The organism is Novosphingobium sp. BL-A-28-Hi1-0D (assembly GCF_055521755.1).
In genome coordinates this window covers 615,026-670,689 of record NZ_CM145502.1, presented here as the reverse complement: position 1 = coordinate 670,689, position 55,664 = coordinate 615,026, and the positions used below count along the sequence as shown (strand labels likewise).

The following is a 55,664-nucleotide window of genomic DNA, read 5'->3' as shown; positions in this document are numbered from 1 at the left end:
TCGGCATGATCGGCACGCTCGTCTCGCTCAGCCGCCTGCCCACGACCGGACTCGATCAGGGGGCGCTCAATGCGACCGTTGCCATGGCGGTGATGACCACGCTCTACGGCCTGCTGCTCGCCAATCTCGTGCTCGCCCCGCTCGCCCGCGCGGTTGAGAGGCGCTCGCAGGACGAGGAGCGCCAGCGGCAGGACGTGATCGAATGGCTCTCAGGCCAGCTCGAACCGGCGCTGTCGCATCACGCAACCGTCCAGCGCCTGCATCCTCGCGGGAGGGCTGGCGGGTGATCGTGCGCGCCGGGACGGGCTGGCAATATGCGATTGCCGACCTTTCGCTGATCCTCTTCCTCGTCACCGCCTCCGCCCTTGCCCATGCAGGCGGCGGCAAGGCTGCAGCTTCTCCGCCCCCGCCACCGGTCGCAGCCGCGATCGACAGTGAGCCTGTTGCCGTCTGGAGCCCCGGCCCCGAAGCGCCGTCGCTCGCAGAGTGGCTGGCGCAAGTGGGCGAAGACCCCCGCCTCGAAGTTCGCATCGTGGTCCGCTACGCCAGCGGCGCGCGCGCGGCTGCCATGGCCCAGGCCGTGGATATGGCCGCAGAGGGCGGAACTCGCGCTGCGAAAGCGCGCATTCTCGTCGAGCCCGGCGAGCATGCTGGGGCCAGCGTGGCGCTGGTCTATTCGCGCGAGGCGGTGGTGACCCCTGGCGCTCTGGCACGATGATTGCTGGATCGGGGCATTGCACTCTCCTTCGCGGATGCCCTCGATGACCAGAACCTTGCCTTTCGTCCTGCCTGCCCTGATTGCGGCCTCTGCCGCGCAGGCGCAGACCTCGCCGTTCCATGACCTCGTCGCCATCGACCGCGAAGTGGCCGCCTTTCTCGGCGCGGGGATCGGGGAGGCGGGCGGCGCGACCTTGCCGGTCGACCGTCGCCTGCGGCTTGCCGCCTGCCGGTCGCAGCTTTCGCTTGGCTGGCAGGGCACGCGTCAGGATACCGTGCTTGTACAGTGTCCTGATGCCGGTGGATGGCGGCTGTTCGTTGCCGTTGGCGGCACGAACCGGCAAGGCGCTGCCGCCGCTCCTGCCGCTGCGCCAGCTGTCGCCCGCGGCGATGCCCTGACGATCGCCGTTGCAGGCGAGGGCTTTTCTGTCAGCCAAGCGGGGGAGGCCATGGAATCCGGTCCCGTCGGTGGCTGGATCCGGGTGCGCACCAGCGCCCGCGCTACCCCGATCCGCGCCCGGATCGAGCGGCCCGGCCTCGTCGTCGTCCCGGTCGACTGACAGCAGCACAGGTCGGTTTTTCACGAACCGGCAAAATTTTTCCGCATCCGCCCTTAACGCGTCGGCAAGACCACCGTTCTTGTCCGTATCAAACGCTAGGAGCGGTACCATGTCACCAATTGAAATCGGTGCATCGCGCCCGGTTGGGCCGGTGCAGGTCAGTACGCCCAAGTCTGCCAAGGCAGCCTCGACTGCCTCTGTCGCCGATACTGCAACGATTGCGGATACCGGTGCGGCGGCGCAGGTCGAGAAGTCCAGCGCGCTCGATGCAGGGCAGTCTGCCCCCGTCGATTCGGAACGCGTGAAGGACATCCGTCATGCCATCGAGACCGGCACCTACCCGATCATTCCCGCCAAGATTGCCGATGCGATCATCGCCGCCGGCATGCTGCTGAGGACTGCCCAGTAATGGCCACTTCCACCGTCGCTCGCCCTTCGGACCTTCGCGACACGCTTCGGCAGATGCTTGCCGTCCTGCAAGAGGAACGGCACGCACTTGCAGGCCTCGATCTTGACATGATCATGGGCTGCGCATCGCACAAGGCGGACCTGTGCGGCACGCTGGCCGATGTCGATCATGCGCTGGTGGATGAGGAATGCCGGGGCCTGCTCGATGCCGCACGCCGCCAGAACGAGGCCAACCGCAAGGTGCGCAACCTGATTGCGGCCAATGTCTCGGCGCGGCTCGATGCGCTGTCCGGCACGGCCCCCTTGTATCGTGCAAACGCCCAGGTCCACCGTCTGCGCACTGCCTGATCTACCGGCGGTGCCCAAGTTGGCACGGGCCTTGCTGAATACCTTCCGTCACGCCGCAAGCCTGCGGCCGGAAGGAAAGTCCAGTGAGTTCAGCCGACGCCTTTGCCTTGCCCGGTTCCCCGGCCGCCCCGAGCGCAGCCGGGGCGAACGTGCGTGGCGCGATTGCCGGGGCCGCGCAGGCCACCGGCACCGACTTTGCCTACCTCATGGCGCAGGCCAGGCTCGAATCCAGCCTCGATCCCTCGGCCCGCTCGCGCACGTCGAGCGCTTCGGGGCTCTACCAGTTCACCGCTGGAACCTGGCTGCGCACGCTCGAAAAGCACGGGGCCGAACACGGCCTTGGCTGGGCCAGTGACATGATCCGCAGCGGTGCGGCGAGCGATCCTTCGGCCCGCGCCCAGCTGCTCGCGCTGCGCTTCGATCCGCAAGTCGCCGCGACGATGGCGGGCGAACTGGCAGGCGACAACGGCGATTACCTGACCGGCGTGCTCGGCCGCCAGCCCGACCATGCCGAGCTGTATCTGGCGCACTTCTTCGGGGCCGAAGGGGCAGGGCGCTTCCTCACGGCGCTCTCCAGCGACCCCTCGCAAAGCGCCGCCGCGCTTCTGCCTTCAGCCGCTGCGTCCAACCGCTCCACCTTCTACGATCGCAGCGGCAATCCCCGCTCGGTCAGCGAAGTGATGAACCTGATCCGCACCCGGATGACAGGTGCCAGCGAGGGCGCGACTGGCGATGAAGCCTTGCAATGGGCCGCCAGCATGGGCGTCACGCCTGCTCAGGCCCCGCAGTTTACCGGCGGCCCGGTCGCCCGGGAGTTCCAGGCAACGGCGGCAAGCACCGGCAATCCGGTGCCGCCACCGGCAAGCTCGATGGCCGATACCTTGCGGCAGGCCTTCGCCCTGAACGACGGCAGCAATGCGCCCGCCCACGTCCGGCAGGCCTATGGCCGCCTTTCCGCGCTGGGGCTCTAGGCCATGCTGAAGCGCTTCGGCTCGCCCGCCGCGATGGCCTTGCCGGGCGGCATTCTCATGCTGATCGTGCTGATGGTCGTGCCGATCCCGGCCGTCCTGCTCGACGTGTTCTTCGTCCTCAACATCGCGCTCTCGGTCGCGATCCTGATGGCGGCGATGAACGCGGAAAAGCCGCTTGACTTCTCGTCGTTCCCCTCCGTCCTGCTCTTTGCCACGCTGCTGCGCCTTGCACTCAACGTGGCGTCCACGCGCATCGTGCTGGTCAACGGCCACGAAGGCGGCGCGGCGGCAGGCCACGTCATCGAGGCCTTCGGCGCGTTCCTGATCGGCGGCAATTTCGCGGTCGGCCTGTTCGTGTTCATGATCCTGATGATCATCAACATGGTCGTCGTCACCAAGGGCGCAGGCCGCGTCTCGGAAGTGTCCGCGCGGTTCACCCTCGATGCCTTGCCGGGCAAGCAGATGGCGATCGACTCCGATCTCGCCGCAGGCCTGCTCACCGCCGATGAAGCCAAGGCTCGCCGTCGCGAGGTCGCCACCGAGGCGGATTTCTACGGCTCGATGGACGGCTCGTCCAAGTTCGTGAAGGGCGATGCCATCGCCGCGCTGCTGATCCTTGGCGTCAACATCATCGCCGGCTTCTGCCTCGGCATGATCAGCCATGGCCTGACCGCGTCTCAGGCCGCCGAGTTCTACATCACGCTCGCCATCGGTGACGCGCTGGTGGCGCAAGTGCCTTCGCTGCTGCTGTCCATCGCCGCTGCCGTGATCGTAACCCGCGTCTCCGACAGCCGTGACCTGACCGGCCAGATCGGTGGCCAGTTCTCGAACCCCGCAATCTGGCTGCCTGTGGCCGTGATCCTCGGCGCGATCGGGGCGATCCCGGCCATGCCGCAGATCGTGTTCCTGCCCGCTGCCGGTCTTGCCGGATGGCTGTGGTGGACTCTCAAGAAACGCGCGGACCGTCCCGCCCCCGTCGCGGTCGTGGCACCCGAACCGATCGATCCCAACCGCATCACGCTCGAGGACGTCAGCGACCACACGCTTGTCACCATCGAGATGGGCTATGGCCTAATCCATCTGGTCGACGAACGCCGCGGCTCGCCGCTGGTCGCTCGCCTCACCGGTGTGCGCAAGCAGCTAAGCCAGGCCTTCGGCTTCATCGTCCCGCAGTTCCGCGTGCGCGATTCGCTGGAACTCGGGGCCAATTCCTATCGCATCCTCCTGGGCGGCGTACCGGTCGGCATCGCGGACATGCGCCCCGACAAGATCCTCGCCATCGATGCGGGCGAGGCCAGCCCCGACCACGGTTTGCGCGGCGAGGCCACTCGCGATCCCAGCTTCGGTTGCCCCGCCATCTGGATCGAACCGGCGCAGCGCGATCTCGCCATCGCGGAAGGATTCCTCACCGTCGATGCCAGCACCGTCGTTGCCACCCACCTCAACCAGGTTCTGGGCGACCGGCCCTCTGCGCTGCTCGGCCCTGACGAAGTCAAGGCTATCCTCGAAGGCGTAAAGGAGCGCGCGGCGGGCCTTGTCGAGACGATCCACCCGCAGCCGATGTCGCTGGGCGCGCTCACCCGCCTGTTCCACGCCCTGCTCGACGACGGTATCTCCATCGCCCACCCGCTGCCGATCCTCTCGGCGCTGAGCGAGGCGCTGCAACAGACCAACGATCACGACCGTCTGGTCGATCTCCTGCGCGCAGACCTTGGCGCGATGATCGTCGGGCGCATCTGCGCACCTGACGAATGCCTGCCCGTCGTCACGCTCGAAGCCGGGCTCGAACAGATGATCGTTGGCGGGATGCATGATCCCGCCACCGGCCAACCGGTGATCGAACCCGATCTCGCACGCGGCATCGGCGAGCGCATCTCGGCCCTGATCGCGGAGCGCGGTCCTGCCGCTCCGCCTGTCGCCCTGATCGTCCAGCCGCGCGCCCGCCGTCCGCTTGCTGCCCTGCTGCGCCTGCGCGCGCCGAACTGCCTCGTCATGTCGATTTCCGAACTGCCGCCCGCCCAGCCGATCGAGGTGATCTCGGTCATCGGCGGCGAAGCACCACCCCCCGTCCAGCACGAAATGCCTGAGGGACTTGCTGCATGAAACACGACCACCGCGGTTTTGCCGCCGCCCGCGCCTATGCGCAGAACGAGGCCGCCGATCGTATCCGCCGCTTCCTGCCAATGGTGAAGCGCCTCGCCTGGCACGTCCACGGCTCAGGCCGCGCCGGGATAGAGGTCGAGGATCTGGTTCAGGCCGGACTCGTCGCCCTCACCGAATGCGCCCAGCGACACGACGGCCCCACCGAGGACGGCTTTGCCGCCTATGCCAAGCTGCGCGTGCGCGGGGCAATGGTCGATCTGGTGCGCCGCTCCACCCCGCTCTCGCGCTCGGCAACCGAACGCCGCCGCCTGCTGCGCGAGAAGACCACGGCGCTGACCAACGAACTCGGCCGTCCCCCCAGCGACGACGAGCTTGCCGCCGCGATGGGCCTTACGCCCCGCGAACTGGCCGACCAGAACGCCGCCGACCAGCCCTTGCGCTTCGAGGCCATCGACGAGGCCTATTCGGACAGCAACGCCGCCTTTGCCGACGATCGCCCCGATGCTTTCGCCATGCTCGCCGATTCCGAAATGCGCAGTGCGGTCGCCTCGGCCATTTCCGACCTGCCCGAACGCTTGCAGATGATCATCCAGCTCTACTTCGTCGAGGAACTGAACCTTGCGGAGATCGCCGAAGTTCTCGGCGTCAGCATCCCCCGCGTCCACCAGTTGAAGGCGCAAGCGCTCGACAAGCTGCGCGCCGCGCTGGGCGAGGACTACGATATTCTCTGACCCCGCTTGCCAAGGTCCTCGAGTCAGTTTAACCGATCAGTTAAACAACATGGGGAGTGGCAGGAATGGCTATCCGTACGCGCATCACCGAGATGCTCGGTATCGAGCATCCGATCGTGCAGGGCGGCATGATGAACGTGGGCTACGCGGAACTCGCCAGCGCCGTGTCCAACGCAGGCGGCCTCGGCATCATCACCGCGCTGACCCAGCCGACTCCGCAAGCTCTGCGCGACGAGATCGAGCGCACGAAGACAATGACGTCCAAGCCCTTCGGCGTGAACATGACGATCTTCCCGACCGTCAATTCTCCCGACTACAAGGCCTATGCCCAGGCGATCATCGACGGCGGGGTGAAGATCGTCGAGACAGCGGGCACGCAGGCCGTCCGCGAGATCTGGGAAATGCTCAAGCCGCACGGCGTGACCATCCTGCACAAGTGCACCGCCGTCCGCCACGCGCTCTCGGCTGAACGCGCAGGCTGCGACGTGATATCGATCGACGGCTTCGAATGTGCTGGTCACCCCGGCGAGGACGACATTCCCGGCCTGATCCTGATCCCGGCTGCGGCGGACAAGGTGAAGATCCCGATGCTCGCCAGCGGTGGCTTCGGCGATGGTCGCGGCCTCGTCGCGGCGCTTTCGCTCGGGGCCGAGGGCATCAACATGGGCACGCGCTTCTGCGCCACGGTCGAGGCGCCGATCCACGACAACGTCAAGCAGGCCTATATCGATAACGACGAGCGCGGCAGCTTCCTGATCTTCCGCAACTTCAAGAACACCGCGCGCGTCGGCCGCAGCGAGGTCTCAGAAGAAGTCGTCCGCCGCCTCTCACAGCCGGACGCGAAGTTCGAGGACGTGCAGGAACTAGTCAATGGCCGCGCCGGCAAGCAATTGCTCGAAACCGGTGACCTGTCCAAGGGCGTGTTCTGGGCCGGCATGGTGCAGGGCCTGATCCACGACATCCCCACCTGCCAGCAACTGATCGACCGCATCGTCAGCGATGCCGAAGCCATCATCCGCGGCCGTCTCGGAGGCCTCCTCGCATGAAGATCGACAATACCCTGAGCGCCATCGTCACCGGCGGCGCTTCGGGCCTCGGCCGTGCCACGGCGGAGGCGCTGGCGGCGGCACGCGTCAAGGTTGCCATCTTCGATATCAACGAAGAGCAGGGTGGGGCGGTGGCACAGGCCATCGGTGGCCTGTTCTGCAAGGTCGACATCACCTCGGAGGACTCGGTCGTCGAAGGATTCGCCAAGGCGCGCGCCGCGCATGGGCAGGAGCGTGTCTGCGTCCACTGCGCGATGACCCACCGCAAGGGCAAGACCGTCAGTCGCAACCGCGAAACCGGCGAGTTCAAAAGGCTTTCGACCGAGGACTACGAATACGCCGCGCAAGGCATCCTGATTGCCAGCTACCGCGTCGCCTCGCTCTCCGCGCTGGGCATGGCGAGCCTTGATCCGCTGGAGGATGGCGAGCGCGGTACGATCATTCTCACGGCCTCGGTCGCCGCGCAGGACGCGCAGATCGGGCAGGTCGCCTACGGTTCGCTCAAGGCGGGCGTGAACGGCCTCGTTCTGCCAATGGCGCGCGATCTGATGGACCTCGGTATCCGCGTCAACGCGATCATGCCCGGCATCTTCGGCACACCGCTGCTGGGCCGCCTGCCCGACAAGGTGCTCGACAGCCTCAACGCTTCGGTGCCGTTCCCCAAGCGCCTCGGCAAGCCCGAGGAGTTCGCCAGCCTCGCCATGGAACTGGTGCGCAACAGCTATTTCAACGGTCAGGCGATCCGTCTCGACGGCGCGATCCGCATGGCCCCCCGCTGAGGAAGCCCGCATGACCCGATCCCCCTTCCGCGACGACGTCCTTGCCGGAAAGACCGCCTTCATCGCGGGCGGCACCAGCGGCATCAACCTCGGCATTGCCAAGCGCTTTGCCGAACTCGGCGCACGCGTCGCGGTGCTCGGGCGCAACCCGGAAAAAGCCGCCGCCGCCGCTGACGAGATCGGCCACGATGCGATCTGGCGGGCCGCCGACGTGCGGGATTACGGCGCGATCTGCGAGGCCATGAAGTCCGTTCGCGACGAAATCGGCGCGCTCGACATCGTCATTTCGGGCGCGGCCGGGAACTTCCTTGCGCCCGTGCTCGGCATGTCGGCCAATGCCTTCAAGACCGTTGTCGATATCGATCTCCTCGGCAGCTTCAACGTCTTCCGGGGCTGTCACGAACTGCTGAACCCCGGCGCCTCGCTGATTGCGATCACGGCGGGGCAGGCAGAGCAGGCCATGGCGATGCAGGCCCATGCCTGCGCGGCAAAGGCGGGCATCAATCAGCTTGTCCGCACCCTCGCGATCGAATGGGGCCCGGACGTGCGCGTCAACGGCATCTCGCCGGGCCCCATCGCCGACACCGAAGGCATGGCCCGCCTCGCGCCCGACGAGACCACCCGCCAGCAGCACTACGCCCGCATCCCGATGAAGCGCTGGGGCACGGCATACGAGATCGCTGAAGCGGCAGTCTATCTCTCGACGCCAGCGGCCAGCTACGTCACCGGCGCGATTCTAGATGTCGATGGCGGCAGTTCGGTCGGCGATGCCTCGCGTACGAGCCCGGACAAGGGGCTGGCCTGATCTTACTCCCCTCCCGCAGGCGGGAGGGGTCGGGGGTGGGCATTCTTCAGCCCGCGTGCTCACCCGTCAGGATCGGATCGCCCACCTGCATCGTCTTGCCATCGGTGACGATCACCTTGTCGCCCAGCGATGCAATCCGGAACAGCTTTTCGGCAAAGCCATCGGGCACGCCAATGCAGCCGTTGGTGGCATAGCCCGCCTCGACCTTGCTGCCGTGGATCGAGACGCCATCATTGGTCAGCCGCAGCATCCACGGCATCGGGGCGTCGTAGATGTTCGAGACGTGGTCGGCGTCCTTCTGGGTGATCGGAAAAATGCCGGTCGGCGTCGGCTTCTCGCCGTAGCCCTTGAGGATTGCGGCTGCACCGATCTCGTGCCCGTCGCGGAATACCGAAATCACGCGCGCGGTCAGATCCACAGTGACGACCAGCTTGCCCGAGGCAGGCGCACGGGTCTCGTCCCAGTAGAACTTGCCGAACTTGATCGGCTCGTTGATCGGCAGGATCGACTTGACCACGAACGGCCCGTCGACCGGCTTTTGCGCCACGGCAGGAACGGGCTTGGCCACCGGAGCCATGACCGCAGCCGCTTCGGCCTTGCCCCCCCCGAAGGCCACCTCGGCAACGTTCTGCCCGACGTGGAACGCCAGCAGCGATGCGGCACCAGTCACCAGAAAGCCCAGCGGCATGCGCACCCAGCGCTTATCCCACCAACCCTTCAACAATGACATCGCGACCGCTCCTTTCCCGTTAAGGAATAAGCGTTAAGTCAGCGCCTTGCGAGTCCCCGTTGGCGAGCGTCCCCTTGCGGGACGCGGGCACTCTTGCAGGTTACCACTCGTGGTTAATGCTGGCTGGCCAAACTCTTTCGCGGAAGGGCCAGCCGTCGCCATAGCCGCTCCAGCGGTCCCTGCCCGAAGCGGGCCAGCCACCACTGCGGCCAGGCGAGCATGGCGATCCACCCGAGCAGCACGAAGGCGGGCAGCCAGTTTCTCGGCAGTTCCGGCCCAAGACCCAGCCCCCAGCCTGAAAAGATCGCGCCCATCAATACGGTCGTGCCGATATAGTTGCTGAACGCACACTTGCCTGCTGCCACCAGTGCCCGCGCCAATGCCCGCTCGCGCACAGCGGGGAACACCAGCAGCAATGCCGCCGCATAGCCCAGCGCCATCATCAGGTGGGGCAGGGCCATACCATGCTCTATCGCCGCAAACATCGCGCGTGGGGGCCAGCCATGATGCCACAGCCAGAGCGTTGCCAGCACGGTCGGCACGCCACCGCCCAGAATCCCGATCCCGGCGATGGACGCGAGCCGTCTTCGCGGCCAGTCAGTAAAGAATCCGCTGCGCACCATCGCCATGCCGATCAGCATCAGCGGCAGCGTCTCGGTGAAGGTCGATAGCGTGGTGATGAGCGGTTGCAGCGGCGCGCCCGACAGCTTGAGCCGGATGGCATCAAGGAACCCGGCGTTGAGCACTGCCAAGTCCTTGGCAACCGACGCGGCGATCCGGCCCATCATCGCCGCCTGCTCGGCCACGTCCGATGCCGGCGCAGTCCCGGCCAGCACCGCCTGTTCGGTGAACACGCCCGGCAGGGCAAACAGCGCTTGGATGCCTTGGGCCAGCAGGTAGAAGGGCAGGGCTATGCCCAGTAGCTGGATCGGCTCCAGCCTGCGTAGTGCCAGCGCGCCAAGTCCGCACAGCGCATAAAGGAACAGGATATCGCCCCACCACAGCAGCGCAAAATGGATGTAGCCGAACAGCAGTAGCCATGCCAGCCGACGCAACTGCGCAAGGTCAGGGTCCGCGCCCTGCCGCTCGGCACTCTGCGCAAACAGCACCATGCTCGCGCCGAACAGCAGGCTGAACAGCGCGCGCATCTTGCCTTCGAACAGGACGAAGGCGACCGCAAACCACGGGTCTGAACCTGCTGCGAAATCCGGAATGCGCGGCGAGAACGTCGCGAGCGACGGCCCCCAGAACCCGGTCACATTGATCGCCAGAATCCCCAGCACGGCCACGCCGCGCAAGAAATCGATCGCCTCTATGCGTGTTCGGGGAGTGTCTTCGTCCAAGCCATCAGGGCTTTACCACCAGGCAAGTGAAGCCGCCAGCCTTGAGCGCGGCGCAGGCCTTGTCCGCCTCGGCCTGTCCGCCAAAGCCGCCCGCCAGCAACCGCGTGACCGCGCCCGAGGGGAGGTCGATCCGGCCATGGCCCGCCAGTTCCGGGCGGCCCTTGACCTTGCTCCACAATCCGTCCGCATTGGCCTTGACCCCGAAAGCGCCAAGCTGGACGCGCCAGTTGCCCTTTGCCGGAGGTGCTGCTGTCGGTTTGGGCGTTGCAGGTTGGGGCGCAGCAGGCTTGGCAACCGCAGTCTTGGCCACAGCCGTCTTCATCTCCGGCTTCTCGCCGACATGGACCGTCACCGGCACAGGCTTCTGACCCGGCGCATTGGCCCCGACCACGCGCTTGGGCGCGGGCATCGTCACCGGGTTGGCATAATCTGCCCCGGCGGTGATCACCGAGGGCGGCAGCTCTGTCTTCTCGAGCGAACCGCCGGGTACGACCGGACGCAGCGGCGCGGTGGGTGACGCCTTGACGCCAAGATCTGCCGCCGCGAACTGCTGCGAGCGCTTGGCCTGCGCCTTCTGTTCAAGCTCGGCTGCCAGCGAAACGCCCATCTGCCGCTGCTCGAGCGGGATCATCCCGTCCATCGTGGCAAGGCTGCGCGTTGCCTGATCGAGACCGCTTCCCGCAGCCCGGGTCATCAGCGCATAGGCGCGAACCCAGTCCTTGCCGACCGTGTCGCCATTGAAGTGGGCAACGCCCAGAATATACATCGCGCGCGGCTCGCCCCGTTCGGCCGAAGCCTGCAGGAACGGCATGGCATCGGCCTTGCGGTTGTCCTGAAACAGCAGCAGGCCCAGCGTGTCGGCGGCCTTGATGTGGCCCTGCTCTGCCGCCTTGCGATACCATGCCTCGGCACGCTTCAGGTCCTGCGGCACGCCTTTGCCGAGCTTGAAGGCCTGCCCCATGTTGAACTGCGCATCGGCATCGCCTTTCGCCGCCGGACCGAGCCATTCCCTGACCGCCGCCTCGTGATCGCCGCGCGACCAGGCATCGACCCCGGCCTTGGTGTCGGCCGAGGCCTTGCCGGAAAGCGTTGCGGCCACCAGAGCGGCAGCCAGTGCAGTCGTGCGCGTGAAGTCCCTCATGTTCGACAATGCCCGTCTTCTTCGCTGGAACCCGGGAGCGGCCGGTCACGTGCGCGGCGCGGCCCTCGGCGTCATTTCGTTGGCGCTTATAGTCAACGAGGCGTTAGCGAAGTCTTATCGGCGATTACGAGGCCGAAAAGCCCGCCAGTCTGCGACTTCCGCTTGGCCACGCATTCGCGCCCTGACTGCCGAATTGAACGCGCGTTAACCGAAATTTCAGCCCGATCTGCGAATCCGGACGCCGAAGGTTTGTGTTTTTCGGGGGAAATGGGCTTTGCGCGTACTGGCATTGGCATCGCAGAAGGGCGGATCGGGCAAGACGACCCTGTCCGGCCACCTCGCCGTCCAGGCACAGCGCGCGGGCGCTGGCCCCGTCGTCCTGATCGACATCGACCCGCAAGGTTCCCTGTCCGATTGGTGGAACGAGCGCGAGGCAGAATTCCCCGCCTTTGCCCAGACCACTGTCGCCCGCCTTGCATCGGACCTCGCAATCCTGCGCCAGCAGGGCTTCAAGCTTGCCGTGATCGATACCCCGCCCGCGATCACCATGGCCATCCAGTCGGTGATCTCGGTTGCCGAACTGATCGTCGTGCCGACCCGGCCCAGCCCGCATGACCTGCGCGCCGTGGGAGCCACGGTCGATCTGTGCGACCGCGCGGGCAAGCCGCTGATCTTCGTCGTCAACGCCGCCACCCCCAAGGCGCGAATCACTTCCGAGGCCGCCGTCGCGCTATCGCAGCACGGCACGGTCGCGCCTGTCACGCTGCATCACCGCACCGATTTCGCCGCTTCGATGATCGATGGCCGCACGGTCATGGAGTGCGATCCGGGTGGCAAGTCCGCTGCCGAAGTGACCGCGCTGTGGACCTATATCTCCGAGCGGCTCGAAAAGAACTTCCGCCGCACCGTCTTTGCCGTGCCGCAGCAGGCCGCCGCCGTGCCGATGGCCGGAGCACAGCGCCCGATGGGCGGCTTCGGCCGCCGCGTCGTCGGGTCTTGAAGGGAGCGCGGGGGATGAGCGCGTCAAAGCCTCTCGCATCGCTTTCGCCAAGCCTGCTCGCCCGCAAGGGTGCAGCACGCCCGGCCATGCGCCCGCAACTGGCGATCAGCTTTGAAGAACAAAGCCGCGTCCTCACGCAGGATGACCTTGGCTGGAACGATCTTGGTGAAGACCTTGCCGCTGAAGAGACCGCGCCGGTCGAGCAGCCGGTGATCGTCCAGCAGATCGAGACGCTCGCCAGCAAGGTTGCCGCCTTCGAAAAGCCCGCGCCCGCGTCCGACTTCGCCTCGGCCAGCTCGGTCAAGATCGTGCGCAACCGCAGCAAAGGCGGCAAGACCATCCGCTCGGCCCTGCAGGAAGGCCGAAAGGCTGCCTTCACGCTGCGCCTCGACAACTACCGCCACTTGCGCCTCCGCCTCGCCTGCACGCTCGAAGACAGCAGCGCGCAGGAACTGGTGACCAAGGCACTCGACAACTTTCTCGACGAACTTCCCGGGCTCGAGGACCTCGCCCGGCGCGCTATCACGCGCAACTGACTGCCGAAGGAAACCTGAGCATGACGAACCGCTTCTCTGCCTTCGCTGCCACCTTGGGCGCCCCCAACCGGGCGACCCGCCTGGCCATCTCCACCGCGCTTGCCGCAGGCGTCCTGACCGGCTGCAGCGCCGGCGGTGCCCACCCGGACAAGTTCGCCTCCTCCGCCCAGACCGCACTGGCCAAGGGCTCGGCCACGGCTGCTGTCGACAATGCCGAAAAGGCCGTGCTCGCCGATCCGCGCAACCCGGCCTATCGCGTCCTGCTGGGCAATGCCTACCTCAAGGCGGGCCGCTTCGAATCCGCGCGCCAGGCCTATGACGAGGCGATGGACCTCGGCGAGGACTCGAGCCGCACGGCGCTCAGCCTTGCGCTGGCCGATATCGCGCTCGGCCGCCACGGCGAAGCGATCGACACGCTCAATTCCTACCGCGACAGCCTCCCCGCCTCGGACTACGGCCTTGCCCTCGCGCTCGCCGGACAACCGCAGCAAGGCGCGCAGATCCTGGGCCAGGCGCTGCGCGGTGGCGAGAACACGCCGAAGGTCCGCCAGAACCTCGCGCTGGCCTATGCGCTTGCCGGACAGTGGCGCGAAGCCCGCACAATGGCCGCGCAGGACGTGCCCGCCGACCAGCTCGGCGACCGCATGGAGCAGTGGGCGCTGATGGGCTATTCCGAACGCACCCGCGATCGTGTCGCCACTCTGCTCGGCGTGCCGCTGCGTGGTGACACCGGCCAGCCGCAGGCGCTGGCGCTCGCCAACTTCCCCGCTGCCGAACAGCTCGCCACCGAGGCCGCAACCCGCGCCGAACCGGCGGCTGCTGCGCCCGCGCTGGCGGAAGCGGCGGTCAAAGAACTGCCCGCGACCGACACTTCGACGCCCGCGCCTGCGCTCGCCGACTCCTCGTCGCAATCGCAGCAGGCCCAGCTTGCCCTGATCGACCTGCCCGCTTCGCAGCCCTATGTCCGCCCCGTTGCCGCTCCGGCCCGCAAGGCTCCGGTTCTCAAGGTTGCTGCCACGCCAGCAAAGGCAGGGACGCATCTCGTCCAGCTCGGCTCGTTCTCGACCCCCGAAGGCGCCCGTCGCGCATGGCGGCACTACACCGCGCGCAATCCTTCGCTGAAGAACTTCGCCAACGTGACCACGCAGGTCACCGTAAACGGCAAGCAGTTCTGGCGTGTTCAGGCAGCGGGCTTCGGCGGCTATGCCTCGGCCAGCTCGATGTGCGGCTCTGTCAAGTCGCGCGGCGGCGTCTGCCTGGTACTGCGCGGCAACGGCCCCGCCGCGCCCGGCCAGCAGCGCCCGACCGAAACGCGCATGGCCAAGCGCTAAGAGTTACCGTGAGAGAGCGGTGAAAGGGCGCGGGACCGATGGGTTCCGCGCCCTTTCCCGTATCAGTCGATCCGCGCGCCGCCCTTGAACAGCGCGGACACGCGGCCCTCAACCGGCCTGCGATCGAACGGCGTGTTGCCGGCGGCAGCCGCCATCTTGTCGGAATTGACGATCCATGGCCGCGCGGGATCGACAACCGCGATATCTGCCTCGGTCCCGATTTCCAGCCGTCCGGCCTCAACGCCCAGCAGCTTGGCCGGATTGGCGGCGAGCAGTTCGAAGGCCCGGGCCATATCGATCACGCCATCGCGCACCAGCGTCAGCGTCAGCGGCAGCAGCGTCTCGGCCCCGGCCATCCCCGGCTCCGCATCGGCGAAGGGGAGGCGCTTGTCTTCCGGCCCGCGCGGATCGTGGCCTGATGAGATCACGTCGATCGTGCCGTCACCAATCGCCGCCACCACCGCCTTGCGATCTGCGTCTTGCCGCAGCGGCGGGGACATCCGGCAGAAAGTACGGAAGCCGACCAGCTCGAGGTCCGACAGGATGAAGTGCGCAGGCGTTACGCCCGCCGTTACCTTCACGCCCCGCGACTTGGCCGCGCGCACCAGATCAAGCGCCCGCGCCGTCGTTACCTGCCGGAAATGGACGTGTGCGCCCGAAAGCTCGGCCAGCGCAATGTCGCGCGCCACGGCCAGTGCCTCGGCCTCTGCCGGAGCGCTTGGCAGGCCGAGCCGCGTCGCCACGTCGCCCGCCGTCGCTACCGCAGATCCGGTGATCCCGGCGTCCTCGGCGTGGGTTACCACGACCAGCCCGAGCATCGCGCAATAGCGCAGCAGCCGCAGCATCACGCCCGAATCGCCGATCCAGCCGCGCCCGGTAGCCACCGCCTTCGCGCCCGCATCGCGCATCAGCGCCAACTCAGCGAGTTCGCTGCCTTCAAGCCCTCGCGTCGCCGCGGCCAGCGGGTGGACCCACATGTCCGGCTTGCCCGACTGCGCGGCAAAGCGCACCCGCGCCGGATGGTCGAGCGGCGGACCCTGATCGGGCATCAGTGCCGCGCGCGTTATCCCGCCAAAGTGGAACGCGGGCTTGTCGATGGCAAAGACGCCCAGATCGACCAGACCCGGCGCGATCAGGCTGCCACCCGCGTCGAAGACCTCGTCCCCGTCCTCCGGCGTCACATCGCCCATAGCGACGATCCGCCCGCCCTCGCAGCGCAAGGCTCCGGCCACCGGCTCGCCCGCGCCCAGCACCAGCTTCCCGCCGGTGATCGTCAGAGGCCGCGCGATCATGCTGCCGCTCCCTTCCCGAGTTCATTGGCAGCTTCCCAGCCCGGCACGCCGCGCGCCCGGCGCGTGAGCACTTCAAGGCAGGCCATGCGGATCGCCACGCCCATTTCCACCTGCCGCGTGATGAGGCTGCGGGTAGGGTGATCGGCCACGGTCGAATCGATCTCGATCCCCCGGTTCATCGGCCCCGGGTGCATCACGAAGGCATCCGGCTCGGCTCGCGCCAGCCGCTCCGGCGTAAGGCCATAAAGGTGTCGGTACTCGCGCGGCGAGGGGATGAACTGGCCGCTCATGCGTTCCTGCTGCAGGCGTAGCATCATCACGATGTTGGCCCCTTTGAGCGCCGCGTCGAAATCAAAGAACGGCGTCACGCCCATCGCCTCGACCTCGGCCGGCATCAGCGCTGGCGGCGCGCAGACCCGCACGTCGGCGCCCAGCGCGGTCAGGCTCAGGATGTTTGAGCGCGCCACGCGGCTGTGCAGGATGTCCCCGCAGATCGTCACCTTCAGCCCGTTGAGGTCCGAGCCGATGGGCAGCCCCAGCGCATGCCGCATGGTCAGCGCATCCAGCAATGCCTGCGTCGGATGTTCATGCTGACCGTCTCCTGCATTGAGCACCGGGCAATCGACCTTCTCGGCAATCAGCCGCACCGCGCCCGAGCTGGCATGGCGGATCACGATGGCGTCGGCGCGCATGGCGTTGAGCGTCATCGCCGTGTCGATCAGCGTTTCGCCCTTCTTCACGCTGCTGGTGGCGGCATGCATGTTGACCACGTCGGCGCCCAGCCGCTTGCCCGCAATCTCGAAGCTCAAGAGCGTGCGCGTGGAGTTTTCGAAGAAGGCGTTGATGATCGTCAGACCGTTCAGTAGGTCGGTCTTTTTCTTCGGCTGCCGGTTCAGTTCCACCCACTGCTCCGCCTCGTCGAGGAGGTAGAGAATCTCGTGGCGCGCAAGCTGGCCGATGCCGGTCAGGTCACGGTGCGGGAAGGCGAGGCCGCCCGCTGGATAGCGGCCCGCTTGGGGTGTTGTTGGGCTTTGCATTGAAACCAGTTCCCTAGAGGGCAGGTGCCCTGCGCTCAAGCGGTTTCCCGCTGGCATTGCGCCGCCGTCCACAATAGTCTGCACCCCATGAGCTTTGCCAAATCGGTCTGGAAGATCCTCGTCGCCATCAAGGACGGTCTCGTCCTGTTGTTCCTGCTCCTGTTCTTCGCAGGGCTTTACACTGTCCTCACGCTGCGGCCAGCCCCCGGCATGGTCCGTGAAGGCGCGCTGTACCTGCCGCTGGACGGCCGCGTGGTGGAAGAAGCGAGCGAGGTTTCGCCCACCCAGCTGCTGTCAGGGCAAACGCCCGAACCGGAATACACCGCCCGCGATCTGTCGCGCGCCATTGCCACTGCGGCAGACGACAAGCGCATCAAGGCGGTCGTACTCGATCTCGAAGCTTTCGGCGGCGGCTCGGCCGTCCACCTCAGCCAGATCGGTGCGGCGATGGACAAGGTGCGTGCGGCAAAGAAGCCCGTCCTCGTCCGTGCGCTGATCTACACCGACGATGCGATGCAGCTTGCCGCGCATTCGTCCGAAGCATGGGTCGATCCGATGGGGGGCGTCGCCATCAGCGGCCCCGGCGGCACGCTGCTGTTCTACAAGGGCCTGATCGACAAGCTGAAAGCCAACGTCCACATCTTCAGGGTCGGCACCTACAAGAGCGCGGTCGAACCCTACATGCGCGCGGAAATGTCGCCCGAAGCGCGCGAGGCGATGCAGGCGGTCTATGGCACGCTGTGGCAGAACTGGCAGGACGAGGTGAAGAAGGCCCGTCCCAAGGCCGACCTCACGCTCGCCACCACCGATCCCGCCAAGTGGGTAACGGACAACGGTAACGATGCCGCGCAAGCCGCGCTGAAGTCCGGCCTTGTCGACAAGATCGGTGACCGCGTAGCCTTTGGCCAGCGCGTTGCCGAGATTGTCGGCGCGGACGACGAGGAAGGCCTCGGAGGCTTCAAGGCCACCGAACTCCCCGTCTATCTGGCTGACAAGCCCGCGCCCAAACAGGGCAAGGCCGTCGCCGTCGTCACCGTCGCGGGCGAGATCGTCGATGGCGATGCCGGCCCCGGCACCGCAGGCGGAGACCGTATCGCCGCCCTGATCGACGGCGTGACGCAGAGCGACGATTACGCAGGCCTCGTCCTGCGCGTCGATTCGCCGGGCGGCTCGGTCATGGCGTCCGAACGCATCCGCGCGGCGGTGGAGCGGGTGAAGGCCAAGGGCCTGCCCGTCGCCGTATCGATGGGCAGCCTTGCCGCCAGCGGCGGGTACTGGGTCTCCACGCCTGCCCAGCGCATCTTTGCCGAACCGAGCACGATCACCGGCTCGATCGGCGTCTTCGCGGTCATCCCCACGCTCGAACAGACGCTGCCGCAATATGGCGTCACCACCGATTCGATCCGCACCACCCCGCTTTCGGGCCAGCCTGACCTTCTGGGTGGCCTCAGCCCGCAGGTGGAAGCGCTGCTGCAAGGCCAGGTCGAACAGACCTACGCCCGCTTCCTCGGCCTCGTCGCCAAGGCCCGCGGCAAGTCATCGGCTGACATCGACAAGATCGCGCAAGGCCGCATCTGGGACGGCGGCACCGCGCGCCAGCTGGGCCTCGTCGACCAGTTCGGCGGCCTCGACGATGCAGTCGCGTGGGTCGCAAGCCAAGCCAAGGCCGAAACCTTCCACGCCGAGTACATCGCCGACGAACCCAGCCCCTTCGCCCAGCTCCTGCGCCAGATGGAAACCGGCGAAGCGCCCGAGGCGCGGGCCCACGATCTGGCCGGAGCACTCTCCGCGCAGCAGCAGGGCCTGATGGCGCGGATGCAGGCCGACGTGATGCGCCTGATGGAAGGCGGCGGGATCAGGGCTTATTGTCTGGAGTGTGGGGGGGATGGTGGCGCTGGCGCCAGAATTCAGCCGCAGCAGGCTAGCTTCGGTGTGATTGCGATGCTGACGAGGTTGGTAGCGTAGGCCTCAGTGACCATTGGTCAGTTTAAGGGGGTAAAGATGCGCACGATGTCAGTTGAGATTTACTCTGATGCAACCAACGCTGCAGTCATGCGGCATCCCGACCGTAAATTTCCGGGAATGCTGATTCAGGGGGATTCTCTCGACAATATGCACAGCATGGCGTTGGCGGCACTTTCTGGTGCAGAACCGGATTCAGATCATTGGCACGATCTGAAGGAACTCGTTGATGAGCTAGAGCATCGGGTAAAATTCTACGTCAAAGTCCTCAAGGAGCACGGTTTGGAGTTGCCGTTTCCTGAAAGCTGATTGCCACGTATCAGTCTGGCCCGCTGATCCGCCGAGTTACATTGAAGCACAAAACCACCGTCGCCCCGGGCTTGACCCGGGGCCCAGCTTTTCTTCCGCGCAACCCCTGCAAAAAGAAGCCGGATCCCGGGTCAAGCCCGGGATGACGAGGAAGAAGATGCTACAAATCAATCCGGCGCCGCTGGCACTTCCTGCGGCGTTCCCGGCTGCACCTGATCCGGCTCCACCACCGGAGCTTCATCAGGCTGGATGACGGGCGGCACGCCGTCCGGTTCGGTCACCGGTGGGCTTTCGGGCGGGGACTGCGGGTTGATTCGGTCGGGCTGCGGAGAATCGGGGGTCGTGGCCATCTTGCGGCTCCTTCGAAGCGGTTTGCTTGTCTTCCCAACTCGCCGCGAGGATAGCAGGTTCCGGCGCCTCCCCAAAGCTCGTCATTGCGAGCGGCGCGAAGCATCCAGAGCGGTTTGCGTGGCGCTCTGGATTGCTTCGTCGGCTTCGCCTCCTCGCAATGACGAAGAGTTGAAACGGTCATTCCACACCCCAAATCCAAGGCGCTTGCCCTTTTCAAGCCACTGCGATAGGGGCACCGCTCGCTTTTCGCCGGATGCGGGCGTGGCGGAACTGGTAGACGCAGCAGGTTTAGGTCCTGCCATCGCAAGATGTGGGGGTTCGAGTCCCTTCGCCCGCACCAGTCCGCGCGCCGGCGTCCGAGTCAGCTTTTTCCGCGTCAGCATGCGCGTGACAGATATGAAAGTTGGATCAGGATGCAGATCGTCGAAACCACCAACGAGGGCCTGAAGCGCGCCTACACCGTCACCATCCCCGCCAGCGACATTGCCGCCCGGGTCGAGGGTGAGGTCAAGAAGATCGCGCCGCAGATCAAGATGCCCGGCTTCCGCCCCGGCAAGGTCCCCGCCAACCTCGTGCGCAAGATGCACGGCGCGCAGCTTCATCAGGAAGCGCTGAACACCACCATCCGTGAAGCGATGGACAAGCTGGTGGCCGACAACAAGCTGCGCCCCGCGATGCAGCCCGCCGTCTCGCTCGGCGAAGGCTATGACCAGGGCAAGGACGCCGAGCTGACAGTGGAGCTGGAAGTTCTGCCCCAGATCGAAGCACCTGCGCTCGATGGCCTGAAGCTTGAAAAGCTGGTCGTTCCCGTGACGGAAGCCGAAGTCGACGAAGCCGTCGCCCGCATCGGCGCAGGCCAGAAGTCCTTCACCGACGCCAAGAAGGGCGCGAAGGCCAAGGACGGCGACCAGATCATCATCGACTTCCTCGGCAAGGTCGATGGCGTTGCCTTCGAAGGTGGCGCGGCTGAAGACACCCCGCTGGAACTCGGCGCGGGCCGCTTCATCCCAGGCTTTGAAGAACAGCTCGTCGGCGTGAAGGCCGGTGACGAAACCGTCATCACCGTGACCTTCCCGGAAGACTATCCGGCCGAAAACCTCAAGGGCAAGGAAGCCACCTTCGACATCAAGGTCAAGGCGGTGAAGAACCCCGGCGAATTCGAAGCCAACGACGAATTCGCCAAGATGCTCGGCCTCGAAAGCCTCGAGCAGCTCAAGACCCTGCTGCGTGGCCAGCTCGAGCAGGAAACTGCCGGCCTGACCCGCACCCAGATGAAGCGCGCGCTGCTCGATCAGCTTGCCGCAGGTCACGATTTTGCCGTGCCGCCTTCGATGGTCGATGCCGAGTTCGAGCAGATCTGGGCCCAGCTTCAGCAGGAAGCCCAGAACGAAGAGAACCCGGAAGAGGCCCTCAAGGAAATCGAGGCCGAGAAGGACGATTACCGCAAGATCGCCGAACGCCGCGTGCGCCTCGGCCTGCTCCTGTCGGAAATCGGCCAGGCCAACGGCGTCGTCGTCACGTCTCAGGAAATGGAAATGCTGATCCGCCAGGCGGCCCAGCAGTACCGCGAACAGGATCGCCAGCGCTTCGTCGACTACGTCCGTTCCGAACCGCTTGCCGCCGCCCAACTGCGCGCGCCGCTCTATGAGGACAAGGTCGTCGACTTCTTGTTCGACAAGGCCGAAGTCACCGAGCGGGAAGTGACCAAGGAAGAGCTGCAGGCCGCAATCGAAGCCGACGAAGGCGCTGCTGCCGCTGCGGCAAAGCCTGCGAAGAAGGCTCCGGCCAAGAAGAAGTCTGCCAAGGAAGACGCTCCGGCTGAAGAAGCCGCTGTTCCTGCAGCCGAGGAAGCGCCGAAGAAGAAGGCTGCTCCCAAGAAGAAGGCCGCCGAGGAAGGCCCTGCTGCGGAAGCGGCTGCTGAAGAAGCGCCCGCTCCCAAGAAGAAGGCTCCGGCAAAGAAGAAGGCCGAGGGCTGATCTCCATATCGGATTGATCCGGCCCGACGGGGCTGGATATCGGACGGCCCGGCTGCTTCGGCACGCCGGGCCGTTGGCGTTTTGGGCCAGCAAACTACGTAGTTTCGCGCCGCTTGAATGCGTAATTGCTTAAGAAAACTGCCGGTCGCTCGGTTTCCGATCCTTCTCCACTTCGCGCCCGAGTCGCTGTGTGTGATCATCCATCGGCAAGGAACCTCGTCTGGGGGAACTGCCATGCACACCGTTCGCAATCGCGTCGCCTCACGTCCTCGCCCGCCACGGTCCTCGGCCAAGGGGAAAGTGCCCAGATCTAACGTGCCAACCCATGGTCGGCGCGAACCGGCGTTCCTGCTGCGCCAGCCCAATCCGCCCGCCTTTCCCGAGCACCTGATCCTGCCCGTGCGGCGCGGCGCGGTCATCGCCAGCGTGCCCTGGCCCGAAGCACCCGCCCCCGAGGCCGCACCCGTACCGAAAAAGCCCCGCAAGGTCGCCAAGGGCAAGAGCGCGGCCAGAAAGCGCCGTCCGCCGTCCCCGCGCAAAACCCCGGCGCGCAAGCCTGCCGCTGCCAGGAAAGCCTCCCGCGAGGAGGCGCCGGCCACTGCACCGGCCGTTGCTGCGGTCCCATCAGCCAAGGAAGCGCCAGCTAGGGATTTTCCGGCCACCATGACCACGATCGACCTGCTTGACCGTGCACTGGCGATGCAGCCGGAACTGCCGCCTGTCGTCCCTCAACCCGTGTCGGCCACCCACTCCTCCAATCTGGCCGACACCGCCCCGCTGCTGCGCTCGCGTGCCCCCACGCAAATGCGCGGCAGCGGGTTACTGGATGTCATCGGCGACTGGCTGCGCAGCACGGCTCGGACGCTCGCGTTCTGGCGCATTTTCAAGCGACAGACCGCGCAGGAGCGCACCCGCCTAGCCCGCGCCGATGCCCGCCAGCGCGCCCTGCAATCACAATTTGAGGCTCTCGAAGCGCTTCAGGCCTCGGTCACTCCCCCCAGCGCCTGAACGAAGGCACCGGCACCGCGCTCGTCCGCGCCCGTTCATAGGCCGCGCCTGCTTCCAGCACCCGCTTGTCGTCCCACTTGGCGCCCATGATCGAAAGGCCGATCGGCAGGCCTTCCACCGCGCCCATCGGCACCGAGAGGTGCGGGTATCCGGCAATCGCGGCGAGGTTGCCCGCGCCCACGCCGACGAAGTGATCGCCCAGCACGAGGTCGATCGGCCATGCGGGCCCCTCGGTCGGCGCGACTAGGAAGCTCACCTTGTTGTCGTGCAGCAGCTTGTTGATGCCCTCGGCGCCTGCAAGCTGGAGCGAGTTGGCCCGCGCCGCCTCATAGGCCGCCTTGTCGGTCGTCGCATCGGCCTGTTCGAACACGTCCTGCCCGAACCAGCGCAGCTCTTCGGGGTGCGCCTTGTTGAAGGCGATCAGGTCGGCCAGCGTTTTCGGCCCCGCCTTGGGCAGCGAGCGCAGGTAGGCGCCCATGTCCTCGCGCAGTTCGTAGAGGAGCACTGTGAATTCATCGCGGCCCATCTCGGGCGGTGCGTCGTACTGGATCTCGACAAGTTCCGCGCCCGCCGCCTTCATGTCGGCCAGCGCCTTGTCGAACAGGGCCAGCAGAGCAGGGTGGTTGCCCGCCTGCTTGCGCAGAACGCCGATCCGCACGCCCTTTAAGGTGGCTGCGGCAAGGCCTGAGGTGAAGTCGGTCTTGCGCCTGTCGGCCTCGGCAGTCGCGGCGTCGGCTGGGTCGGTCCCGGCAAGCGCGTTCATCAGCAGCGCGGCATCGGCAACGCTGCGGGTCATCGGCCCTGCCGTGTCCTGGCTGTGGCTGATCGGCACGACATGGGTGCGGCTGACCATGCCCACGGTGGGCTTGAACCCGACGATGCCGTTGACCGATGCTGGGCAAGTGATCGAGCCGTCCGTCTCGGTGCCGATGGCCGCCCAGGCCAGACCCGCTGCAATGGCGGACCCGCTGCCCGAAGACGAGCCGCAGGGCGTGCGATCAATCGCATGAGGGTTCTTCGTCTGCCCGCCGACCGCGCTCCAGCCGCTGGACGAGGAGGACGAGCGGATGTTGGCCCATTCCGAAAGGTTGGTCTTGCCCAGGATCACCACGCCCGCCTTGCGCAGCCGCGCCACCAGCGGCGCATCGCGGCCGGTCACGCTGTCCTTGAGCGCAAGGCTGCCCGCGGTGGTCGGCAGAGGTCCTGCCACTTCGACGTTGTCCTTTATCAGAAGGACCTTACCCGAAAGTGGCCCCTTGATCGCCTTGGCCGCCGCTTCCTCCTTCGCGGCATCGGGATTGATCGCCAGCACCGCATTGAGCTGCGGCCCTGCGTCGTCCACGGCGGCTATCCGCGCGAGATAGTCGGAGACGGTCTGGGCCTGCACGGGCAAGGCGGCGAACGCGGTGGCAAGCAAGGCAAGACGGGTCAGGCGCATCGCAATTCTCTCCAGTTTCTCAAAGCTTGGCGCAAACTTGCGCAGTGCGGCAAGCGCCTTGTTCAGCGTGCGAGATCGGCCGAGCGCACAAGCAAGAGGATCGTGGTGGCATGGACCAGCGCAATCGCCAGATTGCTCGCCACTACGGGGTTGAAGACTGTGCCGACAGTGAACGGCGTGGTCACCTTGTAGATCACCTGCACCGCAAGCAGGGCGAGGATAGCAGCGGGCAAAGGTCTGAACAGCAGACCGATCGAGGCGACGAGGATCGCAAGGTATATCGACAGGAGAATGCCGCGTGCCGGGCTGTCCGGTCCGTAGGCAATGTCGCACCACGCTGCCTTGCCGACAAGCGAGAGGCAGACCGGCACCAGAACGAGCACGTTGAGCCCGAGTGACAGGCGGCTCCACCCACTTGCAATCTCGCTCATGCCCATCGTCTGCTCCCTTCAGCGGCAGACTAACTTGCCTGCTGCCGAGCGGTTACCTTCCCCTTCGGGCTGGTCGCGGGCAGGCTTTCCCCACGCAAATCCCCGGAATCGCCGTTAATGCCCTTGAACATCGCGCCGTGGCACGCGACATAGCGAGGTCTAACCAGATGAGGATTCCCATGCTCGACCTGTTCGGCGCTTCCGGCGCCAGTGTTTATGGAGCCCAGGGCAAGTTCACCCACGATCCCGTGACCGGCGCTTTGATTCCGGTGGTGGTCGAGCAATCGAGCCGTGGCGAACGCAGCTTCGACATCTATTCGCGCCTGCTGCGCGAACGCATCATCTTCGTGACCGGCGAGGTCGAGGATCACATGGCCTCGGTGATCATCGCCCAGTTGCTGTTCCTCGAGTCGGAAAATCCCTCGAAGGACATTTCGATGTACATCAACTCGCCGGGCGGCGTGGTAACGGCGGGTCTCGCGATCTACGACACCATGCAGTACATCCGCCCGCGCGTGTCGACCGTGTGCATCGGCCAGGCTGCGTCGATGGGTTCGTTCCTGCTTGCCGCCGGTGAGCCGGGCATGCGCATCGCGCTGCCCAACGCCCGCATCATGGTCCACCAGCCCTCGGGCGGCGCGCGCGGCATGGCCTCGGACATCGAGATCCAGGCGCGCGAGATCCTGCGCATCCGCAAGCGGATGAACGACCTTTACGTCAAGTTTACCGGCCGCTCGCTCGACGAGATCGAGAAGGCGATGGACCGCGACACTTTCCTCGAAGCCGAGGAAGCGCTGAAGTTCGGTCTTGTCGACAAGGTCTTCGAGTCGCGCCCCGCAACCGATTCTGTCGGTGGCGAGGAAGGCTCGGGCGGCGCGCCTGCATAAGGAATATCCCTGAGGGGCAGGGCCTTAAGCCCAGCGAAAGGCTTTGCCCCCTAGGAATGCGATACTGTAATCGAGTCCGGTTGATTAATGCCCTTGGGGTAGTAGGATGATCGGGCCCGCCTCTCGTGGAGAGGCGCCTGGGATGGACGAATGACCAAGCTTTCCGGATCGGATACCAAGAGCACCCTGTACTGCAGCTTCTGCGGCAAATCTCAGCATGAGGTGCGCAAGCTCATTGCCGGGCCGACCGTGTTCATCTGCGATGAATGCGTCGAGCTGTGCAACGACATCATCCGTGAAGAGACCAAGGCCGGCATCGCTGGCAAGAAGGATGGCGGCGTACCAACCCCGCGCGACATCTTCGAGACTCTGAACGATTACGTGATCGGGCAGGACCGCGCCAAGCGCGTGCTGTCGGTGGCCGTCCACAACCACTACAAGCGCTTGAAGCACAGCGGCAAGGGCGGCGAGGTCGAGCTTTCGAAGTCGAACATCCTGCTCGTCGGCCCCACCGGCTGCGGCAAGACCCTGCTCGCGCAGACGCTGGCCAAGACCTTCGACGTGCCCTTCACCATGGCCGATGCCACCACGCTGACCGAAGCCGGTTACGTGGGCGAGGACGTGGAAAACATCATCCTCAAGCTGCTCCAGGCTTCCGACTACAATGTCGAGAAGGCGCAGCACGGCATCGTCTACATCGACGAGATCGACAAGATCAGCCGCAAGGCCGAGAACCCCTCGATCACGCGTGACGTTTCGGGCGAAGGCGTGCAACAGGCGCTGCTCAAGCTGATGGAAGGCACCACCGCTTCGGTGCCGCCGCAGGGCGGGCGCAAGCATCCGCAGCAGGAATTCCTGCAGGTCGACACCACGAACATCCTGTTCATCTGCGGTGGCGCTTTCGCGGGCCTCGAGAAGATCATCTCGGACCGCCTGCAGAAGCGCTCGATCGGCTTCGGCGCGCATGTCGCCGATCCCGATAAGCGCAAGGTTGGCGAGCTGCTGCAGAAGGCAGAGCCCGAAGACCTGCTCAAGTTCGGCCTGATCCCCGAGTTCGTGGGCCGCCTGCCGGTGATCGCGACGCTCAACGACCTCGACATCGAGGCGCTGGTCCAGATCCTCAAGGAGCCGAAGAACGCGCTGGTCAAGCAGTACGCCAAGCTGTTCGAGCTGGAAGACGTGGCCCTTACCTTCACCGACGACGCGCTCGAGGCGATCGCCAAGAAGGCCATCGAACGCAAGACCGGTGCGCGCGGGCTTCGCTCGATCGTCGAAGGCCTGCTGCTCGACACCATGTTCGACGTGCCGACCGAAACCGACATTGCCGAAGTCGTCGTCGACAAGGACGTCGTCGAAGGCCGCAAGGAACCCGTCCGCGTCCACAAGGGCAAGGAAGAGGCTGCCTGATCGGGTCAACCTGATACCGCTGCTGTCCCTTCGGTCTGGCCCTCAGACAGGCCGTCATGGACAGCAGGCGGGCCAGCTTCCGGAACCTGCGCATGAAGCGCTATCTCTTCGTCTGCAGCCAGAACCGCCTGCGCAGTCCCACGGCTGAGCAGATATTCAGCGGCTGGCCGGGCATCGAGGTGGACTCCGCTGGTACCAACAACGATGCCGAGAACCCGCTGACCGCCGAACTCGTAAGCTGGGCGGACGTGATCGTGGTGATGGAAAAGGCGCATCGCAACAAGCTGCAGCGCAAGTTCCGCGCGGCGCTTTCTGGCCAGCGCGTGATCTGCCTCGACATTCCCGATGACTACGAGTTCATGGACCCAGCGCTGGTCAACCTGCTCAAGGCCAAGATGATGCGCTTTCTCCCAGCAGGCTGAGCTTCGGGCGACAGGCATGAAAAAGGGCGGGGCCTGTGTGGCACCCGCCCTTTTCTTTTGCCCTTCTCCCCTCCCGCAAGCGGGAGGGGAGAAGGGCTCTGCTACCTCAGTTCGGCAGCGAGACCGCGTCGGTCACGTGGATCACGCCATTCTTCTGGAACACGTCGGCCTGGGTCACGTGGGCCATGCCGCCCTTTTCGTCGGTCAGCATGACGGTATCGCCCATCAGCGAGGCGGTGAGCTTGCCGCCTGAGACGGTGGTCAGCGCGGTCTTGCCGCCATCGGCCTTGATCCTGGCGACGAGGTCTGCCGCCGAGACCTTGCCTGCGACGACGTGGTAGGTGAGGATCTTGGCAAGCGTCGCCTTGTTTTCAGGCTTCAGCAGCGTGTCGACGGTGCCTGCGGGCAGCTTGGCGAAGGCGGCGTTGGTGGGGGCGAAGACGGTGAAGGGGCCGGCGCTGTTCAGCGTGTCGACCAGCCCTGCGGCCTTCACTGCGGCAACCAGCGTGGTGTGGTCGGCCGAGTTCACCGCGTTCTCGACAATGGTCTTGGTCGGGTACATGGCGGCGCCGCCGACCATCTTGGTTTCTTCGTGATGGTTGGCCCAGGCGGGCGCGACGAACACAGGTGCGGCGGTGGCTGCGGTGGCCGCGAGCGCGGCGATCATGAACTTGCGGGTCATCGGTAACTCCTTGCAGGAAACATGCGTTTGTCCGGCGCGTCACTTGGGGCTGCCGGCCTGCCCGTCCACGCCTGAAGGTGGTGCAGCCCGCGCTGCATTCCACATGACCCTTGGGGCATGTCATTGATTGCAAAATGTAAAACGAAAAAAAGGCGCGCTGCGTGGGGCAGCGCGCCTTTAGAAGAATGACCCCGGCCGAAGGGAACGAGTAGCCGAAGGTCCAAGGGAGGAACCGGGTCGGAGGGGTAATTCTGGCCCGGTTGGAACGTCTCCGAGACCGGAAATGGACCTTCGCGCGGTCATCCGCGACATGTCCCTTGGGGCTATGCCCGCTTGGTCAGGTCGGATCGGGTGAGGCTGTTCAGATCACGTGATCGTGCAGTAGCGCGCACTCGTGCCCGTCGATCGTCTCGACCTGCACCGTGGCGTGGCCGATGCCGAAATCGTGCTCCAGCTCGTGCGCCAGCTGGTGGAGGAAATTGTCGCCCGGATGGCCACCCGGCATGACAAGATGCGCGGTCAGCGCGGTCTCGGTCGTGCTCATCGGCCAGATGTGCAGGTCGTGGACGGCCTCGACGCCGTTGAGCGCGGTGAGGAAACGGCGCACCTTCTGCTCGTCGATCCCCGGTGGCACGGCGTGGAGGCCCATCCGCAGCGAATCCTTGAGCAGGCTCCAGGTGCCGATGGCGATGATCCCGACGATGGCCAGGCTGGTCACCGGATCGATCCACTGCGCGCCGGTCAGCGTGATCAACAGGCCCGCAACGACGACGCCTGCAGAAACCGCAGCGTCTGCCGCCATGTGCAAGTAGGCGCCGCGGATGTTGATGTCGTGGCGGCGGCCGCGCATGAACATCAGTGCGGTGGCGGTGTTGATCACGATGCCGATGGCCGCAACGATCATCACCGGCCCCCCTGCAACCGGCTCGGGTTCGATCAGGCGGCGGATCGTCTCGACGAGGATCGCGCCCAATGCCACCAGCAGGAACGCCGCATTGCCGAGCGCTGCGAGGATCGAACTGGACTTGAAGCCATAGGTGAAACGGGCCGACGGCGGCCGCGCGGCGAGCACGCTGGCGATCCAGGCGATCACAAGGCCGAGCACGTCCGAGAGGTTGTGGCCCGCGTCCGCCACGAGCGCCATGGAGCCTGCGATCACGCCATAGACCGCCTCGACCACGACGAAGCCGAGGTTCAGCGCGATGCCGACGGCAAAGGCGCGGCCGAAGCTGGCGGGTGCATGGGTGTGGCCATGATGATCATGGTCATGGTGGTGATGATGGTGGTGGCCGCCGGACATGGGCACTTCCTAACGCTTTGGGCGCGTGTAGGAAACCATTGAAGCGCCAGGGGGCCTGTAAGCCGGGTTCTGTAGCGCCGACGGTATCCCACCAAGGTTGCCCCATCGTGGACCGTATCGGCACTGGCAGCCATTCCTCTAGGCGGACCGTTGCCGGAACGCTCAAGCAATCAACCCGGACTGCTGGCCCGAAACAGGCCTGTTCCCTTTCGGAAACGCGCAGTCCCTATTCGATCTTGCTCCGGGTGGGGTTTGCCGTGCCGCTTCCGTTGCCGGTCGCGCGGTGTGCTCTTACCACACCCTTTCACCCTTACCCTCTGGTCTTGCTACCATCGGGCGGTCTGCTCTCTGTGGCACTTTCCCTTGACCGGGGACGTTAATCCCAAGCCCGGCGGGCGTTACCCGCCACCCTTGTTTCGTGGAGCCCGGACTTTCCTCGGGATCTTTCGATCACGCGGCTGCCCGGCCCCCTGGCGAGCGGTCACCTAGCATGACCCAGATCGCGTTCCAACAGGAGTTCGAAAAGCAGCGCGCCGATCTGTCCATCGACCTGCCCGTCGATCCGCTGCGGCCGCCAGCGCCGCTGGAACGCGCGCACGGCGGCTTGCTGATCCGAGATGTCATAGCCGAAGCGTTCGAGCGCGAGGAAGAACGCGGCCTCGTTGTCATAGAGCAGCCGCATCGTGAGCTTGGGCGTGGGCAGGCAGAGGCGGTGCCGGGCCAGCAGCTCCCACGGGAACAGCTCGCCCGGGTCTTCCTTGCGCGCCGGGGCGACGTCGGAGTGGCCGACGACGTTGGCGCGGGGGATGTTGTGGCGTTTGACGATATCTGCGAGCAGCGGCAGCAACGCCTCGATCTGAGCATCGGGGAAGGGGCGGTAACCGAATTCGTGGCCGGGATTGACCAGCTCGATCCCGACGCTGGCCGAATTGACATCGGTAATTCCGCGCCAGCTTGAGCGCCCAGCGTGCCACGCCCGCTTGTCTTCATCGACAAGACCGGTGACTGTGCCGTCCTCGTCGATCATGTAGTGCGCCGAGACTTCCGCCGCCGGATCGCACAGCCGGTCAAGTGCGGCCTGTCCCGTCTCCATGCCGGTGTAATGCAGCACGACCATCGAAACGGGCAGCTTGCGCTCGTTCCAGTTGGGCGAGGGCACTTCGCGGTGGACTAGCCAGCGGCGCATGGGCGGGCCCCTTGTTCAGCCGACCGGGAGCACCGCGCCCATGACGAGGCTTTCCGCCGTCACGTGAACCTGCACGCCGCCGCCGACCGAGGCGGCAAGCTGCTGGACCATCGCGGCAGGGGCGGTGCGGCTCGAGAGTTCACTGCCGCGCAGGCGTCCTTCCAGCGCCTCGCCGATCGAGGGATCGAAGGCGACACGCTGTCCTGCGGCGCGCACCACGATCTCGATCGCGCTGCCGTTGGCTTCGGCCCCGATGTCGAGCGTGCCGCCGCGCACCAGAGCGTCGAGCCCGATCAGCGCGAGGTTGAGCAAGGTCTTGACCGCAGGCTTGGGCAGGGCATCGACGCCGAACATCCAGTTCACCGCCACGCGTCCGTTGCTGCCGGCCAGTGCATCGACCAGCGCGCGCGCTTCGGAGACCGGTACGGTATCGCCGAAGCCGCCTGCGGCACCGAAGGCGAGGCGGAAGAACTTGAGCTTGTCGGCCGAGGCCTTGGCGCTCTGCTCCAGCAGTTCGAAGCAGCGCTGGCGCATCTCGGGGTCCTGCTCCTCGGTCAGCAGTTCCAGCCCGTTGGACAGCGCGCCCACGGGGCTGAGCAGGTCATGGCACAGGCGCGAGCACAGCAGGCTGGCAAGATCGAGAGCGGGAACGGATGCGGTCATGTTCAGGATACGAGCCTTTTGAAGGACGAATACGTTAAGCCAGCCTTAGCCAGCCGTGACCGTGTAGGGAAGCGCTTCGAACCCGTCCGGACCATCGTGCCAACACGTAATTGCCCACGTTCCGTCGTTAACCGGGGCGGCGATGGCCCAGACCTTGCCGTCGCGCGCGGCGCTGGCGGCATCGGTAGCGGAAGGGCGGGCGAGGCCGTTGGGGTGCGAGTGGAAATAGCCCAAGACTTGCGGGCCGCCATGGCGCGCAGCTTTGTGCGCGGCGATCAGGGCGGCGGGGTCGATCTCGAAATGGTGCGCCGGGTCTGCGGCGACGTTTGCGGTAGGGACGGCGGTCTGGATTTCCGAGCCGGTGCCAAGCAGCAGACCGCAGGCTTCGCGGGGGGCGCAGGCCATGGCGGTCGTGATGGTCGTAGCGTGGGCCTGTTCTTGGATGGTCATGGCCATGGGGAAGGTGTGGGGTCTGCAGGTGGTGGTGGCAAGTGGCGATACCCGCCTTCAATCAGTAAACACCGGGTAAACTGCAATCCTTTGTCGCCTGACAACTGCGCGCGTGGCAATACCTAGCCCTTCTCTTTCGTTATGTTTCCGCCTGACCGTCATGATGCCCCGCTGTTGGAGGACCGTGCCGCGTGCACGGTGGTCTCGTGCGGCGGAGCGTCTGATGGTTCATGGCCAATCGATAAAGCGCAAGGTGGTGATCGGATGTCTTGTCCTTGGACTGGGGGCACTGGCATCCACGGCGCTGAGCATGTGGGGCATGTGGCGGCAGGAGCAGGCGATGGCGCAGCTCAATTCAGCGACCGGCCTTATGCGCGATCACATGGAAGCCGACATGGGTCATGATGCGATCCGCGGCGAGGTCGTCAGCATCGTCGCCTCACGCCAGACCGGTGCGATCAATGGGGCAGAGGCCGCGCGGGAACTGCAGGAGCGCCTCGGCGAGTTCGAGAACCGCATGTCTCCGACTTCGCGTGCAACCGATGCGCCCGAGGTCGTGGCCGCGCGCCAGCAGGCAGAGGCTGCATTCCGCGATTACGTGGGCCTCAGTCGTGCCATTGCCCTGAAAGCAGAGATGGGGGCGGTGGATCAGGGGGCGGTGCCGGATGACGCGCAGTTGCAGCGCTTCCAGCAACTCTTCACCCAGCTCGAAGGCGAAATGGCGAAGATCTCCGATGCGGTCGAGGCGCATGCGGCGGCAACCGCGCGCGAAGCCAATTCCGTGGCCTCACAGGCGCGGTTGATCGCCTTGGCGAGCCTGGTGGTCCTGCTGGTTTCGCTGGCGTGGGTGGCACGCCGGACCCGGCGAGACATTGTCGATGCGATCATCGCGATTGCCGCACGCGTGCAGGACATGGCCGACGGCAGGCTCGACATGGTGATGGAGGGCGAGCGACGTTCCGACGAGATCGGCGATCTTGCCCGCGCCGTGCTCGAACTGCGCGACAACCTAAGCGAGGCGCGGGCCGAGACCGCACGGCAGGGCGATGCGATCGTCGCCTCGATCGGCGCGGGCCTCAGTGAGCTGGCGGCGGGCAACCTTGCCTTCCGTTTGAACACGCCGCTCGCCGGACCGTTCGAGCAGTTGCGCCGCGATTTCAACGGAGCGCTCGCCGCGCTTGGCTCGGCGCTCGCCCGGATGAAGACCTCGACCGAGAAGCTGCATGACGTGGCGCGCGATATCGGCGGGGCTGCGGGCGACCTGTCGAACCGCAATGCCAACCAGGCGGCGAGCCTCGAGGAAACCGCCGCAGCAATCGCCAGCCTTGCGCTGAGGGTCGAAGGTTCGACCGAGGCTGTCTCGACTGCGCGCGCGGCCGTCGATCAGGTCGGCCAGGAAATCAATCGCGGAGGCGAGGTGATCCAGCATGCCGAGGGAGCGATGGACCGCATCGAAAGCGCGGCGCAGGAGATTGGCAGCATCGTCAGCGTGATTGACGGGATCACCTTCCAGACCAACCTGCTCGCGCTCAACGCCGGTGTGGAGGCGGCGCGGGCGGGGGATGCGGGCAAGGGCTTTGCTGTCGTCGCCAACGAGGTGCGCGCGCTGGCCCAGCGCAGCGCCGATGCCGCGCGCGAGATCAACGAACTCATCGCCAATGCCTCGGGCGAGATCGGCAATGGCGTGCGGCTGGTGCGCGATGCCGGGGCGAGCCTGCGCGCGATTACCGGACAGATGGACGAGATCAACCGGGTGATGGAGGTGGTCGAGGCCGGTGCGAGCGAGCAGGACGTCTCGCTGCGCGCGATCGATGCGACCTCGAAGCAGATCGAGAAGATCACCCAGAGCAACAGCGCGGTGGCCGATCAGGTGAGCAATGCGAGCCGCTCGGTCGTCGCTTCGATCGAAGAGGTGGTGCGGCAACTTTCGCGATTCGAGATCGGGCAGGAGGCCGCAGCTGCACCCTTGCGGGCGCGGGCGGCATGACGGGGCGGCGCTGGCTTGCAGGCGCGGCACTGCTGGCGTTGGGGGTGCAGCCTGCATCGGCGCAGGAGGAGGCCCCGGCTCCACCCGCAGTTGACCTTGCAGGGGAAGTCATTGTCGATGTGGCCGGGCTGGTCTCGGGCACGGGAGATCGCAAGCTGCGGGCACTTTCGAACGTCAACCTGACGGCTGACCTCGATCTGGCGCGGTTGATTGGCTGGGGCGGAACGCGCGCGCATTTCCACGTGCTCGACAATCGTGGAGGCCGGCCCAACGATGCGGCGGCGACCTTGCAGGGGGTCGACAACATCGAAGTGCCCGATGCGGGGCTGCGCCTGTTCGAGGCGTGGCTGGAGCGCGACATCGGCTCTGGCGGTGCCTCGCTGCGCATGGGGCTCTACGATGTGAACAGCGAGTTCTATGCCAACGATGCGGCGGGCCTGCTGATCGCGCCACCGTTCGGGATCGGCTCGGAATTGGCGGCGACAGGGCCGAACGGGCCATCGATTTTCCCTTCGAGCGCGCTGGCGGCGCGGCTTCATGTGCCGGTGGGCGGGGCGTTTGTGCGGCTGGGCGTGATCAACGCGCGGGCGAGCACGTTGGGCGACCGGGGCGGGGTGGACTTCAGCTTCCGTGACGGGCTGCTGCTGATCGGCGAGGCGGGGCGCAGCGAGGGGCGCGTGCGCGGTACGGTCGGCGTCTGGCGCTATACCCGCAATCCCGAGGACAGTTACGAGACCGGCCCCGATGGTGCGCCGCTGCGCAAGCCCTCGCAAGGGGCCTATGCGGTGATCGAGGGGGACCTGTTGGCCAGCGATGGCGCGCGGCAAGTGACGGCGTTCCTGCGTGCGGGCCTGTCCGATCCGCACACCACGCCGTTCCATGGCGGTTTTCAGGCCGGGCTGTTGATGGCACCGGCATTGGCTGCGCGGCCCGACAGCCAGCTCTCGCTCGGCGTCCACCACGCCTGGACCAGCAACCACTTCCGCGATTCGATGCGCGATGCGGCCGGGGAGCCGGGGAACGAGACGGTGGTGGAGCTGACTTATGCCGACCAGTTGACGCCATGGCTGGCGCTGCAGCCTGACGTGCAGTGGGTGCACCAGCCCGGCGGCGACCGTCGCGCGGCTGATGCGGTGGTGGGGATCGTGCGGCTGACTTGGAGCTTTTGAGCTGAGGTCGCGTGTTGCTTACCCCCTCCCGCAAGCGGGAGGGGCTGGGGGTGGGCATCGCGGATACGCGATAAAGCAAAGCATCCGCTGGCGAGTGCGGACGGTAACGCCGGGGGAAGGCACAGATCGCGCGACCGGTGCGGTGCCGTCGTGGCACGCGCGGGGAGGGCGCGGGACCGGTTGCGAGTGGCCGGGGGGCGGTTCCGGACCCCTTGTCGGCTCAGCCTGAGGGCGGACATATGTGAAAGGACGAAGCTTTGGCAGCGGCTCGCGGGCTGCCTTGGCTTCTTGGCAAGCGGCTGCGTGAAAAGAACCTGTCGTTTGTGCTGACACTGTCGCACAATCATGGCGGGTTCCGCATCCGCAGCGTCGCTCAGGGTTCGGCGCCGTGCTATCAGCCCTGGGGTGTCCTGTCTGTCCTTGGGTAACGACAGGGTTTGCCCGGTGGGTCTGGGCTTAACGCCCCGCATTGAACCCACGCGCACCTGCCGCACCGATCGCGCCGGAGGCTTCGGCAAAAGCCTAACCTCCGAAGGGAGAGGAGCGGGTTGGCCTTTTGCCCTCTCCTGACCTGTGGGCGGGGCGTATAACCTATATGGTTCGTTTTGTCAAGGTGTCTGTGATCCATCTCTGCTGGAGTAAAGCATGACCAGCTCATGCAAATGCAACAGAAGCAGAGCGGGAGCGGGAATGGACGCATGAATAAGCAATGATCCCAATCTTGCCATGACAAGTTAATACGAAACCGGTGAGTCGTGGATGTTTAAGATCGGCAAACGTCCTTCCACGATACGATGCAAATTCAACCAAGCTCGCTCGGTGCTTTCCAAGTCTGGCGTCACCCTCCAATAAAAGGTGACCGCCCTGCCTTCCTCCGTTGGCTTAGTTTTGCTCGGGTTGTCTAAGTGTTGGCAAAACCGTACCGATAGATTCACTGACAAGCCGATATATAGAATATGTCCGGTCACAGTGACTAAAACATAGCAACCCGATGTGTTTGGGATATACCTCGCTCTATCTCGACTAAAGTGTTCTGACCCATCTACCTGGGGGGTCAATCTATTTACGTTCAAAGTTCTACGTCCGTCGACAAACCAGTTTTGTGAAGAGCAAGGGCCATTTCCTGAACTATCACACTAAGTGCCGCAGCGTTCAAAAAGCTTGATTTCCCCCCACTGTGCCAAAACTCTGGATGCCCTACACCTGCCCATTCTCCATCCATTGCCTCAAAGCATTGGGAAAGTGCACCCTGCATCATGTCTACCGTAAAGCTCTTCTTATCAAACATTCTCGTAAAAAACGGAATTGAGAACCGACAAAAAAGCTCAATCCCATTATACTTATAAAGAGTAGTCGATTCTCCGTCATCTAATACCGCTGCAATTGCCTTCCAGTAATTGAGAAAGGCTTTCTTTTCCTTATCAAAATCTTTGAATGCGCCCAAAGGGTTGTTCGGTGTAAGTACAAACTTAATGACCGATTTTACAAAAGACCTTTGATTGACTGCTCCCTTTACGGAATCGTCATTAGCCATCTGTACTTTTCCAAGCCACGGAGAACCTGGTTCGGAGTTCAGATAATCGACTAATTTCAAAGCTTTGTCGACTTCACCCTTTTCGACAGTTTTCAATATCCATCGCGGTAGGCTTGGAATGTCTTCAAAGGTTAAGGCATCGGTTAATCGTGCAACGATTCGTTGCTCAACTGCCTTATCAACGCTCTTTTGCGTAGTATTCACAATAAGAAAGTGGCACATCTGAGCAATAGGAGTGAGGCCTGTCGCAATATTCACAGGAACTTCAAAATCCAAAACTCTTTTGTCGCGCTCGGCGGCAAGCTTTAGGCCCTCAAGGCGGTGCTGACCGTCAACAACGCTAAATGGACCCACGGCATCTGTATCAATTGTAACCGTATTATTTGTTGAGTTGGGATAAAGGGTTTTGTCGGTTGCTAAGAAAACGGAAGTGGGTAGGAACGCATCTTTCGTATCTTGTCCGGCCACAATGTAATCAGCCAAGCGCCTTGCGCGCGCTGTGTTTAAGAGTCTTTGGTACCCCTTCCCGCCATCTTCCGGATCGAGCGTGTCCACGCTATAAAATCCATCCCTAACCAGATCTCTGACCTTTATCGTCGTTGCCAGAATAACTAAGCTACCCTGTCGAGCTTGTGCAGCCGGGACTGTAATTGTCGCCATAAGATCCTCTAAGTCTTGAATACGACAAAGTTCGCATGACTTTTCTCCGAGAGCAATACTTTTTGATAGCTGAAGGCAAAGGCGCAGTTAACAACTGTGCCGAATTATAATCTCCTGCGCCGCAGATGAGGCGCGGTGATTTTGGTCCGCCCGTTGCTTTGTATTCTGCTCCTTGCACCCCACTTCCGCCCTCCCCATATCCCGACAGATGGGGGCCGCTGAGACGATCATTTCCGGGACTGTGGCGGCTGGTGGGCAGCGGCTGGACAAGGCGCTTGCCGATGCCTCGGGGCTTTCGCGGGAGCGGGTCAAGGCGTTGCTGGCTGAGGGGCGGATCAGTCTCTCCGGCAAGGTTGTGTCGCAGGCTTCTGTGAAGGTGGCCGAGGGCACCTCCTTTGAAATCCGCGTGCCTGAAGCTGCGCCGGCCGAGGCGGTAGCGCAGGATATTCCGCTTTCCGTCGTCTATGAGGACGATGCGCTGATCGTGGTGGACAAGCCGGCGGGGCTGGTCGTTCATCCGGCGGCGGGGAATCTGGACGGGACGCTGGTCAACGCGCTGCTGCATCATTGCCGGGGGCAATTGTCCGGCATTGGCGGGGTGGCGCGGCCGGGGATCGTGCATCGGATCGACAAGGATACGTCAGGGCTGCTCGTCGTCGCCAAGACCGATGTGGCGCATGAGGGGCTGGCCAAGCAGTTTGCCGATCATTCGATCGTGCGCGCCTATAAATGCGTGACGGCGGGGTTGCCGGTGCCGCCCTCCGGCACGGTGCGCGGGGCGATTGCGCGGTCCAGCCATGATCGCAAGAAGATGGCTCTGGTGGAGGATGGTAGGGGCAAGCATGCGGTGACGCATTACCGGACGCTGGCCTCGCTCGAAGGGGCGGCGCTGGTGGAGTGTCGGCTCGAGACCGGGAGAACCCACCAGGTGCGCGTTCACCTTGCGTCAATCGGCCATCCGCTATTGGGCGACCCTGTATATGGACGTACACCATCGCGGCTTCGGCCCATCCTTCTCAGGCTCGGCTTCGCGCGGCAGGCGCTGCACGCGGCGGAACTGGGGTTCATTCACCCCGTTACCGGGGCACCCCACCATTTCGCCAGCCCGACGCCCGTCGACATGCGGGAACTCATCGTCGATCTCTGCGCTGAAGGGCAGGATGCAAGCGTAATGCGTTTGGTGTAGTGGAGGACTTTGGAGTCGTCCGGTAAAGAGGCTCCGCTTGAAGTGGTCCCGCCGCCGGCCGCCCATCAGGGGGCCGTCATCTGGGAACCGACGAAACGAAAGGACGTGTTCAGGTGAGTGAGGAACGCAAAGCTGTGTCAGTACCTGCCCTTGGCGGGGAAGCCAGCCTCAACCGCTATCTCTCGGAAATCCGCAAGTTCCCCGTGCTGACGGCTGAGCAGGAATACATGCTCGCCAAGCGTTTTCAGGAACACCAGGACCCAGAAGCCGCCGCCCAGCTGGTGACGAGCCACCTGCGTCTCGTGGCGAAGATCGCCATGGGTTATCGCGGCTATGGCCTGCCGGTCAGCGAGCTGATCTCCGAAGGCAACATCGGGTTGATGCAGGGCGTGAAGAAGTTCGAGCCCGACCGGGGCTTCCGTCTTGCCACCTATGCGATGTGGTGGATCAAGGCTTCGATGCAGGAGTTCATCCTGCGCTCGTGGAGCCTGGTCAAGATGGGCACCACGGCGGCGCAGAAGAAGCTGTTCTTCAACCTTCGCCGGATGAAGAAGAACCTCGAAGCGTTCGAGGATTCGGATCTTCATCCCGATGACGTGAAGAAGATCGCAACCGACTTGGGTGTGCCCGAGCAGGAAGTGGTCAACATGAACCGGCGCATGATGATGGGCGGCGATGCTTCGCTCAACGTCTCGATGCGCGAGGATGGCGAAGGATCGTGGCAGGACTGGCTGACCGACGATCGCCCGCTGCAGGACGAGACCGTCGCCGATGCCGAAGAGGCGAGCTATCGCCACCAGCTGCTGGTCGAGGCGATGGACAGCCTCAACGAGCGTGAGCGCCACATCCTGACGGACCGCCGCCTGATCGACGAGCCCAAGACGCTGGAAGAGCTTTCGCAGGTTTACAATGTGAGCCGCGAGCGTGTTCGCCAGATCGAGGTGCGCGCGTTCGAGAAGCTGCAGAAGGCGATCCAGCGGATCGCGGTGGAGCGCAAGCTGCTGCCGGCCTGAGCTGGATTTGGTGAATGATACGAAGCGGCCGGGTGGTGAGCCCGGCCGTTTTTGTTTGTGCTATGGCTGTCGGGGTTCAACGTGTTCGAGCCAGTAAACGCCGCCGCCTGCGATCCCGACCATGCCGGCCCAGAGCATGACCTGCGTGACGAGTGTCAAGGCGGTAGCATGATTGAGCGCTGGCAAGAGGATCAGCAGAACGCCGAGAACGACAGCGGCGAGCAGAAGCCAGAGCCATGACTGCATTGATCTGCGCGTTTGCGTGGCGATGTAATAGCCTGCGGCGCTGACCAGCGCGTTGGTCAAATACGACATGGCCAACTGTAGGTTGCTCCAGCCATCGTTGGAAAGCGCAGAGAAGATCATCGGCAAAATCGCGATAAACACGAGAAGGCGTGCCTTTCCGCGTGTATCGTCTGCAGCCTTGGTCATTCTATCCTCACTCATCACGACATGTGCAACCGGTCCGTATCCAGCGCCGCGCCCGCCAGGAACCACAGGGCGTGGCGGCCGGGGAGGAAGAAGTAGCCGCCGCCGCGCAGGGTGACGTAGCGCTGGACGGGGCACAGCTCCAGCGGCGCGTTGCGGCCGAGGATGGTGAAGCGCTGGTCGGCAGTCTCGGTCGGCCCCTTGTGCATGGCGAAGGGATCGGGTTCGCATTCCAGGCCGTGGAACGTGGGCGAGGCGAGCCAGGTCTGCTGGACGAATTCGAACTGGCGTTCGAGATCGGCGTTGAAGGCCATGAACAGCGTGCCGCGCGCGGTATCGCCATCTTGGTCGAGGTAGGGGCGGCCACGGCGGAGGAGGCGGTGGCGGTTGCTGACCGAGAGTTCGACCGGCTCGGTGGGCGCAAGGCTGTCGCGCGGGAAGGTGCGGCGGACGTGGGCACCGAAGGGGCAGCGCAGGCCTTGCGGATCGGCGTCTTTGTACAGGAAATCATTCTTCCGCATCGCGTCGGTGCCGGGCTTCATCGCGGGGTGGAAGGGGTTGTCGATCAGCGCCGAGCCATCGCGCCAGCGGCCGAGCATCTTGGCGGCGATCCATTCGCGGGTGCGGTGGATGTTGCCGTTGTGCGGGTTGATCACGTCGGGCTGCTTGCAGATCTCATGCGCCTTTTCGTCGAGCTGCTTGCGAAAGCCGTCGACGTCCTGCGCCAGTTGGCGGATCACGAGATAGCTGCCGTTGCGCCCGAAATCGCGTGCGCGGGCGCCCTGATCGGCGAAGTCGGGGTACTGGGTCGGCTGGTCGGGTGGTGGCGAGGGCAGCAGGACTTCGGGCAACATGCCAAGATCCCGCATCGGGCGCTCTACCAGCGGCGAGGGCGGGTAGTAGCCCCGGTTGTCGGTATAGCCGAGGATGAATTCGCCGGGCTCGACGCCGTGGACCGGATCGGGTGCGCCGTGGCGGCCGGGGAAGCCGCGCACGAGGGGCTGTGAGACGCCATCGACGAAGCCGAAGGGTTCTTCGGAAAGGTCGTCGTTGCTCGGCTTGGCGTGGACGAATTCCGCGCCTTCGGCGGGCCTGGAAACACTGTCGTCGCCGGTGTTCCATGCTTCCTTGAAGCGTTCGAGATCGAAGGCCTTGAGGCCGGTGCGGATCGAGGCCTTCTCGGTGATGCCGATGCTTGCAGCCGCGGCGACGATCTGCGCGAACTTGTCGGCAGAAGCCTCGTCCTGCGCATAGAGCAGGAGGACGACGTGCGTCTCGTGATCGCACCACTCCAGTTCTTCGGGATCGCCCAGCGCGCGCTTGCGGCTGGCGTGGCCCATGCCGAGCGAGAAAGCGGGCGGGAAGCCCTGTTCGGTGCCGGGACCTTCAAGCGCGAGTTCCTTGTCCAGCCCGAGCAGGCGCAGCCCTTCTGCAGAGAAGGCGATGTTGCAGACAAAGTCCTGCGGCGGCTTGTCGCCAAAGGAGACGAGGTCGTCGGCGATGAGACCGGCCAGCCACTTCTGCACGTGGGCGTAAGGATGGGCGCTGCCTTCGCGTTTCGGTTCGCCAAAGTTGAGCGCGACAACGCGGCTGTGCGGGTGGCGCTTGAGCCCGCCGAACATCAGCGTCTGGATTTCCTCGTACTGCAGCCCGTAATCGGGACGGGGGATAGAGCCGAACAGGTCGAGCCAGGCTTCGGCGTCGGACGGGTTGGCTTCGAGGCGTTCCTTGCACAGCAACCCGCTGACGATCAGCGCGTGCTTGCGCATGGCGGTCGTCGAAAGATCGGGATGTGCGGCGAACCAGAACGGCGTGGGGCGCATCGAGCAGCGGGCGAAGCGCTTCATCCGGTCGCCATCCTCGGCGCCCTTGAAGAACAGCAGGCGCGTGGCGGGGAAGCCCTCGGCATTGCTCCAGACGGCGGTGACGCCTTCGGAGGCCTTGGTGATGAAATCCTCGAGATAGCTTTCCCAGCTACCGTCGTAGTTCGAGAAGAACACCAGCTGGCGGGTGCCGGGAAGGACCACCCAGCGGGCGGCATGGATCGTGCCGATGGTGGCAAGGAAGCCTTTCCGCATCACGCCGATCTTCGCCATGATCGCGACCGCCGTGAAGGCGAGCGGCAGGGTCCATTTGCGCACCCACGCCTTGCGCAGGGTGGTGACGCTGATCATGTGGTTGGGGATAACGCCGGGCGCATTCTCGTTGGCCATCATTGCGCCGAGCGCGGCGGCGGATGGCGTGCGGTCGACCGGCGTGTTGGCGAGTTCGTCGCGGCGCAGGAACCAGGCCACGACGGCAACGATCGCAAGAGCGATGACGATTGCGGGCAGGATTGCGCCCTTGAAGAGTGCGAAACCGCTTGCGCCGTCTGCGTAACCAAGCAGGAGCGCAAGTCCGTAGCCGATCGCCAGCAGCGGCAGAATCAGCCCCTTGGCGTTTGCGAGGCCCTTGCCGACCCAACCCAGCGTCCAGCGCGAGCGTGCGAAATCGAGCCAGGGTGCATCGTGGCGTTCGCAGAAGGCGAGCTTTGGCGGCTTGCGGTCTTCCAGGCTGGCAAGGTCGTCCTTCAGTTCGGTTGCGACAACGCGGAACAGGCTCTGCGGCCCATGGAGCGAGGAACGGGCCCGTTCGCGCGCAATTATCTTGCGTGCCTTGGCGACGATCGCGCGGTTCTCGTCGATCGTGCGGACGCCAAGACCAGGCAGGCCTACGAAGGGCAGGCCGGTCAGGCGGCGGTCCAGCCATGGCACACGGAACACTGCAGGGTTGATGCCATAGGCGTGTTGGCGCAGCAGCGGCAGGACTTCGCCGACCGCGCTGATGCCGCTGGTCAGCTTCAGGACCGGGAGCAGTAGCGCTCCGGCATGCTCGGCGATCAGATCGAGCGCGCGTCCCGCATCGCCGTCCACCGTGGCTTCAAGCACAAGATGTGCCCGTTTTCCCGGCGCTTCCGGCGGGATGGCGTGGAGGCTGGCGAAGTGGACCACACCGGTCCGTCGCAGGGCCTCGGTCATCGCCTCATGAGCCGGATTGCCCAGTTCGGCGATCTCGCGCTCGATGTCGCCGACGTCACACCATTCGGACTGGTCTCCGAAGGGGATGGCGACGGTGACGAAGTCCTGATTGACGCTCAAAGCTGGGGTCCTTTGCGTTTACTGACGCAGGGCGATGAATCGCAGGTCGTCGGGCAGGCCGAGGAAGGTGCCGAGAGTGGCGTTCGGGGCGGGTTCGATGCGCCCCGCGGTGGCTGCGATGGCCTCGGCAATGATCATCCAGGCAATGCCCCGGCCATAGCAGACGTGCGGGCCCTGCAGCGGGCCGGAGGTGATGTAGGGGCGCTCCGGATCGGGGGCGAAGCGGTGTGCCTGCGGGAAGGCGGCATCGTCGTGCGCGGCAGCCCCGACCAGAGCTACGATGCGGTCACCAGCCTTCAAATGTTCGCCACGCCAGGTGCAATCGTGGCGCACGCGGCGGACGAGCTGGCTGGTATCGGCAAGGCGCAGCATTTCGGCGATGGTGGCATCGCGCATCGGGCCATCGAGTGCGGGATCGCGCAGGCGCTGGACCAGAGCAGGCCATGGGATGCCCGCCTCGCGCCCGCGCTCCGACACGCTGTACCCGGCAATTTCGGACAGGACCTTGCCGACGATCAGCACCAGTGCCCCTGTCAGTTCGAACAGCAGGCTGCGCGCCTGCACGCGGTAGTCGGCGACATCGGGGAACTGCGGCTGCACCGCGACGAGCGCGCTGAGCAGGCTGTTCTCGGGCGCGACTTCCGGCATGTCGAGCGCATCGTCGATTGCGGCGAGACCTGCGCCGGCGGTCTTGCCGGCAAGCCAGGGTATCGCGCCGGTGCTGGTGGTGATCGTGCCAAAGACGTGGCCGAACAGCGGCACCTGCAGGAAAAGGGCGCTCAGCGCATCGCCAAGCTCGTCCATGCGTCGCAGCCATGGGCCGGGCTTGGTCAGGTTGCGGAAGGCAAGCAGCAGCGGCACAGGCCACGGCACCTCGTTGGGCGCTGGTATGCCGAGCACCCGCCGCGCCATGCGGTAGGAGAGCAGGAAGGCGTATTCGCGGACGAAATTGACCGGCTCGCCGGTCCGGGCGCGGTGGGCGAGGCGGTGGAGCAGATGCTCGGCCTCCTCGCGCGCCATCCCCGCGATCCAGCTCCGAAAGCCGGGATCAAGATTGGGCGGAAGCGTGGGGTCCACGCCGGGAAGCCGCGCATTCAGCCAGCCTTGCGCCGCGTGAAGCTGCCGCAGCCGCACTTGCCGGTTCGCGTCGTTCTCGCCCACCAGATAGCGCGTGCCGGGCAGGACCTGTTCGAGCAGGTGGTCGTACTGCTGCAGCGAGAACACGTTCTCCTCGCACAGTACGGCGCTGACCACGTCATGGCGCGCGGCGGCGAAGACGCGGATGCCGTCCTTGTCCAGTTCGGGGCAATGCAGGAGCGGGCGGGCGCCGGGTTCGAAAAGGCGAACTGCGGCGGCGGCGAGCACTGCCTGATCGCTCATCAAACCCGTTTTCCAAAGGCAGCGAGGCGTTGCTCGAGCGGGGCGATGCCGAGGGCGCGGATGCGTTCGGCAAGGGCATCGAGCGGCACATCACTGGCTTGCGCGATGGTTGCACCAGTTGCCGCTTCCACTTCACGGCACAGCATCAGCGCGTGGAGTTCGTGCATCGCTTCGCCACAGGAACGGCAGTGCGTCAGTGCCTCGGTGGCAAGAGCGGCGGCCTTGGCGGCCTCGCCCTTGGCCAACGCCAGCCGCGCGCGGGCCTCGTGCAGGTAGTATGTCGCCGAAGTTCGGACATGGTGAAAGTGGCCGCGATCGACCGCTTGCGCGAGCACGGTTTCGGCCTCGTCCAGCTTGCCCAGCTCGATCATGGTCAGCGCCAGCCAGCTCGCGCTGGCGGGTTCGAAGCCCAGAAAATGATGGCGCAGGCAATCGGCATAGGCGCCGTGCAGGATGCCGAGAGCGCGATCATACCGGCCTTCGCGGTAGTGCAGGTAACCGTGAGCGAGATCGGCCAGCAGGCGCGAGTAATCGTGGCGGTAGCGGCGCGAGAGATTGAGCGCTTCGGCAACCCATGACCGCGCCCGCGTCCGGTCGCCCAGATCGGTCAGGTACCAGGCGCCGAATGCGCGGGCCAGCACGTGCGGGATCACCACGACAGCGCCGAAAGTGGAGCCGCGCTGGCCGTCGTCGAGCCGGTTGCCGATCCGCTCGATCCGATCGATCGCTTCGGCGGGCCTGCCTCGAGAATAGGCGAGATAGGCCCCGACCATGTCGCAATAGGTGCGCCGGGGCAGGCTTTCGTGGCTGGCGAGATCGCGCTCGGCCTGCGCCAGCCATGTCTCGCCGTTCGCAGGCGATCCGTCGATCCAGTCAAGCAAGGCCATGTTGATGCGGGCGACGGTGCGCACACCTGGGCCGAGGTCCACGGTTCCGGTGGCCAGAGCAAGCATGTCCGGCCGGGTCACCTGCTCGTGCGAGAGCTGCTGCAGCGTATCATAGGCCAGCAGCGAGAACCGGGCGTGTTCAAACGCTGCGGCTGCCGGCTCCAGCCGCGACGCAACGATGCGCGCGCGCTCGTAAAGTTGGCGGACGGAATCGATGGCGGCAAGGCTCAGTGCCTGCTGGCAGGCATCCCACAGGTGCCCGAGCGCGCGTTGGGTGAGGCCTGCCTTTTCGGCATGGCTGGCAAGTTCGGCATGGGTGGCGGCATCGCTTTCAGTGCCAGGTTCTCCGGGGGTGCCTTGTGCTGCCAGCATGTCCAGTGCGCGGGTGTGCATCATCGTACGCCGCCGCCGCGCCATGGTGCGATAGGCCGCTTCCTGCACAAGCTGGTGGGTGAACCGGGCCTGGTTGGCGCCGCCGAACTCGAGCACGCGCGCTTCGACCAGCCGCGTGATCGCCGCCTGCGGATTGCGGCAGACCAGCGCCGCGCCCTGCCGCAGCCGGGCCAGCGGAAAGGCCGGGCCGAGCGCGGCGCAGAACTGGGCCAGCTTCGTGGCGTCGTCGTCAAGCGTGGCGAGGCGTGCGCCGAGCAGGGCATCCAGCCGCGCGGGCAAGCGCACCGTCGAATCCCCGCCTTCGCTGCCGCCGGTCGCTGCGTCACCGTCCTGCGCGGTCATCGCGAATTCCTGCAGCGCGAGCGGCAGTCCTTGGGCGCGATCGAGGATATTGTCGATCATGCCCTCATCAAGCGGCGCGAGTCGATTGATCAGCGCGATCAGGCTGCGCGCGGCAGAAGGCGGAAGCGGCTCGAGCACGATCAGGTCATCGCAGAACGCAGCAAGGCTGTCCTTCGCCTCGGGCCGCCCTCCAGCAAGCACCGACACGCCGCCGCCCTCGCGTATTCCCGCCAGCACGGAAAGGCTCTCGCGATCGAGATACTGCACGTCATCGACCAGCAGCAGCAGCGGCAGGTGTTCCACAGCAAGCCTCGCCAGTCGGACGATGGTTTGCGTGGCGATATGGTTGCGGTCGCCCGGAGCAAGGTGCGCGAGCCAGGTGGCCGAATTGTCGACCAGGCCCTGCAGACAAGCGGACTGGTCCGCGGTGAGCATCGCAGCGGCCGCAGGGTCAGGCGTGAACGGGCGCAACAGATCGAGCAGGTGGCGGACCGGCCCGCCAAGGCTGCCGAACGGCACGGCGGCGAGCAGGGCATTGCCGCGCACGACCAGCGCGGTGACGCCAAGGCCTGCGGAAAGGCGTACGGCTTCGAGCAGGAGCCGGCTCTTGCCCATGCCTGCCTCGCCGACGATGCCGAGGCTCTTGCCCGGGCTCTGCCGAAGGGTGATGACGAGGCCTCGCACCACGGCAAATTCGGCATCGCGGCCGATCAGCGGGTTGGTGGCATTGCCCTTGACCGGCACGCGATCGCTTCCGGCCAGTTCGACCGAGGCCAGTTCGAACACGGCCTCGCCCCGCTCGCCCGCTTCGCTGCCGATGGTGCCGACAGGTTCGAGTTGACAAGGCTCGGCGATCAGCGAGACGGTGGTGGCCGAGATCGCGACGCTTGCGGGCGGGGCGAGCTTTTCGATCTGTCCGGCGACGTGTGCGGCATGGCCGACCACGTCTATGATGGAGCCGAAATCGTTGTCCTGGCGGCGCAACAGGATCGGGCCGGAATGGAGACCGACGCGCGCCTGCGGTGCAGGAAGGATGCCCGAGGGGCCGCTGCGCATCCGTTCGACGATGGCGCGGGCAGCCATGGCGCCGCGCAGGGCATGGTCCTCGACCGCCGGGTGAATGCCGAACACCGCCATCACCCCATCACCCTGGACGCGCACGACCATGCCATCGAAATCGTGGATGGCCTGGGAAATGAGGGCGATCGAGCTGTCGAGCAGGTCGCGCGCGTCTTCGGGATCAAGCGCCGAAATGAGCCGGGTAGAGCCGACGATGTCTGCGAACAGGATCGTGGCGAAGCGGACCGATTCGATATCGCCGGTGAGCACGCCGGTCGTCGCGGCGCCGCGCAGGGTTGCCCCCGGCATTCCTGCCGAATCGCCACCTGCGTTATCGAGTCCCTCAACTCGCACGTTTCGACCCTGTGCCCCCGTGTCGGGTCGCCCGAATCCTGTATCGGACGAACTGACCCGAACAGATATTCAGTTTGTCGCAGGAACCGCAACGAGAATCGTTTTTTCTTCAAGTGCATGTCCCTCAGGCGGACAGCGGCAGGAAGAGGTCTTGCGCTCATGCCAGACCAATGATTGCGTGCCCGCGGGCCATCCCGGACTGCTCTGGGATGTGGTGCAGACGGGCGCGGGTAAAACCATCGCGCCGCAACGGCAGGGGCGAGCCATCGAGATGCTGGGCTGGCAGGGGCGTGCCATCGCGCGAGACGCGGATCGACCAGCCCCAGCGCCGCCGTGCAGACGCCGCGCTCAGGAAGGCGTCACATTGCAGCATCATGCAGGGCGGGCGCAGTTCGGCGCGCGCCCGCAAGAGACGTGCGACTTCTTCTGCCGAGAGATCGAACCTTGCCACGTCGCGATCATCTTCGTGTGGCAGGGCAATGGTGGAAGTGGGCGAGACGATCAGCAGCGAGGGGCGCAGTACGGCTTCGCCCACACGCATGAATTCGATTTGCAGCGGACCGGGTCCGGATTTCCAGATGAAGTAGCGGGGCATCGGCCTCGGTGCATTGGGGTTACGTGGCCCGCGACAATGCCTCCCCTGAATTCAGGGCGCCCGGATGCAACGCACCGCACCCTTGTGATTCTCGGCACATTCTCTAAGCCTTCGGGTGAGAGATGCCGCCAAATCGGATATAGTCGTGTCGAATTCGAACCTTACGGTGCCCGGCGAAGTCCGCGAGATCCTCGCAGCGCATGGCCGACAGATGCGCGTGCGCAAGGATCAGGTACTTCTCGCGGTGGGTTTGCCCGCCAACGATGTCTACCTGGTCATCGACGGCTGCGTCAGCGTCTCGCTGATCTCGGCGCAGGGGCGCGAGACGGTGCTGCGGGCGATCGGGCCGGGCGAGATGTTCGGCGAGCTTGCCGCGATCGACGGCGCACCGCGCTCTGCCGACGTGGTCGCGGCGGAGAACAGCACCTTGCTGGTCATTCCCGGGGCCGCGTTCGTCGAGTTGATCGGGCGGGAGCCGGTGCTTTCGCTATGGCTTGCGCGCTATCTTGCGCATCAGGTGCGTTATCTCACGAACCGGATCTACGAGCTTTCGACGATGGGTGTGGGGCCTCGGCTCCAAGCAGAACTGCTGCGCCTTGCCGGTGAGCCGGATACCAAGGGCGCCGCCACCATTACCCGCGCGCCCACGCAGGCCGAGCTTGCCGCCCGCATCGGCACCAATCGCGAGACGGTGACGCGCGAGTTCTCGCTGCTCATCCGCGAGGGGCTGGTCCAGCGCGACGGTCGGCGGATCGTTGTCCCGTCGGTCGAGCGGCTGGCCGACAGGCTGCACCGTTATTCGCAGACTGGCTGAGCCTGCTCGTCGAAGGCGTTGCCAGACCGGCTCCGAGTTGGATAGGCTTTGTGCCTATGCTCGATGAACTCAAGAACGCTCGCCGTCCCGCAGCCACCAAGCCTGGCCCGCTGCGCCGGTTCGGCTGGCTCGTCGCCCGGCTTGTCGCCGCTTTCCTGATCATCTCGGTGGTGCAGGTGGTGATCTACAAGTTCGTGCCGGTGCCGACCACGCTGACGATGCTGATGGACGAGCACCCGGTGACGAAGGACTGGACCCCGCTCTCCGAGATCGACCGCGACATGGTTGCCGCTGCGATCTCGGGCGAGGACGGCAAGTTCTGCATCCACAACGGGTTCGATCACGAAGCGATCATGAACGCCTTCCGCCGCAATGCCAAAGGCGGACGCATCCGGGGCGGTTCGACGATCAGCCAGCAGACCGCCAAGAACGTGTTCCTGTGGCAGGGCGGCGGCTATGTCCGGAAAGGTCTGGAGGCCTGGTACACCGTCCTGATCGAGACGATCTGGGGCAAGCGCCGGATCATGGAAGTCTATCTCAACGTCGCCGAGACCGGCATCGGCACCTATGGCGTCGAGGCCGGGGCCCAGCGCTACTACGGCAAGAGCGCGCGCCAGCTTTCAGCGGTGGAAGCAGCGCGCATCGCGGCAGTGCTGCCGCTTCCCAAGAAGCGCGAAGTCAACGGCGCGGGCGGGTTTACGCGGCGGCATGGCAACGCCATCGCGCGGCGCGTGGGGGTGGTCAAGAACGAGGCGCTGGATTCGTGCGTTTACGATTGAGGGCGGGCTGAGCTTGTGCGGTCCGTTCCGGTGGTGAACGGACGTCTGGTTTCAGCGGATTTGCAAAATAGCGAGAATGGCCGGGATGGGGTGATGGGCTGCCATCGGGTTCAGCGCCACCAAACCGGCGTGAAACGAAAAAACGCGGGGTGAGTTGCCTCACCCCGCGCCAATTCATTCAACCGTGAACGCTTGTCAGAAGCCGACGCTGATCGAGCCGATCACCGTGCGCGGGGCGCCGATCTGGGCGAAGGGCACGCTGCTGGTCGAGGTTGCGGTGCCGCTGAAGCCGCCGACATAGACTTCGTCGAACACGTTGAGGACGTTCAGCTGGAAGAACGTCTTGTCGTTCAGGCCGAGGAACTCGAGGCTGACCTTGGCGTCGAGATCGACCAGCGTGTAGGCCGGGGTCTTGTTCGGATAGACCACCGAGCCGCTGACCGTGATCGGCAGGTTCTGGTCGTTGACGAAGCGTGGACCCGTGCGCTTGGCCTGGACGCCGAGCGAGACCGGGCCGATTTCACCCTGGGCGCGGGCACCGAAGGTATAGACCGGTGCACCGCCCTCACGCTTGCCGGCGGTCTGGGCGAAGACCGGAGTGGTGACGCCACCCGAGGTCGTCTCGCCTACGACCACGTTGTTCTTGATCTTCGACTTCAGGTACGAGCCGAACAGGTAGAGGCTGAACTGGTCGATCGGCATGAACGAGATCGAGCCGTCGATGCCGTACTTGTCGACGCGGCCGAGATTGCGATAGATCGTCGCGTCGAGATCCACGTCGTAGGCCGAGGCCAGGCGGTTGTTGTAGATCGTCCACCAGCCCGAAGCCTGCGCCTGCACGCGGCCCGAACGGACACGGAAGCCGAGGTCGAAGTTGTGCGACTGTTCGGGGCGAGGCTTGGCCTCGGCGCGATCCGGCGCATAGAAGAACGACTGGTAGAGATTGTCGGTGCCCGGCACCTGCAGGCCTTGCGAGTAGTTGCCGAACACGCTGGCGTTGCCGCCGACCTGATAGGTGAAGCCGACGTTCGGCAGCAGCTTCTTGTAGTTGAAGATGCGCTGCTGCGGCCCCTGGAAGGTTGTCGCCGTATCATAGGCCGTGTTGGCAGCGTCGGTGCCGAAGCACGAGACGTTGCCGGTGCCCGAGGTGGTGAAGCAGTAGTTCGTCAGGTTGCGGCGGAAGAACGGAAGGCGCAGGCCGACCGTGGTGGTCAGATCGCCGAAAGTGCCGCGATATTCGCCCGAAACCTGATGCAGGATCGCATAGGACAGGCGGTTGCGCTTCTGCAGGACAGAGCCATCCTTGCCGGTCAGCGAGTTGTCGACCGGGAAGTAGTCGGCGCCGAAACCGTTCTGGGCGAGAAGGCCGGTCTCGCCGGTCTGGCGGTGACGGCCGCGGTCGTACGAGTACGACAGGCGGACCACGTTGTTCTCGTCAATGTCATAGCGCAGCGACGAAATCACGCCCAGGCGCCAGGTCTGGGTCTGGCTCGGGGTGTGCAGGCGGACCTGATCGAGGATGTCGCCGTCGCCATTCAGATCGACGCCGCCGAAGTACGGGGTCGAGCCGATGTAACCGGTGTAGGTCGTGCCCGACAGGGTGTAGACGCCTTCGCGCGCCACTGCCGTGCCGCCGCCGTTGGCCTTGGTGTACTGGATGCTCGGATCGACGGTCAGGACCAGCCCGTCAGCCAGCGTGAAGCGCGAGTTGATGCGGATGTTGCCGGTGTCCGAGGGGTTGAAGCGGTAGTCAAACGCCGAACCGCAGCTGCTTGCCGCGTCGGCAACGCCGGTCACGCCAGCGGGCACGGTGCAGCGCGCGGTCACGATGTCACGCTCGGCCTTGGTATCGGGGAAGGTATCGCTGCGCAGGTTGACCGAACCGAAGAAGTTGTTGCGGTTGCGGTTGTAGTGCGCGGCAAGCGAGATGAAGTCGCCATTGTCGCCCAGCGGCTGGAAGATGCGGGCGTTGACCTGCTTCTTGTTGATCTCGCCGATGCCGCCGAAGATGGTGTCGTTGGTGGCAGAGCTGGCGGCGATGAACGCGCGCAGGCCCGAGGCATTGAGGTTGCCGGTGTCGACCGAGCCGAACACGCGCATGAAATCGAAGCGGCCGGCCGAACCGACCATGCGCACGCCGAAGTCCTCGGTCGGCTTGCGGGTGCGGTAGTTCACGGTCGAACCGGTGGCGGCGGCGGTCGGGCTGTCGACGTCGGTCGAGCCGAGGTTGACGTTTACCTGCTCGATCAGCTCGGGATCAAGCTGCTGGTTCGAGTAGAGCGCGTAGTTGCCGGTGTCGTTCAGCGGCAGGCCGTCGAAGGTCTGCGAGATGCGGCTGGAATCGAAGCCGCGGATGGTCAGCGTGCCGCCGGCCGAACCGAACGGGTCGTTGTTCTGGAAGCTGACGCCGGGGACCAGGTTGATGATGTCGTTGATCGACTGGCCGGGGGCCTGGCGGCTGATGATTGCCTGGTCGAGCACCTGCTTGGCGCGGGTGGTATTGGGCGTTTCGACGCCTGCGACCGATTTGGCGACGGTGCCTGTCACGACGATGGTCTGTTCGAAATCGACCGTACCGGTGGACTGGGCGTGGGCGGCATCGGCAAGCGCGACGCTGCCGAGCGCGATGGTCGAGGCTGCGACCAGGAACTTCATCTGCATTTTCTGACCCCGTTTGATGCGCTTTTCGGGCGCTGGTTGTGGCGCGGTTTTCCGGCCCGTTGCTTCGGGCCTTGTGCTTCGGCCAGTGCGGGAATCATCCCATGCGCCGAGCCGTCGCGAGCGGCCTTAACCGCCCTCGCCAGCCACCAAAACCGGTGTCAGGTGACACTATAATGACGGTGCTACGACCGTGCGACAATCACTGCTGCGGACGCGAAACAGAATTGCTTCTGCGGCGGCGCGAGATATGTTCTGTTACGACAGGGTGTTGATCAGAGACACTTTTATAAATCCGTGGCAGGTCTGCCACAGTCAGGAAAAATGTTGCACTGCAACCAGATGGGCCACGAAAGCAGCGTCAGGCCGCCTCGCGTTCCTCCGGCGTGCTGAGGGCCGAAAGGAACCAGCGCTCCTCTCCTTCGAGGCCCAGTGCAGTCAGGCGTCCGGTGGCATAGGCGCCGGTATCGATGCCGATGCGGTTGTGGCGCTGATCGGGCTCATCAGTGATCGAATGGCCGTGAACGACCATCAGGCCATGGGACTGCGGGTCATCCAGAAACTCGCGGCGAATCCAGCGCAAGTCGGAGACCATCTGTTCCTCCAGCGACACGCCCGGGCGGATTCCAGCGTGAACGAACAGATAGTCGCCGATCACGATCTGGTCCTCCATTTCGCGCATGAAGGCGAGATGCTCTTGCGGCACGAGCTGCAGTGCCCGTTCGCGCAGCTCGTCGATCTTGCCGCTGCTGTATTCGTCGAACGTGAGGCCGTAACTGTACAGCGTCTCCTTGCCGCCGTGACGCAGGAAGTGGCGCAGGATGTCCTCGTTCTCGAGGCCGCTGAGCAGCATTTCCTCGTGGTTTCCGGCAAGCACGCGGATCTTGGACGTGCGGCGCAATTCGATCGCGCGATCGACCACGCCACGGCTTGCAGGCCCACGGTCGATCAGGTCGCCCAGAAGCACAAGCCAGGTGTCCGCAGGACCGCGTGCCGCATCGTCCTCAGCGATCTGGGCGAGCAGGCGCTCGAACAGGTCGAGCCGACCGTGGATGTCACCGATGGCATAGACGCGCTGCCCATCGGGAATGCGTGCCGGAAAAGTGCTGAAGTCCTCGGCGACATCAGCCGGTCTTGCGGTTGAAAACAGGGAGCGAAGCTTGCTGAACATGGACCCCTCTTGACCATCGGATATGGCTTCGGGTCTTCGCATTTGCAACAGCCTTCGCCCCCTCCTCGCCAAGGGGAGACGGATCAGCGCAAGTAGAAGTCGATCGTCGTCACCACGCGCACCTTCTTGTAAGGCGTGTCCGAGACGCCCCAGCCACCGCCGTCGCCATCGCGTGCGGTGATCTCGAAGTAGCCCTGGCTGGCGGTCTTTATGCCATCTACCGAGGCACCGCTGTCATGCGCGAACTGTTCGGCGGCGGCGCGCGCGTCCTTGGTGGCGGCCGCGACCATCTCGGGCTTGATCGCGTTGAGGCGGGTGAAGGTATAGGCCATGCCCGATCCTTCCTCGAGCATGACCCCGCACCGGACCAGATCGAACTGGCGCTTCACCGCCTTCTGCGCACGGGCGATGTCGGTGGTGCGCAAGGTCATGCGCTGTCGCACCGAGAAGCTGACCACGCCGTCGTTGGTCATGGTCTGGACGTTGACGCCTGTCGGCTGCAGCGCCTCGGCCGGAAAGCCGAGTTCCGCAAAGAAGGCACGGATCGACTGGCTGTCGCGGTCGACGCTGGCCTGAGCGCTGGCAAGGTCGGGCGCGGTGGCGGAATAGGCGAGCGTCCAGGTGGCAAGGTCGGCGGTCACTTCGCGCTCGGCCAGGCCGCGTACGGTCACCGAGCGGTCGGCAACCTTGGCGCGGCGGAAGCCGTCGCCGATGAACCAGCCGCCGAGGATCAATCCTGCGGCGATGATCGAGACAGGCATGATGGAGGAGGGCATGATGGATGAGGGCAGGAGCGCCGTTCCACCCCGCGACAGGAACCTGCGCGCATGTCCTTGGGTTTCGGTTGCATCGTCGCTATCTTCGCCACTCATCGTCATCTCCCCGGCTCACGTGCCTTGCGATGAATTGTGCAATTCTATCGATGAACCGATTTTGAACGGAAAGCGCTCCCCGTGACGAAATTCCTCCATACCATGATCCGCGTAACCGATCCTGACGCAACGATTGCCTTTTTCGAACTGGTCGGCCTCAAGGAAGTGCGCCGCTTCTCCAGCGAGCAGGGCCGCTTCACCCTGATCTTCCTTGCCGCGCCCGGCGAAGAAGGCGTGGCCGAGGTGGAACTGACGTACAACTGGCCGCCTGAGGACGGCTCGCCTGCAGAAAGCTATGCCGGCGGGCGCAACTTCGGCCACCTCGCCTACCGCGTCGACAACATCTACGAGGTTTGTCAGCGCATCATGGACGCAGGCCATATCGTCCACCGCCCGCCGCGCGACGGGCACATGGCCTTCGTGAAGTCGCCCGACGGCATCTCGGTGGAGCTTTTGCAGGACGGCCATCTGCCGCCGCAGGAGCCCTGGGCAAGCATGCCCAATACCGGCACCTGGTAGCCCGGTTTCATAGCTAACTCGTGCAAGCGGCGTCCGGAGCGATCCGGGCGCTGCTTTTTCGTGTCGCGTCAATGGGTTTTGCGGTGCGACCTAAAAAGGGTGCTGCACCTGCCCAAAAGGGCGTTGACTCCATGTTGCCCTGCAGCATTATCAATCCCGGACAGGCGTCATGAAATGGCCAAAAGGCCGCGCCGGTTGAAGGGGTATTGCTGACAACCTGCAGTCTGCCGCGCCGATGCGGCGGGGCCGAAGACGCTTCTGTCTCCGGCAAGGGGACGGCTTTGCCTGCTCAAACTGGACCGCCCGCGCAGCGGTCCGCGCCATGTTGCGGTGCAGCGTGGTGTGACGCGCGACGGAATTGGGGATGGATGCACGGGAGAAGCGCAAGGGCCGGTAGGCCAGTCATAACAGGGGGTTGACCAGATGAAGAAGCAGTTCGGACTCAAATCGAAAGCCATGAGGGCTTTGGGCGTATCGACAATCCTCTCGACCATGGTTCTGCCCACGGTGGCGCGCGCCGCCGACGAGCCGCAGGAGGCCATGGCGCCCGCTGCCGAACCGCAGGCGGCTGAAGAGCAAGGTCTGGGCGAAATCGTGGTGACCGCCACGCGTTCGGCAACCTCGATCCAGAAGGTTCCGATCTCGATGCAGGCCTTGAGCGCAGACGTGCTCGGCCAGCGCCAGGTCAAGGGCCTGACAGACTTCGCCTCGCTGCTTCCCTCGGTCACTTTCGCCGGCATCGGGCCGGGCCGCAACACGCCCTACTTCCGTGGCATCGTGCCTGCAGGCGGCGGCCGTGAATCGGTCGGCTACTACATCGACGACATTCCGATCACCGGCACCGGCCTGCCCGACATCATGGCCTATGACCTCGAGCGCATCGAAGCGCTTTCGGGTCCGCAGGGCACGCTCTATGGCGCAGGTTCGCTGGCGGGCACGATCCGCTTCATCACGAAGAAGCCCACCCTCGACAAGTTCGAGTTCGGCTACGATGCCGAAGTCAACAAGTACGGCAAGGGCGATTTCGGCGGCCAGTACCAGACCTACATCAACATTCCGATCGCCGACAATCTCGCGGTTCGTGCGATGGGCTTCTACCGCCGCGATGGTGGTTACATCGACAACACGCCGAACAACGGCAAGTTCAACGATGGCCGCCCCTCGGTGCTGACGCTTGGTGACAACAACCCGAACACGAACTTCACGCTCGACAATTCGGCGATCGCGCAGGACGATTACAATACCATCGAAGGCTATGGTGGCCGTATCCAGGTACTGTGGCAGCCGTTCGACGGCTGGGACATCATGCCCCAGATCACCGCTCAGAAGCAGATCGCCAATGGCTACTTCGGCTTCGACCCGCGCGTCGGCGATCT

At 65.0% G+C, this 55,664-nt stretch carries 52 protein-coding genes, 1 tRNA gene and 1 other RNA gene (2 of these 54 running past the window's edge); 30 read left to right on the top strand and 24 right to left on the bottom strand.

Features of this window, described 5'->3' with window-relative positions; genetic code table 11:
• The 11 genes from ACZ1JW_RS03345 to ACZ1JW_RS03295 form a co-directional block, all read left to right on the top strand.
• Positions 1 to 287 carry the 3' end of a MotA/TolQ/ExbB proton channel family protein gene (locus tag ACZ1JW_RS03345; RefSeq protein WP_465124891.1) on the top strand. The gene continues 385 nt to the left of window position 1, outside the view, so the window shows 287 of its 672 coding nt (coding positions 386-672); the start codon falls outside the window, past its left edge; its stop codon occupies positions 285 to 287.
• A complete protein-coding gene (locus ACZ1JW_RS03340; protein WP_465141946.1) occupies positions 284 to 718 on the top strand; it encodes a hypothetical protein in 435 nt (144 codons plus the stop codon). Before ACZ1JW_RS03345 ends, ACZ1JW_RS03340 begins: the two co-directional genes overlap by 4 nt.
• Before the next feature lie 43 nt (positions 719 to 761).
• Complete coding sequence (locus ACZ1JW_RS03335) at positions 762 to 1,277, top strand: flagella basal body P-ring formation protein FlgA (protein WP_465141945.1); 516 nt, start codon at positions 762 to 764, stop codon at positions 1,275 to 1,277.
• Between the two features lie 109 nt (positions 1,278 to 1,386).
• Positions 1,387 to 1,686 (top strand): flagellar biosynthesis anti-sigma factor FlgM, encoded by a 300-nt coding sequence (gene flgM, locus ACZ1JW_RS03330; protein WP_465141944.1) that lies wholly within the window; start codon positions 1,387 to 1,389, stop codon positions 1,684 to 1,686.
• Positions 1,686 to 2,033 carry a flagellar protein FlgN gene (locus ACZ1JW_RS03325; RefSeq protein WP_465141943.1) on the top strand — a complete coding sequence of 116 codons (348 nt, stop codon included), beginning with the start codon at positions 1,686 to 1,688 and terminating at the stop codon, positions 2,031 to 2,033. Before flgM ends, ACZ1JW_RS03325 begins: the two co-directional genes overlap by 1 nt.
• A gap of 83 nt (positions 2,034 to 2,116) precedes the next feature.
• The gene (locus ACZ1JW_RS03320) at positions 2,117 to 3,004 is read left to right on the top strand and encodes a lytic transglycosylase domain-containing protein (RefSeq protein ID WP_465141942.1); all 888 of its coding nucleotides are present in this window, start codon (positions 2,117 to 2,119) and stop codon (positions 3,002 to 3,004) included.
• A gap of 3 nt (positions 3,005 to 3,007) precedes the next feature.
• A complete protein-coding gene (locus tag ACZ1JW_RS03315; RefSeq protein WP_465141941.1) occupies positions 3,008 to 5,107 on the top strand; it encodes a flagellar biosynthesis protein FlhA in 2,100 nt (699 codons plus the stop codon).
• On the top strand, positions 5,104 to 5,838 hold the full coding sequence (locus ACZ1JW_RS03310) for a sigma-70 family RNA polymerase sigma factor (protein WP_465141940.1): 735 nt from the start codon (positions 5,104 to 5,106) through the stop codon (positions 5,836 to 5,838). The genes ACZ1JW_RS03315 and ACZ1JW_RS03310 overlap by 4 nt, the downstream gene beginning before the upstream one ends.
• 65 nt (positions 5,839 to 5,903) lie before the next feature.
• On the top strand, positions 5,904 to 6,884 hold the full coding sequence (locus ACZ1JW_RS03305; RefSeq protein WP_465141939.1) for an NAD(P)H-dependent flavin oxidoreductase: 981 nt from the start codon (positions 5,904 to 5,906) through the stop codon (positions 6,882 to 6,884).
• Positions 6,881 to 7,663, top strand: a complete 783-nt coding sequence (locus ACZ1JW_RS03300; protein ID WP_465141938.1) for an SDR family oxidoreductase — start codon at positions 6,881 to 6,883, stop codon at positions 7,661 to 7,663. The genes ACZ1JW_RS03305 and ACZ1JW_RS03300 overlap by 4 nt, the downstream gene beginning before the upstream one ends.
• A gap of 10 nt (positions 7,664 to 7,673) precedes the next feature.
• Positions 7,674 to 8,468, top strand: a complete 795-nt coding sequence (locus ACZ1JW_RS03295; RefSeq protein WP_465141937.1) for an SDR family oxidoreductase — start codon at positions 7,674 to 7,676, stop codon at positions 8,466 to 8,468.
• 46 nt (positions 8,469 to 8,514) lie between these two features.
• Here ACZ1JW_RS03295 and ACZ1JW_RS03290 read toward each other — a convergent pair whose 3' ends face one another.
• The 3 genes from ACZ1JW_RS03290 to ACZ1JW_RS03280 all read right to left on the bottom strand — a co-directional run bounded on the left by ACZ1JW_RS03290 (position 8,515) and on the right by ACZ1JW_RS03280 (position 11,682).
• Positions 8,515 to 9,198 carry a L,D-transpeptidase family protein gene (locus tag ACZ1JW_RS03290; RefSeq protein WP_465141936.1) on the bottom strand — a complete coding sequence of 228 codons (684 nt, stop codon included), beginning with the start codon at positions 9,196 to 9,198 and terminating at the stop codon, positions 8,515 to 8,517.
• 113 nt (positions 9,199 to 9,311) lie between these two features.
• Positions 9,312 to 10,541 (bottom strand): DUF418 domain-containing protein, encoded by a 1,230-nt coding sequence (locus ACZ1JW_RS03285; RefSeq protein ID WP_465141935.1) that lies wholly within the window; start codon positions 10,539 to 10,541, stop codon positions 9,312 to 9,314.
• Between the two features lie 4 nt (positions 10,542 to 10,545).
• Positions 10,546 to 11,682 (bottom strand): SPOR domain-containing protein, encoded by a 1,137-nt coding sequence (locus tag ACZ1JW_RS03280; RefSeq protein WP_465142719.1) that lies wholly within the window; start codon positions 11,680 to 11,682, stop codon positions 10,546 to 10,548.
• Between the two features lie 274 nt (positions 11,683 to 11,956).
• Here ACZ1JW_RS03280 and ACZ1JW_RS03275 point away from each other — a divergent pair, with 274 nt between their 5' ends.
• The 3 genes from ACZ1JW_RS03275 to ACZ1JW_RS03265 are packed head-to-tail and all read left to right on the top strand — an operon-like array spanning position 11,957 to position 14,549.
• Positions 11,957 to 12,682: an AAA family ATPase gene (locus ACZ1JW_RS03275; RefSeq protein WP_465124904.1), complete on the top strand. Its 726-nt coding sequence runs from the start codon at positions 11,957 to 11,959 to the stop codon at positions 12,680 to 12,682.
• A gap of 14 nt (positions 12,683 to 12,696) precedes the next feature.
• The gene (locus ACZ1JW_RS03270; RefSeq protein WP_465141934.1) at positions 12,697 to 13,218 is read left to right on the top strand and encodes a hypothetical protein; all 522 of its coding nucleotides are present in this window, start codon (positions 12,697 to 12,699) and stop codon (positions 13,216 to 13,218) included.
• A 20-nt stretch (positions 13,219 to 13,238) separates the two neighbouring features.
• On the top strand, positions 13,239 to 14,549 hold the full coding sequence (locus ACZ1JW_RS03265; protein WP_465141933.1) for an SPOR domain-containing protein: 1,311 nt from the start codon (positions 13,239 to 13,241) through the stop codon (positions 14,547 to 14,549).
• A 62-nt stretch (positions 14,550 to 14,611) separates the two neighbouring features.
• Here ACZ1JW_RS03265 and ACZ1JW_RS03260 read toward each other — a convergent pair whose 3' ends face one another.
• Together ACZ1JW_RS03260 and ACZ1JW_RS03255 are read right to left on the bottom strand one after the other, a co-directional pair.
• On the bottom strand, positions 14,612 to 15,841 hold the full coding sequence (locus ACZ1JW_RS03260) for a dihydroorotase (RefSeq protein WP_465141932.1): 1,230 nt from the start codon (positions 15,839 to 15,841) through the stop codon (positions 14,612 to 14,614).
• Positions 15,838 to 16,878 (bottom strand): aspartate carbamoyltransferase catalytic subunit, encoded by a 1,041-nt coding sequence (locus ACZ1JW_RS03255; protein ID WP_465141931.1) that lies wholly within the window; start codon positions 16,876 to 16,878, stop codon positions 15,838 to 15,840. Before ACZ1JW_RS03255 ends, ACZ1JW_RS03260 begins: the two co-directional genes overlap by 4 nt.
• A gap of 87 nt (positions 16,879 to 16,965) precedes the next feature.
• Between ACZ1JW_RS03255 and sppA the strand changes: the two genes are divergently transcribed.
• Together sppA and ACZ1JW_RS03245 are read left to right on the top strand one after the other, a co-directional pair.
• A complete protein-coding gene (gene sppA, locus ACZ1JW_RS03250) occupies positions 16,966 to 18,843 on the top strand; it encodes a signal peptide peptidase SppA (RefSeq protein ID WP_465141930.1) in 1,878 nt (625 codons plus the stop codon).
• Positions 18,844 to 18,849: 6 nt separating this feature from the next.
• Positions 18,850 to 19,149 (top strand): DUF6959 family protein, encoded by a 300-nt coding sequence (locus ACZ1JW_RS03245; RefSeq protein ID WP_465141929.1) that lies wholly within the window; start codon positions 18,850 to 18,852, stop codon positions 19,147 to 19,149.
• Positions 19,150 to 19,316: 167 nt separating this feature from the next.
• Here ACZ1JW_RS03245 and ACZ1JW_RS03240 read toward each other — a convergent pair whose 3' ends face one another.
• Positions 19,317 to 19,499: a hypothetical protein gene (locus tag ACZ1JW_RS03240; RefSeq protein ID WP_465141928.1), complete on the bottom strand. Its 183-nt coding sequence runs from the start codon at positions 19,497 to 19,499 to the stop codon at positions 19,317 to 19,319.
• Between the two features lie 256 nt (positions 19,500 to 19,755).
• Between ACZ1JW_RS03240 and ACZ1JW_RS03235 the strand changes: the two genes are divergently transcribed.
• The 3 genes from ACZ1JW_RS03235 (at position 19,756) to ACZ1JW_RS03225 (ending at position 22,484) form a co-directional block, all read left to right on the top strand.
• Positions 19,756 to 19,840: transfer RNA gene (locus ACZ1JW_RS03235), tRNA-Leu, on the top strand.
• Positions 19,841 to 19,913: 73 nt separating this feature from the next.
• A complete protein-coding gene (gene tig, locus ACZ1JW_RS03230; RefSeq protein ID WP_465141927.1) occupies positions 19,914 to 21,476 on the top strand; it encodes a trigger factor in 1,563 nt (520 codons plus the stop codon).
• Between the two features lie 300 nt (positions 21,477 to 21,776).
• Positions 21,777 to 22,484, top strand: a complete 708-nt coding sequence (locus ACZ1JW_RS03225; RefSeq protein ID WP_465124914.1) for a hypothetical protein — start codon at positions 21,777 to 21,779, stop codon at positions 22,482 to 22,484.
• On the opposite strand, the gene ACZ1JW_RS03220 is transcribed toward ACZ1JW_RS03225, so the two are convergent.
• Positions 22,465 to 23,922, bottom strand: a complete 1,458-nt coding sequence (locus tag ACZ1JW_RS03220) for an amidase (RefSeq protein WP_465141926.1) — start codon at positions 23,920 to 23,922, stop codon at positions 22,465 to 22,467. The two genes, ACZ1JW_RS03225 and ACZ1JW_RS03220, sit on opposite strands and share 20 nt — an antisense overlap.
• A 62-nt stretch (positions 23,923 to 23,984) precedes the next feature.
• Positions 23,985 to 24,353 carry a hypothetical protein gene (locus tag ACZ1JW_RS03215; protein ID WP_465124916.1) on the bottom strand — a complete coding sequence of 123 codons (369 nt, stop codon included), beginning with the start codon at positions 24,351 to 24,353 and terminating at the stop codon, positions 23,985 to 23,987.
• A 179-nt stretch (positions 24,354 to 24,532) separates the two neighbouring features.
• Between ACZ1JW_RS03215 and clpP the strand changes: the two genes are divergently transcribed.
• From clpP to ACZ1JW_RS03200, 3 genes are all read left to right on the top strand, one after another.
• Positions 24,533 to 25,240: an ATP-dependent Clp endopeptidase proteolytic subunit ClpP gene (gene clpP / locus ACZ1JW_RS03210; protein WP_465126461.1), complete on the top strand. Its 708-nt coding sequence runs from the start codon at positions 24,533 to 24,535 to the stop codon at positions 25,238 to 25,240.
• Between the two features lie 150 nt (positions 25,241 to 25,390).
• Positions 25,391 to 26,647, top strand: a complete 1,257-nt coding sequence (clpX, locus tag ACZ1JW_RS03205; protein WP_144902693.1) for an ATP-dependent Clp protease ATP-binding subunit ClpX — start codon at positions 25,391 to 25,393, stop codon at positions 26,645 to 26,647.
• 92 nt (positions 26,648 to 26,739) lie between these two features.
• Complete coding sequence (locus ACZ1JW_RS03200) at positions 26,740 to 27,069, top strand: low molecular weight protein tyrosine phosphatase family protein (RefSeq protein WP_465141925.1); 330 nt, start codon at positions 26,740 to 26,742, stop codon at positions 27,067 to 27,069.
• 106 nt (positions 27,070 to 27,175) lie between these two features.
• Here ACZ1JW_RS03200 and ACZ1JW_RS03195 read toward each other — a convergent pair whose 3' ends face one another.
• The 6 genes from ACZ1JW_RS03195 to ACZ1JW_RS03170 form a co-directional block, all read right to left on the bottom strand.
• Positions 27,176 to 27,751: a fasciclin domain-containing protein gene (locus ACZ1JW_RS03195; protein WP_465141924.1), complete on the bottom strand. Its 576-nt coding sequence runs from the start codon at positions 27,749 to 27,751 to the stop codon at positions 27,176 to 27,178.
• 361 nt (positions 27,752 to 28,112) lie between these two features.
• On the bottom strand, positions 28,113 to 29,051 hold the full coding sequence (locus ACZ1JW_RS03190; protein WP_465141923.1) for a cation diffusion facilitator family transporter: 939 nt from the start codon (positions 29,049 to 29,051) through the stop codon (positions 28,113 to 28,115).
• Positions 29,052 to 29,093: 42 nt separating this feature from the next.
• Positions 29,094 to 29,525: RNase P RNA component class A (gene rnpB, locus ACZ1JW_RS03185), an RNA gene on the bottom strand.
• A 7-nt stretch (positions 29,526 to 29,532) separates the two neighbouring features.
• Positions 29,533 to 30,237 carry an N-acetylmuramoyl-L-alanine amidase gene (locus tag ACZ1JW_RS03180; protein ID WP_465124920.1) on the bottom strand — a complete coding sequence of 235 codons (705 nt, stop codon included), beginning with the start codon at positions 30,235 to 30,237 and terminating at the stop codon, positions 29,533 to 29,535.
• 15 nt (positions 30,238 to 30,252) lie between these two features.
• Positions 30,253 to 30,900: a histidine phosphotransferase family protein gene (locus tag ACZ1JW_RS03175; protein WP_465141922.1), complete on the bottom strand. Its 648-nt coding sequence runs from the start codon at positions 30,898 to 30,900 to the stop codon at positions 30,253 to 30,255.
• A gap of 45 nt (positions 30,901 to 30,945) precedes the next feature.
• On the bottom strand, positions 30,946 to 31,356 hold the full coding sequence (locus tag ACZ1JW_RS03170; protein WP_465141921.1) for a M67 family metallopeptidase: 411 nt from the start codon (positions 31,354 to 31,356) through the stop codon (positions 30,946 to 30,948).
• 217 nt (positions 31,357 to 31,573) lie between these two features.
• On the opposite strand from ACZ1JW_RS03170, the gene ACZ1JW_RS03165 reads away from it, so the two are divergent.
• Positions 31,574 to 33,337, top strand: coding sequence for a methyl-accepting chemotaxis protein (locus ACZ1JW_RS03165; RefSeq protein WP_465141920.1), 1,764 nt, complete (start codon positions 31,574 to 31,576; stop codon positions 33,335 to 33,337).
• Entirely contained in the window at positions 33,334 to 34,506 is a 1,173-nt protein-coding gene (locus ACZ1JW_RS03160; RefSeq protein WP_465141919.1) for a carbohydrate porin, read from the top strand. The genes ACZ1JW_RS03165 and ACZ1JW_RS03160 overlap by 4 nt, the downstream gene beginning before the upstream one ends.
• 734 nt (positions 34,507 to 35,240) lie before the next feature.
• On the opposite strand, the gene ACZ1JW_RS03155 is transcribed toward ACZ1JW_RS03160, so the two are convergent.
• Positions 35,241 to 35,441 carry a hypothetical protein gene (locus tag ACZ1JW_RS03155; RefSeq protein WP_465142824.1) on the bottom strand — a complete coding sequence of 67 codons (201 nt, stop codon included), beginning with the start codon at positions 35,439 to 35,441 and terminating at the stop codon, positions 35,241 to 35,243.
• Between the two features lie 134 nt (positions 35,442 to 35,575).
• On the bottom strand, positions 35,576 to 36,700 hold the full coding sequence (locus tag ACZ1JW_RS03150) for a DGQHR domain-containing protein (RefSeq protein ID WP_465141918.1): 1,125 nt from the start codon (positions 36,698 to 36,700) through the stop codon (positions 35,576 to 35,578).
• A 208-nt stretch (positions 36,701 to 36,908) separates the two neighbouring features.
• On the opposite strand from ACZ1JW_RS03150, the gene ACZ1JW_RS03145 reads away from it, so the two are divergent.
• Positions 36,909 to 37,886 carry an RluA family pseudouridine synthase gene (locus ACZ1JW_RS03145; protein ID WP_465141917.1) on the top strand — a complete coding sequence of 326 codons (978 nt, stop codon included), beginning with the start codon at positions 36,909 to 36,911 and terminating at the stop codon, positions 37,884 to 37,886.
• Positions 37,887 to 37,999: 113 nt separating this feature from the next.
• Positions 38,000 to 38,899, top strand: coding sequence for an RNA polymerase sigma factor RpoH (rpoH, locus tag ACZ1JW_RS03140; RefSeq protein ID WP_465124927.1), 900 nt, complete (start codon positions 38,000 to 38,002; stop codon positions 38,897 to 38,899).
• A 60-nt stretch (positions 38,900 to 38,959) separates the two neighbouring features.
• Here the strand turns inward: rpoH and ACZ1JW_RS03135 are convergent, their stop codons facing one another.
• The 5 genes from ACZ1JW_RS03135 to ACZ1JW_RS03115 form a co-directional block, all read right to left on the bottom strand.
• On the bottom strand, positions 38,960 to 39,331 hold the full coding sequence (locus tag ACZ1JW_RS03135; RefSeq protein WP_465141916.1) for a hypothetical protein: 372 nt from the start codon (positions 39,329 to 39,331) through the stop codon (positions 38,960 to 38,962).
• Positions 39,332 to 39,345: 14 nt separating this feature from the next.
• The gene (locus tag ACZ1JW_RS03130; protein ID WP_465141915.1) at positions 39,346 to 42,465 is read right to left on the bottom strand and encodes a Dyp-type peroxidase; all 3,120 of its coding nucleotides are present in this window, start codon (positions 42,463 to 42,465) and stop codon (positions 39,346 to 39,348) included.
• An 18-nt stretch (positions 42,466 to 42,483) separates the two neighbouring features.
• Positions 42,484 to 43,845, bottom strand: a complete 1,362-nt coding sequence (locus ACZ1JW_RS03125; RefSeq protein ID WP_465141914.1) for a cytochrome P450 — start codon at positions 43,843 to 43,845, stop codon at positions 42,484 to 42,486.
• On the bottom strand, positions 43,845 to 46,835 hold the full coding sequence (locus ACZ1JW_RS03120) for an adenylate/guanylate cyclase domain-containing protein (protein ID WP_465141913.1): 2,991 nt from the start codon (positions 46,833 to 46,835) through the stop codon (positions 43,845 to 43,847). The genes ACZ1JW_RS03125 and ACZ1JW_RS03120 overlap by 1 nt, the downstream gene beginning before the upstream one ends.
• A gap of 202 nt (positions 46,836 to 47,037) precedes the next feature.
• The gene (locus ACZ1JW_RS03115; RefSeq protein ID WP_465141912.1) at positions 47,038 to 47,475 is read right to left on the bottom strand and encodes a hypothetical protein; all 438 of its coding nucleotides are present in this window, start codon (positions 47,473 to 47,475) and stop codon (positions 47,038 to 47,040) included.
• 145 nt (positions 47,476 to 47,620) lie between these two features.
• Between ACZ1JW_RS03115 and ACZ1JW_RS03110 the strand changes: the two genes are divergently transcribed.
• The gene (locus ACZ1JW_RS03110; protein ID WP_465141911.1) at positions 47,621 to 48,289 is read left to right on the top strand and encodes a Crp/Fnr family transcriptional regulator; all 669 of its coding nucleotides are present in this window, start codon (positions 47,621 to 47,623) and stop codon (positions 48,287 to 48,289) included.
• Between the two features lie 56 nt (positions 48,290 to 48,345).
• A complete protein-coding gene (gene mtgA / locus ACZ1JW_RS03105) occupies positions 48,346 to 49,068 on the top strand; it encodes a monofunctional biosynthetic peptidoglycan transglycosylase (RefSeq protein WP_465141910.1) in 723 nt (240 codons plus the stop codon).
• 195 nt (positions 49,069 to 49,263) lie between these two features.
• Here the strand turns inward: mtgA and ACZ1JW_RS03100 are convergent, their stop codons facing one another.
• From ACZ1JW_RS03100 to ACZ1JW_RS03090, 3 genes are all read right to left on the bottom strand, one after another.
• On the bottom strand, positions 49,264 to 51,723 hold the full coding sequence (locus ACZ1JW_RS03100; protein WP_465142823.1) for a TonB-dependent receptor: 2,460 nt from the start codon (positions 51,721 to 51,723) through the stop codon (positions 49,264 to 49,266).
• Between the two features lie 364 nt (positions 51,724 to 52,087).
• Complete coding sequence (locus tag ACZ1JW_RS03095; protein ID WP_465141909.1) at positions 52,088 to 52,897, bottom strand: metallophosphoesterase family protein; 810 nt, start codon at positions 52,895 to 52,897, stop codon at positions 52,088 to 52,090.
• Between the two features lie 83 nt (positions 52,898 to 52,980).
• Positions 52,981 to 53,769: an SIMPL domain-containing protein gene (locus tag ACZ1JW_RS03090; RefSeq protein WP_465141908.1), complete on the bottom strand. Its 789-nt coding sequence runs from the start codon at positions 53,767 to 53,769 to the stop codon at positions 52,981 to 52,983.
• 81 nt (positions 53,770 to 53,850) lie between these two features.
• Between ACZ1JW_RS03090 and ACZ1JW_RS03085 the strand changes: the two genes are divergently transcribed.
• Positions 53,851 to 54,288 (top strand): VOC family protein, encoded by a 438-nt coding sequence (locus tag ACZ1JW_RS03085; RefSeq protein ID WP_465141907.1) that lies wholly within the window; start codon positions 53,851 to 53,853, stop codon positions 54,286 to 54,288.
• Between the two features lie 423 nt (positions 54,289 to 54,711).
• A protein-coding gene (locus ACZ1JW_RS03080; protein WP_465141906.1) for a TonB-dependent receptor crosses the window boundary here: on the top strand, positions 54,712 to 55,664 show its beginning. The gene runs 1,723 nt beyond the window's last position; only the first 953 of its 2,676 coding nucleotides appear in the window; it begins with the start codon at positions 54,712 to 54,714; the stop codon falls past the right edge of the window.

Coding starts and splice junctions, on each gene's coding strand:
- ACZ1JW_RS03335 (WP_465141945.1), top strand. CDS start 762: ATGACCAGAACCTTGCCTTTCGTCCTGCCTGCCCTGATTGCGGCCTCT.
- flgM (WP_465141944.1), top strand. CDS start 1,387: ATGTCACCAATTGAAATCGGTGCATCGCGCCCGGTTGGGCCGGTGCAG.
- ACZ1JW_RS03325 (WP_465141943.1), top strand. CDS start 1,686: ATGGCCACTTCCACCGTCGCTCGCCCTTCGGACCTTCGCGACACGCTT.
- ACZ1JW_RS03315 (WP_465141941.1), top strand. CDS start 3,008: ATGCTGAAGCGCTTCGGCTCGCCCGCCGCGATGGCCTTGCCGGGCGGC.
- ACZ1JW_RS03310 (WP_465141940.1), top strand. CDS start 5,104: ATGAAACACGACCACCGCGGTTTTGCCGCCGCCCGCGCCTATGCGCAG.
- ACZ1JW_RS03305 (WP_465141939.1), top strand. CDS start 5,904: ATGGCTATCCGTACGCGCATCACCGAGATGCTCGGTATCGAGCATCCG.
- ACZ1JW_RS03300 (WP_465141938.1), top strand. CDS start 6,881: ATGAAGATCGACAATACCCTGAGCGCCATCGTCACCGGCGGCGCTTCG.
- ACZ1JW_RS03295 (WP_465141937.1), top strand. CDS start 7,674: ATGACCCGATCCCCCTTCCGCGACGACGTCCTTGCCGGAAAGACCGCC.
- ACZ1JW_RS03290 (WP_465141936.1), bottom strand. CDS start 9,198: ATGTCATTGTTGAAGGGTTGGTGGGATAAGCGCTGGGTGCGCATGCCG.
- ACZ1JW_RS03280 (WP_465142719.1), bottom strand. CDS start 11,682: ATGAGGGACTTCACGCGCACGACTGCACTGGCTGCCGCTCTGGTGGCC.
- ACZ1JW_RS03270 (WP_465141934.1), top strand. CDS start 12,697: ATGAGCGCGTCAAAGCCTCTCGCATCGCTTTCGCCAAGCCTGCTCGCC.
- ACZ1JW_RS03265 (WP_465141933.1), top strand. CDS start 13,239: ATGACGAACCGCTTCTCTGCCTTCGCTGCCACCTTGGGCGCCCCCAAC.
- ACZ1JW_RS03260 (WP_465141932.1), bottom strand. CDS start 15,841: ATGATCGCGCGGCCTCTGACGATCACCGGCGGGAAGCTGGTGCTGGGC.
- ACZ1JW_RS03255 (WP_465141931.1), bottom strand. CDS start 16,878: ATGCAAAGCCCAACAACACCCCAAGCGGGCCGCTATCCAGCGGGCGGC.
- sppA (WP_465141930.1), top strand. CDS start 16,966: ATGAGCTTTGCCAAATCGGTCTGGAAGATCCTCGTCGCCATCAAGGAC.
- ACZ1JW_RS03240 (WP_465141928.1), bottom strand. CDS start 19,499: ATGGCCACGACCCCCGATTCTCCGCAGCCCGACCGAATCAACCCGCAG.
- tig (WP_465141927.1), top strand. CDS start 19,914: ATGCAGATCGTCGAAACCACCAACGAGGGCCTGAAGCGCGCCTACACC.
- ACZ1JW_RS03220 (WP_465141926.1), bottom strand. CDS start 23,922: ATGCGCCTGACCCGTCTTGCCTTGCTTGCCACCGCGTTCGCCGCCTTG.
- ACZ1JW_RS03215 (WP_465124916.1), bottom strand. CDS start 24,353: ATGAGCGAGATTGCAAGTGGGTGGAGCCGCCTGTCACTCGGGCTCAAC.
- clpP (WP_465126461.1), top strand. CDS start 24,533: ATGCTCGACCTGTTCGGCGCTTCCGGCGCCAGTGTTTATGGAGCCCAG.
- clpX (WP_144902693.1), top strand. CDS start 25,391: ATGACCAAGCTTTCCGGATCGGATACCAAGAGCACCCTGTACTGCAGC.
- ACZ1JW_RS03200 (WP_465141925.1), top strand. CDS start 26,740: ATGAAGCGCTATCTCTTCGTCTGCAGCCAGAACCGCCTGCGCAGTCCC.
- ACZ1JW_RS03195 (WP_465141924.1), bottom strand. CDS start 27,751: ATGACCCGCAAGTTCATGATCGCCGCGCTCGCGGCCACCGCAGCCACC.
- ACZ1JW_RS03190 (WP_465141923.1), bottom strand. CDS start 29,051: ATGTCCGGCGGCCACCACCATCATCACCACCATGACCATGATCATCAT.
- ACZ1JW_RS03180 (WP_465124920.1), bottom strand. CDS start 30,237: ATGCGCCGCTGGCTAGTCCACCGCGAAGTGCCCTCGCCCAACTGGAAC.
- ACZ1JW_RS03175 (WP_465141922.1), bottom strand. CDS start 30,900: ATGACCGCATCCGTTCCCGCTCTCGATCTTGCCAGCCTGCTGTGCTCG.
- ACZ1JW_RS03170 (WP_465141921.1), bottom strand. CDS start 31,356: ATGGCCATGACCATCCAAGAACAGGCCCACGCTACGACCATCACGACC.
- ACZ1JW_RS03165 (WP_465141920.1), top strand. CDS start 31,574: ATGGTTCATGGCCAATCGATAAAGCGCAAGGTGGTGATCGGATGTCTT.
- ACZ1JW_RS03160 (WP_465141919.1), top strand. CDS start 33,334: ATGACGGGGCGGCGCTGGCTTGCAGGCGCGGCACTGCTGGCGTTGGGG.
- ACZ1JW_RS03150 (WP_465141918.1), bottom strand. CDS start 36,700: ATGGCGACAATTACAGTCCCGGCTGCACAAGCTCGACAGGGTAGCTTA.
- ACZ1JW_RS03145 (WP_465141917.1), top strand. CDS start 36,909: ATGGGGGCCGCTGAGACGATCATTTCCGGGACTGTGGCGGCTGGTGGG.
- ACZ1JW_RS03135 (WP_465141916.1), bottom strand. CDS start 39,331: ATGACCAAGGCTGCAGACGATACACGCGGAAAGGCACGCCTTCTCGTG.
- ACZ1JW_RS03125 (WP_465141914.1), bottom strand. CDS start 43,845: ATGAGCGATCAGGCAGTGCTCGCCGCCGCCGCAGTTCGCCTTTTCGAA.
- ACZ1JW_RS03120 (WP_465141913.1), bottom strand. CDS start 46,835: ATGCCGGGGGCAACCCTGCGCGGCGCCGCGACGACCGGCGTGCTCACC.
- ACZ1JW_RS03115 (WP_465141912.1), bottom strand. CDS start 47,475: ATGCCCCGCTACTTCATCTGGAAATCCGGACCCGGTCCGCTGCAAATC.
- mtgA (WP_465141910.1), top strand. CDS start 48,346: ATGCTCGATGAACTCAAGAACGCTCGCCGTCCCGCAGCCACCAAGCCT.
- ACZ1JW_RS03100 (WP_465142823.1), bottom strand. CDS start 51,723: ATGAAGTTCCTGGTCGCAGCCTCGACCATCGCGCTCGGCAGCGTCGCG.
- ACZ1JW_RS03095 (WP_465141909.1), bottom strand. CDS start 52,897: ATGTTCAGCAAGCTTCGCTCCCTGTTTTCAACCGCAAGACCGGCTGAT.
- ACZ1JW_RS03090 (WP_465141908.1), bottom strand. CDS start 53,769: ATGAGTGGCGAAGATAGCGACGATGCAACCGAAACCCAAGGACATGCG.